We start from the raw sequence: 57,671 nt of genomic DNA on the forward strand, positions 1-57,671 counted from the left end.
CAGCGGAATCGTTCGAAGATCGTGGGACATTTTGATTTGATTACGAAGTTCAATGAGAAAAATCCTTGGTTGGATGAAGACAGCTCAGAATATCAAGGAATCGCATTGAAAACGTTGAATGACATCGTCGATATTATCCAAACATATGATGGAATGGTGGAAATCAATACCGGTGCAATTTCTCGTAATTGGCGAACCAAGCCTTATCCGAATCCATTTTTATTGAAACAGTTGAAGGAAAGAGAATGTCCAATTATTATTACCAGCGACAGCCATGAGACAACGACGCTGACATGTCATTTTCCTGAAACTGTTGAATTGTTAAAATCAATCGGTTTTACAGAGACAATGCAATTGAAGGATGGTATTTTCCAGCCAATCTCTTTTGACTAACAGAAAGATTTGACAAAAGGGGTCTGGTGTCGCTATTATAGAACCAAGTTGAATAGGTGCGATGATCAAATTTAGAAATTTGTGGAAATCAAAGCGAGTTTGGGCCGGTGGAAGCCAAGCAGGGAAACAAATTTTGTTGGCGTTTGTGAGCACGTTTAGTTAAAGCTGCCAAGCATTTGCTTGGAAGTAGGGTGGAACCGCGTTGATACGTCCCTATGTCGATTTTTTCGACATAGGGACTTTTTTTGACAGTTTTTCTTCCTGCCTAAGCAGGTTAGAAAAATGTTATGCGTACGAAGATAACATTCATTTTTCTGTGCTTTAGAAAAATGGGTTCCTCTTTTTTGAGTTAGCTGCGAGTTCCACTCCGTACTTTTAGTACGGTTAGTGGAATCGTATGCGTGGTGAAAGTAGGACTTATTTTTCTGGTTTTTTGAAAAATAAATTCCATAGTAAGAGCTAGCTGGCAGTTGCCAGTTCTACTTTTCACCTGAGTCGACTCCCAATCGAAAATGCTCCAACCGCCCACCCCGCTAGCAAATGTAAAGTTACATAGTAAATATACAGGAGGAAAAAGAATGAGTAAGTTAACAGTGCAAGAAATGATTTTGACGTTACAGAAGTTTTGGTCAGACAATGGCTGTATGTTGATGCAAGCCTATGATACAGAAAAAGGAGCGGGGACGATGAGTCCGTATACTTTTTTACGTGCAATCGGACCTGAACCATGGCGTGCGGCTTACGTGGAGCCATCACGTCGTCCGGCTGATGGTCGTTATGGAGAAAATCCAAACCGTTTGTATCAACATCATCAATTTCAAGTAGTAATGAAACCTTCACCAAAAAATATCCAAGAATTGTATTTAGACAGCTTGCGATTATTAGGGATCGATCCATTAGAACATGATATTCGTTTTGTAGAAGACAACTGGGAAAATCCTTCAATGGGTTGTGCCGGTGTTGGCTGGGAAGTTTGGCTTGATGGTATGGAAATCACCCAGTTTACCTATTTCCAACAAGTCGGCGGTCTGCAAGTGAATCCAGTAACCTCTGAATTGACTTATGGTTTGGAACGTTTGGCTTCATACATTCAAGAAGTAGACAGCGTCTATGATTTGGAATGGAGCGCGGGTGTTAAGTACGGCGAAATCTTCAAACAGCCGGAATATGAACATTCTAAATATTCATTTGAAGAAAGCAATCAAGAAATGCTTTTGGATAATTTTGAGAAATTTGAAAAAGAAGCAAAACGCTGTCTCGATGAAGACCTTGTGCATCCAGCGTATGATTACATTTTGAAATGCAGCCACACCTTTAACTTATTAGATGCTCGCGGAGCTGTTTCAGTAACGGAACGTGCCGGCTACTTGGCTCGTATCCGTAATATGGCTCGTTCTGTAGCGAAGATCTTTGTGGCTGAACGGGAAAAACTAGGCTTCCCATTATTGAATCAGGAGGGCAAATAAGATGGCGAAAAATCTACTATTAGAAATCGGTTTAGAAGAAATGCCAGCCCACGTGGTTTGGCCAAGTATCAAACAATTAGAAGAAAAGGTGTCAAAATTTTTATCAGAAAACAGCCTGACTTTTGAATCAATCGAGACCTTTTCAACCCCTCGCCGCTTGGCGATTCGAGTGACGAATATTCCTGATCGTCAAGAGGACGTGCAAGAAGAAGTCAAAGGTCCAGCGAAGAAAATCGCGTTGGATGCTGAAGGTAACTGGAGTAAAGCTGCTGAAGGGTTTGTTCGTGGGCAAGGCTTAACGACGGATGCGATCACTTTCCGTGAATTGAACGGTGTGGAATATGTTTATGTCACAAAATATATCCACGGAAAAGAAAGCAAAGAAGTCTTGACTGGGCTTTTAGATGTTGTGAAGAACATGAACTTCCCAACTATGATGCATTGGGGCGACACGATGTTTGAATACATTCGTCCAATTCATTGGATCGTTGCACTACTGGATGAAGAAGTGATTCCATTTGAATTATTAGATGTTACAACTGGACGAACGACAGAAGGACATCGTTTCTTAGGCGATCAAATCGAACTTGCTGATCCAAGTGAGTACGAAGCAAAATTGGAAGAACAATTTGTTATCGCAGATGCTCACAAACGCCAACAAATGATCGTAGAACAAATCGAAGAGATTGCTGAAAAAAATAAATGGGTGATCGAGCTTGATCCAGTTTTATTAGAAGAGGTGACGAACTTAGTTGAATACCCAACGGCTTTTGTCGGGGAGTTTGATGAACGTTTCTTATCTATTCCAGAAGAAGTTTTGGTTACTTCGATGAAGGAACACCAACGCTATTTTGAAGTACGTAATCAAGCAGGTATGCTGCTACCGCATTTCATCTCTGTTCGTAACGGAAACAGTGTGAAATTGGATAATGTAGTTAAAGGGAATCAGAAAGTTTTGGCGGCTCGTTTAGAAGACGGCGAATTCTTCTTTGAAGAGGACAAAAAATTATCGATCGACGACTGTGTCGAAAAATTGAAGAACGTTACTTTCCATGAAAAAATCGGCAGCATGTACAAAAAAATGCAGCGTGTCGGGTTGATCAGTCAAGTCATTGGCGGACGTGTCGATTTGAGCGAGGAAGAATTAACCGACTTGAAACGTGCGTCTGAAATCTACAAGTTTGACTTAGTAACAAATATGGTTGGCGAATTCCCTGAACTACAAGGGATCATGGGTGAAAAATATGCTTTATTGAAGGGCGAGAAACCAGCTGTTGCCGCTGCTATTCGGGAACACTACTTGCCGAATTCTTCTGAAGGCGAACTACCTAAAACAGCCGTTGGGGCTGTTTTAGCGATCGCGGATAAGATTGACAGTGTATTAGGTTTCTTCGCTGTAGGGATGATCCCAAGCGGCTCTAATGACCCTTATGCATTGCGTCGACAAACTTACGGAATCGTTCGGATCGTCGAAGCGCAAGGCTGGACGTTCCCATTCACCGATATGCAAGGGGCAATCGTGGATGCAATCAACGAGGATGTTTTGGATTATGGTGTTCATTTCAATCGCGACCAAAAAGAATTTATCGAGTTCTTTAAAGGCCGGATGCGTCAACGTCTGCAAATGTACAATGTCCGTCACGACATTATCGATGCGGTATTGGATTCTCATCAGGATGATTTAGTTCAAGTCTTCAAGACGGCTCAAATCTTCGATCAGCATTTGTCAGATGAGCATTTCAAAGAAGCGATGGAAGCTTTGACTCGTGTCATTAACTTAACGAAGAAAATGGACCCGACGACGATTAATTTCAAAGTTGATCCTAAGTTATTTGAAAATGACAGCGAAAAGGAATTGTTTGCTGCGGTAAAAGAAGCAGAAGATGAATTTGCTAACCAAAGCATGGCTGAAAATTATCAAACCTTGACGAACTTGCGTCCTGTGATTGAGCGCTACTTCAACGCTACAATGATTATGGTAGACGACGAAAAAGTTCGCGACAATCGTTTGAACCAATTAGCGATCATTGCACGCATGGCGAATGCCTTAGCAAGTATTGATAAGATCGTCACAAAATAGTATAAGCTGAATACAAATAAAGCCTTCGAGCAAATGCTCGAAGGCTTTTATAGTATCAATTTTAATAATAGCGGAATATAGGCAAGATAAAGCAGGACAGAATAACCTAAAGCGGAAGCCGCGAATTGCTGGTCAGCCTCATAAGAACGGGCCAAGATCGGCACAGAATTTTGGACAGGCATCGCTGATTGAATAATAAAAACTGACAGCATCAATGGCGGTACGCTGATCCATTGTCCTAATAACCAGACGATCAAGGGGGAAAGGACATAACGACCAATAATCACACCGACAATATCTTTATTCAACGTTAGATTTTTGATCCCCACATTGTAAACGATAATGCCAATGACGAACATCGATAAGGGTGTGGTCAAGTTCGCAAGATAACTCAGGAAGGTTGCGATCGAGTCTGGAACAGTGAAGTTAACTAGAACCGCACATAAACCAATTAAAAAACCTAATAGTGCTGGAGAAAAAATCTTTTTCAGAATCGGCAATAAATGAAAATTGACTGTTGCCTGTTCGATCTTAGGGTTATCACGAGCGATGAAATAAATGCCCAACGTCCAAAAGATCGTCGTATTGACGATGTAATAAAGCAATACATAAGGGACTGCCCGTTCTCCGAAAATCGCCAAGTTGATCGGCAACCCAATAAAGATTGTATTGGAGCACGTAAACATCGTCGAGAAAATTCCTTTGCGTGTCGGAGTAATTTTAAAAATGCGCTGATAAGCAAAGCTGATGACAAAGGTCAGCAGCATAGAGATCAACGGAATGACCATCCCGCCGACTAACTGCAGGAATTCTGAGCGAGAAAAATTTTTAGTGATCGTCAGAAACATATTGCATGGTAAGGCGATCTGCAAGACCAGTTTGGAGAAAGCATCCCCGATTTGATTGGAAAACCATTGTTTGTAGGTCAGCAGATAGCCGATGAACATTAAAACAAAAATAAAAAAGATATTGATATATGCGGAAACCATTTTTTCACCTCGAAACTACTATACAGAAAAAAGCGAGTGTCATCAATTGTTGATGACACCCGTGTTTTCGTTTTTATCTTGGTAATTTAACAAACCGGTTAAATTTTCGATCTGTTCTTCGAGACTATCGCCGATTGTCGTGTCCTTAATCAGGATTCGTTTCAAGTCTTTATCGATTACGCGTTTCAAGGAAGTTTCATCAGCTTGCTTGTCTAATAAGTTTTCAATAGATTCAAATGGATCATGGGTAACAAGCTGGAATCCGTAAGAATTATTCAGCAGCGAGTAGCCAGCGATACCGGTGGTTTTTTGATAGGCCTTAGAAAGTCCGCCATCAATGACAAACAGCATGCCTTCACCTTTGATCGGCGATTCGCCGCTTTTGACCTTCACGGGAGTGTGCCCATTAATGATTCGTGAATTTGGCGAGTATAAGGCAAATTCTTCTAAGATCATTTGGCAGGTCTCATGGGTATCGCGAAACTGGTAATAAGGATTTTTAATTTCTTTATGGGTCTTCTTGTCGGCAATGAAATAACGTTCGAAAGTCGTCATTGCGCTTTTACCAAACTGCGGTGAAATTTTCCCGGTCCAGCAATACCAGATCCAATCGGCTGCGGAACTATCTTTGTTCTGACTCTGACAGCCAGAGCGAATCTGTTCTTCAAAGAAGTTCAATAAATCTTTTCCGGCATAATCCTTGCCATCAGCATTTAGCGGAAGAAAACTGCCGTCAGCTTTCAGCGGCAGACAGCCATGGAATAGCAGATGCTGGTTGTAGACCAGGTACATCGATCCCTTATCCAAAAGCAGCTGCATGTGTTCCTGCATCTGTGCTGATTGCTGGAAGGAAGCCAATAACATGTCCACCACATATTCTTCTTGCTCTGTTAGCGCGTGAACATCGTTTTGCAAGGTCTGGAAACAGCTGCCCTGTAAAGGATAATCTTTTCCGGCAAGGCGAATCGTATCTTTGTCGAAATTAATCTTTTCAAATAATAAACGATCCTCCATTTGGAAATCAGGGTGCCGCTTAATCAATTGACCCTCTAGTTTAAATTGCAGGATCGACAACGCCTGATGGACTTTTTCCAAGCTGTCTAAGCTTTCGATGGAATAACTTTCACTGCTATTTTTTTCCTTTGGTGTAAAAATCGAATTTTTTTGATAATGCTCCTCCGCATACATGAAGAGTGGACGAAGGTTCAAGGCATAAGCCTGTTCGATCTCGTAAAGGTAATTGTAGCGTGCAGCGATCCGCAGCAAAGTCATCAGACAAGCTCGAGAACCTGCGTAAGCGCCCATCCATAAGATGTCGTGATTTCCCCACTGAATATCGACAGAAGGGTGCTGACAGAGCTTATCCATGATTTTATCGGCTTCAGGCCCACGATCATAGATATCGCCGACAACGTGGAGATGGTCAACGACTAAACGTTGAATGCTTTGACACAAGGCAATAATAAACGGCTTGCCTTGTTCTAAATCTAAAAGATGGGTCAAAATTTGATCGAAGTAAGCCGCTTTATCTGAATAGTTCGTATCCGTATACATTAATTCTTCTATGATATACGCGTATTGTTTCGGTAAAACCTTCCGAACCTTTGAACGAGTATATTTGGTTGAACAAAAAGCCAGCAGCTCTAACAGCTGGCGAATCTTTTTGCGGTACCAAGAACAATCACGATAGGCATAAAAATCTTTGTCATCCAACGATTCTTGCGGATAGGCAACAAGGATTGTCAGCTTATCCTTTTCATGTTCTGTCAAACGGTCGCCGAAGAGTAAACTGATTTTTTCTTTAATGTTACCAGCACCAGTCCGCAAAATATGATCAAAGGCAGAGAACTCCCCGTGAATATCACTGATGTAAAGTTCGGTTCCTTTGGGCAGATGCATGATGGCTTCCAAGTTAATCAATTCAGTCATGATCGCCTCCTTGGTACTAAATTCTTTTTCCAACATTTGATAGTATTTTTCACGGGTTGATAGCATAAATGCGCTCCTTATTCATAGTAATGAATCCATTCTTCTGGTGAAAAAATCATTTGGATCTTTATAGAAAGAAATTTTATAAGCAGTTATCTAAGTGTTCGCAGATCAGGGTCGCTGATTCTTCGATCGATTTATTGGTGACATCTAGAGTAAAAGCACCTAAATCGTCATAAACGCCTAACGCGTAATCCACTTCTTCTTTGATGCGATTGATATCTGAATAACGAGAGTTTTCAGCCAATCCCAAAGAGTTTAAACGACTCATGCGGATTTTTTTCTGAACTTCCGGCTCGATCACCAAACCGATGATTTTTTCTTTCGGAACTTTTTTGATTTGTTCAGGTAAAGGAACTTCCGGAATCAATGGCAGGTTTGCTACTTTCAACCGATTGTTTGCTAAATACATGCTTAATGGAGTTTTAGAAGTACGAGAAATACCTAATAAAACAAGATCCGCTTCTAAAAATCCCTTCGCATCTTTTCCATCATCGTATTTCACTGCGAATTCGATGGCAGCAACACGATCAAAATATTCCTGATTCAATTTATGAACGACACCAGCTTGCTGCAAAGGGGCAACACCGGTTTTTTGATGAACGATATCCATGAAGTGGCTCATTAAATTAATGTATTGCAGGCCTGTCCGATCACCGAAGTCTTCGACGATTTTGGTTAAGTTGTCGCTGACCAAGGTCGTTACTACAACCGCGCTGTCCTTTAACGCATCGCCTAGAATGCTTTTTAATTCTTCCTCATCTTTAGTGAAAGGAAAACGATACGACAAATCAAAATTTACTGTAGGAAATTGCGCTGCGGCGGCATTCACTAATTTAAGAGAGGTTTCACCGACTGAATCAGAGATCATGTATAATGGTACACTTCTTTTCATTTTTTTCGCTCCTATCGATTGGTTTCAGTTTGTTTTGCTTGCTGCATGATATAATTAAAAATCCGTGATTTCGTAATTTTTCCAATCACTTTTTTCGGATCGTCTTCGCTGACTACGGGCAGTGAGTCCACTTGATAATCAAGTAACACTGCTCCAGCTTCTAAAATAGTGTAATCCTTCGTACACGTTTGCAGATGCGGGGCACGGGTCATAACGACCGCAACCGGCGTACTTTGCAAATTACTGTTTAAGGATGCACGCAATAGGTCCTTGCGCGACAATAGTCCCACCAAGTGCTGTTCCTTATCTGTCACATAGATGGAGCCGACATCGTACATAAACATGTTGGTGATCGCATCATGTATGGAGGTGTCTTGCGGTGTTAGCAGCGGAGACAGCATAATCTCTTCAACTTTGACGGAAAAGATTTTATCAAACAGGAACTGTTCGATTCCCACACCCGTATAGGTGTAGCCGACTTTGGGACTTGCTTCCAAAATACCTGCCATTGTTAAGAAGGAGAGGTCGGTTCGTAAAGTAGCATGCGAAATTCCTAAGTGGTCAGCGATTTTCTCGCCACTCAGTGGTTGATCGCGTTTGACGATCTCGATGATTTTCTCTTGCCTTTGTGATAGATTCATAAGTCCTCCTAGTAATGCATTCTTTTTTCTTTGAGAAAAAATGAATTTGATTGTCTTTCATGGGCCATTCAGAGGGTAATACTAAAAATGAATGACTTGAATACACACCCTATTATACACGTAATAACTATATAAACAACATGAACGATTAAATAAACACATATTTAATAAATTGCAAAAACAGAGTGTAAATACTTTCTAAAAAAATAATTTAGCAGTATAATTCTTTTTGTTGAGAAAAGCACAACCCGTTAGTCAAGGGGTCAAGACGCCGCGTTCTCAGCGCGGAGGCACGGGTTCAAATCCCGTACGGGTTATAATGAAAAAAGAGTCGTTCGATCAGTATGATTTACTGGTCGAGCGGCTTTTTTTGCGAATACGTTCAATTAAGAAGAGTCGAAATCAGTGTGCACTTGTGAGGATAGGTACTATATACTGAGAGGTATAAGGTATTAAGTAAGGAGGAGCGTAATGGAATCCACGAGTGTAAAGCAATTGCTGCAGCAAAAGCCGAAGGCAGATTTAGGTTTTTATCCCACACCGTTTTATCAATTGAAGAATCTATCTAAACAGTTAGGTGTTACTCTGTTTATCAAGCGGGAAGATTTTTCTGGGCAAAGCCTGTTTGGCGGGAACAAAATTCGAAAGCTTGAGTATTTGATTGGAGACGCGAAGGAACAAGGGGCTGAATATATTTTTACGTTTGGCGCGACACAATCCAATCATGCGATGCAAACGGTAGAAGCCTGTCGAAAAGAAGGTTTGACACCGGTTTTGTATCTCGTTGCTTACGTTGAACCAGATGAAAATGATCTTCGGAGTAATCTGCTGCTGGATAGAATTTTAGGTGCAGAGGTTCATGTCATCTTAAAAAATCCAGGGGAATCAGATGCCGAAGTTGATGCGCGTTCAGTCAAATTAGCTCGAGAGCATATGGCGCGACTAATTGAAGAGGGACATAAATGCTGCGAAATTCCAATGGGTGGTGCCAGTCCGATTGGTACAACTGGTTTTATTGATGGTTTTGTGGAACTGGCAGAACAAGCTGCGGCGTGCGATCAACAATTTGATTATTTAGTCCATGCGACCGGTTCGGGCGGTACGATGGCGGGTTTAGTTGCCGGAAAAAAATTGTTGGATCATCCCATGCGAATTCTTTCTTTTGACGTGATTGGTCATGATGCAAGTTACTTAGAGAATTCGGCTGCCTTGGGAAATAAAAGTTTAGAGCAGTTAGGCGTCAGTGAACAGCTGACAGTCGATGATTTTGAACATGACAATAATTATTATTTGCCCGGCTATGAAATGCCCAGCGATGCGGCAAATGATGCAATTCGTCTATTGGCAAGAGAAGAAGGGTTGTTTTTAGATCCAGTCTATACAGGCAAAGCCTTTGCCGGAATGTTGGACTATATCAGAAAAGGGATTATCCCACAAAATAGTTCGGTGATATTTCTGCATACAGGCGGTGCTACGGCTTTGTTTGCAGAAAAAGAAATTTTGGGTAATCTGTTGGATAGTTGATTCTTTCAAGGAGGCCTTAATAATAGATTTAGACCACTGACATTTGTTAGTGGTCTGCTTTTTTTGTAAAGATATCTTTACATAGATAAAATCGAGTGATAAAATTTAGTAAAGATATCTTTACGTTAGGGAATAGCTGTACAAGAAATTTACTAATTGGAGGAGAAGACAAAATGGAAGTGATTGTGAAGTGCATAATAAATATTATAGGTTTTACGATTTTCTTTTTAGGATTGAGTTCGATTATTCCTTTTCTTTCGACGCTCAGGAGTTCGATTAAGCAGCATACTAGTAATGAATTTGAAAGAAAGATTATTTTAGAAACAGTATTGACCGGTGTGGGACTGGTTATAATCTTGAGTATTGTTCGCTGGAAGCTCCCGACCATTGTATCCGCAGAATTACTTCAAAACTTTTGGTCAAGAGATCAATATATTGTTGCGATAATTGGTCACGCAACTTTTGATGTGCATTATATTTGGTTTTATTGTGCACTGATTGGATTCATCTATAGGATCAAACAAGTTCAGTATGGGGGATTCTCTAAGAATATTTTTGTTAGAAAAAGTCTTTTACCTATATTAGCTGTTTCAATGTTATGTACTCTTGTGCCATTTCTTTTAGGGGGATGATAAATAATTCTTTTAGGTAATCATCATTGAAAGAGTGCAATGTGAGTTGAAATTATAATAAAACTTTAGGTTGCAGACCACCTCTTGTAAAAGAGAGAGTAAAGTTGGAGGAGTTAGATATGTTAAGAATAATTCGTATGGTTTTGTTTACAGGGGTGTCTTTGTATTCATTTATCGGTATTTTTTTGGTTTTAAAATTTTTAGTGAATTTCAAACGTTACGATGAGTTGGAGAAGAGAGTGGTTATTGATTCATTTGCTATGAGTATGATTATTATCATGATTGTGAATCTAACACAGTTAATTTTAGTATTAATCATGCCTATCGGATTTCAATCTCTAATATCCTCTGATTCTCTGGTTACTGGCTCCCGTTCTCATATTGACAGTTTTTTCTTTAATTGTTCAGTTTTTGGGCTTACTTACATGATTCGGCGCTATCACTTTGGCTTAATGAAGAAGAGATATATTTTATTAATCATAATATACATTTTCCTAATTGTATCAATGACAACTATATATAACTATTAATTAAATAAACGTCTTTATTCGTTGATGTTTAGGATTTACCACGTTTAAGACAAAAAAGCTCTTTTTTACGATCACCCTTCAAAAGTGACCAAACTTAGTAGTATAATGAGAATTATTTTATGAAACGTTTTCTTAGGGTTGTTGCATTATTTTTCATAGAATAATGAAAATAGTTGAGTTGGAGTGATTAGATGGAGAAGCATTTGAAAAAGGCAAAAACGTGGAATATGGTTTTAATTGTATTAACACTAATTTCAGTCGTAACTGGGTTGGCGGGCTTACCTAAGTCTCTAAATCCTAAAATGAGTGACTATAAAATATTGGGGGATTATGGTCAGCAAATGTTTGATTATCTAAACAGCCCCATAACCAAAATTATATCTGTCTTATCTTTAGTTATTACGATTGCTTTATTAGTTTTCTATTTTAGAGCGAATAAGAAATTGGCAGATGAGATTGCGCCGACAAAGGTTCCTTATTACGTTTATATTGGTTGGAGTATGTTGGGGTTAGTCATCAATTTGATGATGCAGCCGAAGATGCAGATGGAAGGAATGGATTTTACGCTTGTGACGGCAATCATTGGGATTGTGTTCCAAGTGATTTTCTTGATTCCCGCTATTCTTGTCATCGTCCACTTATTTAAAGCAGAGCCAGAGGAGTAGTCAATGAAAAAGAAAAAAATGACGAAAAAACAAAAGATCCGTTGGAGCATTATTGCAGGAGTTCTGGCGTTACTATTGCTGATCGGTGTTTTTGTTTATTCACAAATGAGGACAAATACAGCAAAAGAAAACAAATACCAAACGGTTACCTTGAAAAAATCTGATCCGTTAACGTTTAACGGAGTCGTTCAGGCAACGAATACGCAGGATTATTATTTGGATCAAACATTGGGAAAAATATCTGAAATCAATGTTCAAGATGGTCAAGAGGTTGCAGAAGGTACAGTGCTGTTAAGCTATACCAACACAGAATACCAAGCGCAGGCCGATGAACAGAGTACAAATTTGGATAAGTTAAATCTAGCGGTAGCAAATGCGAGAGAAACATTGGCATTGGCCCAAGATAAACAAGCCAAAGAGCAGCAGAAATTGAACGATGCCATTACAAACTATAATAATACGAATGAAAATAGTGAAGAAGGCGCCGCTAAAAAAGAACAATACAATCAGGAAAAAACACAGTATGAAAGCAGTTTAGATGCTGCCAGCGATGCAGTTGTGCAAGCGCGTCAAGCACTTGAAAGTGCCAATGTGGAGTTAAGCGCCGCGAATCAAAGTGTCAACACAATTCGTGGAAAAGTCAGCTCAACGATCGCCAGCGCGACAAAAGGAATCGCCTATATCAATGAAAAAGGTAAGAACGATCCTTCAGTTCCCGCTGTAAAAATTGTCAGCAACGAAGTAACAGTCGAGGCGAAGGCTTCTGAATATGACTATCCGCAAGTGCATCAAGATGCGGCCGTGACGATCAAACCGATTACTACTAATCAAGAGATCGCCGGAACGATCACCCATGTCAACAAGTTACCGGATCAAGCAAGTGAAGCTGCAGGCCAAGCTGGAGCGGCAGGAGCTGCTGCGACAAGCTCAGTCTCTAACTATAGTTTTATTGTGAAACCAGCAGAAGAGCTGCAATATGGCTACAATGTCCAAGTCGTTCTGCCGTTGGATGAGATTCGGATACCAAAAAAGGCCGTCAAGAAAACAGGGGATACCCATTATGTCTTTGCTTACCGTAAAGGAAAAGTTCGCGAAGTGACGATTCAAGCAGAAGATAAGGGGGACTATTTCCTTTTGAAGGATGGTCTGAAAGACGGCGATCGGATTATTTCAAATCCTGATAAATCATTACGAGATGGTCAGGAATTGGCGGTGGATTAAATGATCGAACTAAAAAATATCAACAAGTACTACCGCAACGATGAAGAATCGCTGCATGTCTTAAAGGATATCAATCTAAAAGCCGATGCCGGTGAGATGATCGCGGTCATGGGTCCATCCGGTTCGGGTAAATCGACATTGATTAATCTATTGGGCTTCATTGATACGAAATTTGAGGGCGAATATTTATTTGAAGATGAAAATTTAGTCACCACTACTGATGATCGTCTCTCCCAAACGCGGAATGAAATGGTTGGCTTTGTCTTCCAGAATTTCAGTTTGATCGAAAATTATACGGTCTATGAAAATGTGGAATTGCCGCTGCTTTACAACGGGTACGGCTTCCATCAAACCAAAGAAAAAGTCATGTCTGCTTTAGAAAAAGTTGGGATCGCGGATAAAGCCGAGAAACACCCGCGGCAACTTTCTGGTGGACAGCAGCAGCGGGTCGCTATTGCTCGGGCGTTGATCAATCAGCCGAAATTCATTATCGCGGATGAACCAACCGGGGCATTGGATACCCATACGTCAAATGAGATCATGGAGTTGTTCAAAGAGTTAAACCACCGTGACCATGCGACGATCTTTCTAGTGACCCATGACCCTGAAGTCGTTCCTTACTGCACCCGCCTGGTCAGGATCAGGGATGGCGCGATCACGGAAGATAGGGCGGTGATCGAAGAATGAAATTCTATGTAAATTGGCGCTCATCTATTGGATCGATTTTCAAAAACAAAAAACGCAGCGCTTTAACGATGTTTGGGATCATTATTGGGATTGCGGCCGTAATTGCTATTTTGTCGATCGGCCGCGGGTTTGAACGAGACACGATCGAGAGTCTGACTGCTGAAGAGTCAGACAAGCTGGAAGTCGATATCAATTTCGTTCCCGGCAATGATGCGTTGTATTATTCCAACGTTGATATGATTCAGGCCTCTGATTTCAGTTTGCTAAAAAATGTTGAAGGGGTCGAAGCTGTTTCGTATCCTAAAAATGATTTATCGTATATCTATAAAGAAATCAAAGTAAAAGATAAAACGAAAAATTATCGAGTAGGGGTCGTATCGAAGAGCGGGGAAGCAGTAAGCTACGGTCGAGCGATCAGTGCTTACGATAATCAAACTCAAAATAAAGTCGTGACGATTGACGCTTCATTGGCAAAGGATCTGTATGGATCAGCCAAAGGTGCGGTCGGTCGTGGTTTTGAATTAGACAAACAAGTCTTTACGATCATTGGTGTGTTTCCAGCGGGTGCCGAAGAAACCATGTTTTCGCAGGGCACGACGAAGATTTTGCTGCCGCGTCAAACGTATATCCATTTCTTTGGCAATGAACAGGATACCAGTTCGGTTGTTCTGACATTAGCGGATGGCAGCAAGTTGAATAAGGTCGCTGATAAAGCGATCAAGAAATTGGAATCGGCTGGAGCAATGCGTCAGCAAGGAGAATACCAAGTTTCGAATATGGCGATGATGACCGATGGGATCAGCGAAGTGTTAAGCAGTATCACATTATTCATCAGTGCTGTTGCGGGAATTTCGTTGTTTATCGCGGGTGTCGGTGTTATGAACATGATGTATATTTCTGTATCCGAACGAACAAAGGAGATCGGTATTCGCCGAGCATTAGGCGCGACACGAGGAGCGATTCGAATGCAATTCCTATTAGAAGGGATGACTTTGACCTTGGTTGGAGGAATCATTGGCTATCTACTAGGAATGATCGTGGCTTATGCGATTGGGAATGTGATGGATATTTCGGTATCCGTTGATTTATTCACGGTCTGTTTAGCAGTCGGAGTTTCTAGCGGGATCGGCCTGATATTCTCAGTCATGCCAGCCTCAGAAGCTGCCAAGAAAGATTTGATCGATATTTTAAGATAGAATCTATAACACAAAAAAACCATCGCCCGCAGGCGATGGTTTTTCATTTTACTATTTACGTTGTTTTCCAGCGTTTCGACCGCTGTTGTTATTGTTTTTATTCTTTGGTTTGTTCAAGTTCTTCGGAGCAGATTTGATCGGTTCTGCTTTTTTAATTGGTTTTGTTACGACTTGTTTTGGAGGATTCTTTTTAAGCTCCTCTTTGATCTGCGCTTTGATACGAGGGCGCATCAAGACATTTGTAATAAACGTTTGTAAACAACTGAAGACCCCGCCGACTACCCAGTAAAGGGCAACGCCCGCTGGTGAAGTGAAGGACATGAAGACGATCATCAATGGTGAAGCGATCATCATACTGCGCATCGTTTTCTTCTGTTCTTCAGGGACACCAATCAATGAAATATACCCTTGCAGTAAGTAAGCGACCCCTACAACAGCCACTAAAATGTAGCTTGGTTTCGCTAGGTCAATACCGATAAAGGTTGAATGTTGAATTCCTTCTGAGAAACGCGCCGTGTAATACAAAGCTGAGAAGATCGGCATTTGGATCAGCAATGGTAAACAACCCATACCGCCCATCATGCTGACATTGTTTTCTTTGTAGACAGCTTGCATTTCTTGTTGTGCCGCCATTTGTTCTTCTTGCGTTGTCGCTTGTTTCACTTTGGCTTGAGCAGCATCAATTTGTGGTTTGATTGATTGCATTTTTTCAGACTGAATTAATGATTTCTTCGATTGATTGATTCCTAACGGCATGATAATCAAGCGAACAATGATCGTTAAAACGATAATTGCTAAACCATACGACCAGTCGAAATTGTTGACCATCCAATTAAGAAAATTCTCCAACGGAACAACAAGCATTCGGTATACAAGTCCGGATGTATCCGGGTTCCCATTTTTATCCGATCGCACACAGCCTGAAAGGAGTAAAAGGACACCCAAAAGGCCGGAGCCTAAAAGCCAGTTTTTAAATTTTGTCATTTATTTCGTCCTCTGCTAATAAAAATTTATACAGGAAATACTATACTAGATAACTCAAGCCTTTTCAATGATATTCGGAAAAATCAGGTAACCTTGTCATTTTTTTAATAGACAACATTGAACTGATTGTAGTCTTTGATGGTAGGGTCTTCATATTGCTCAATATGGCTTACTTTCGCGAAGGGGTTTTGTGGTTTTTTGAGTTTTGTAAGAAATTGCTCCATTTGCTCTTTTGTTCCAACAGCTTCGATAGTCACGCTGCCATCGTCTTCATTTTTCACCGTACCAGTCAGCCCGATCTCGACCGCCATTTGATATGTCGTATATCGAAAGCCGACGCCTTGAACACGTCCAGTAACATTTAAATGCATCTTCATAAGAAAACCTCCTATTTTTATTCTTCTTATTCTATATGATAGCGAGTTTTTCTGGTTGTTACAAGAATTCGCGTGCTATAATGGCAAACGAGGTTGTCGCAAAACGATGATGACAAGACCGATTACGGTGAATGAAGCCGAACAATTACAAAACCTGTCTAAAAAGGGTGAGGAGAACACAATGAAAGAAATTCAGTCGACTAAAAATACTGTTATAAAGGAAACAAAAAAATTACAACAAAAAAAATACCGCCAGCAAACGCAAACTTATTTGTTGGAAGGTTTTCATTTAATCCAGGAAGCCAAAGCAGCAAACGTCCTTTTAAAGGAAGTCTTTATCAATCAACGTGGCTTAAATGAATGGACTGAATGGATTGAAGAGAACCTTGAAGAATACTACTTAGTTTCTGATGAGGTGTTGAAGACACTAGCTAGTCAACCAACTCCGCAGGGAATAATCGCTGTTGCTGAGATGCCAAAGGAGGATACGGCTGACTTCACAGGTGCATGGTTATTGTTAGATAATGTACAAGATCCCGGGAATGTTGGAACAATGATTCGAACAGCGGATGCAGCAGGCTTTTCAGGTGTCATTTTAGGACAAGGCAGTGCGGATCTATATAATCCAAAAACGTTGCGCAGCACACAAGGCAGCTTGTATCATTTGTCTGTCAATGCAGGAGACTTAGCAGAAATCATTCCGCAATTCCAGCAAACAGACAGTCCTGTGTTAGGGACCGCATTAGACAAAACGGCGAAGGATTATCTTTCAGTAGAAAAAATGTCCGACTTTGCTTTAGTAATGGGGAACGAAGGACAAGGGATATCGCCAGAATTATTGGCGATGACTGACCAAAATCTTTACATCCCAATCAAGGGCCAAGCGGAATCTTTGAATGTCGCGATTGCGGCTGGCGTCTTAATGTTCCATTTACTTAAGTAAGTCTTCACAATTTAGTAATCGATATTAAGGAACTGTTAAACTTTATTCACAAACTCATGGAAGCCTATTCAAGTTTTCAAAGCCGTGCTATAATTATCCACAGAAACAAGGAAAAGGGGCTTTATATCCATGACAGAAAACTGGCGTGACGATGAAGAATACGTTTCTTATATTGAAGATTTATTAGCTACCGATGAAGTACAAAGACTAGCAAATTACACTCAACATATGAATTCTACACGTTTGGAACACTCAATCAGTGTTTCTTATAATAGCTACAAATTGGCAAAACAATTTAACGGCGATGCAAGAGCAACCGCTCGTGCAGGTTTGCTGCATGATCTGTTTTACTATGACTGGCGGACAACGAAGTTCGATGAAGGTTCGCATGCCTACATGCATCCGCGGATCGCTGTGAAAAACGCAGAGAAAATCACCGACTTGTCTGATCTTGAACGTGATATTATTATTAAACATATGTGGGGTGCAACAATTACTCCTCCTAAATATAAGGAAGGCTACATCGTAACCATGGTCGACAAATATTGCGCCATTAAAGAAGCCGCCGTGCCATTAGTAGACAGATTCAATTCCTACAAAGCACGCCTAAAGAAAGAATGGAACTAATAGAACAACTGTAGGCACCAAACAAAAAATGTTTGGTGCCTTTGTTTTGTCAGTCCAACTTTTCGCAGTTTACTTAGCGTAATGAAAGTTTAACTAGTAGAGTTGAAATTTTAATCTAAAGATATAGTTGGATCGTATGCGAAGCGAAAATAATCTATTTTTCTGGTTTTTAGAAAAATATTTCCATAGATAGAGCAAGCTGCCAGTTACGCTTTTTACAATTTTATTTTATGAAAGCCCTTTAAGTAAAACAGTTTACTAATTTTGATGTCCGTAAGTTTTGAATGTTAAGAAAGTGAGGAGCGACATTATCAAACCAAATGTAACGAAGCAATTATTATTTGCCATCGTGGGGACCTTTATCGCTGCAATCGGTGTTCGATTGATCGTGGTCAGTGGATTAGGCGCAGATGCTATCAGTACATTAGTATTAGGAATTTTGCAGCATGTGCCTTGGAAGTTTGGCACGGTGAGTATGTTGTTTAATGGGATTATTTTAGTAATCATCTTCTTTTATGACCGTAAGATGATCGGTTTTGGCAGTATTATCAATAGTTTTGGCCTAGGCTTTTGTTTAAATATATTAGATTGGATGGGAATATTACATACGATTCCTAACGGGACAGGCTATCTTTCGATTATTGCGGGATCGATCGTCTTCGGGATCGGAACAGGAATCTATCTATTAGCAGATGCCGGTTCAGCAGCTTATGAATCGCTGATGATTCTATTAAAACGTGTGTTGAAAAGCTCGGTAAAAGTTGCTCGGATTATTTTGGATGCCATTATCTTTTTGGCGGGCTTCTTATTGGGCGGCCACATTGGTTTTGGGACACTGATTGTTTTGTTGTTAATGGGTCCTTCATTGGAATTCACTCTGAACCATTTACCAACAATGAAATTTTTTCGCGTTCGAGAGGCAAAATAGACGAAATGCCTTTTTTTACAGGGTGATAACTATTTTTCCCTAGTAACTATAAGGGTTATTTGCTACAATGAATAAGGTTCATTTTATAGTAGAAGAATGTCTGTCCAACTTTCACCAGTCATTTGTGAGTGATTGCTAATCAACTGCGTTGGATGGTATACAATGTGAGAATCAAATTTATTTTTCTTATAGAAAAATGAATTCATCTAATAAGAACGAGGAGTGTTTATTAATGATTGCAGCAAGTGATTTACGTGCAGGTATGACTTTTGTTCAAGACGGAAAATTAATCAAAGTATTGGATGCTAGCCACCACAAACCTGGTAAAGGAAATACAGTTATGCGTATGAAATTACGTGATGTTCGTTCAGGTTCTACGTATGACACAACATTCCGTCCAGACGAAAAATTTGAAAAAGCCATGATCGATACAAAACCTGTTCAATATTTATACAGCCAAGATGATGTAGCTATTTTCATGGATTTAGAAACATATGAACAATACGAAATTCCAATCGCTACTGTTCAAGAAGAAATGAAATTCATTCTTGAAAACATGGAAGTAAAAATCCAATTCTTCGGCGACGAAGTAATCGGTGTGATGTTGCCAAGTTCAGTGGTCTTGAAAGTCGTTGAAACGCAACCATCAATCAAAGGTGCGACAGTAACCGGCTCAGGGAAACCCGCAACAATGGAAACTGGCCTAGTCGTGAACGTTCCTGACTTTATTGAAGAAGGCGAAACGCTGGAAATCAATACGGCAGAAGGCACGTACCAAAAACGCGCGAATAAATAATATAGCAAACACCATGATCACAAAGGATCATGGTGTTTTTTTCATATAATCTCATTTTGAAAAATAGATTTTTTCTAAAGATTTTCGCATAAAATACTTTACTGAGGATGCTAAACTTATGTAAATAGGGTAAGTAGCAAGGAGGCGGAAATCTAATGTTCAAATTTATTCAAGAACTAAAGGATAGTTTCTATAAAGGCAGGGAAGAAGCGAAACAGGAAGCGTTGGTGAAAGAACGTATAGAAGATCAAGAACGGACGGAAATATTAGGAAAAATTTCTGAGTTATCAAAAATTGAAATCTTTGGTTGTTCATTAGCCGCTCCTTTTCGAGCATCTGCTCTACAAAGCTGGTTCACGATTTTCAAAAAGGACAAGGAATCGTTAGAGGAAAATATTGTGCCGTTCCCATTATTTTCCTTTGGCGGGGAGGATTACATTACCGATGAACAATTAGCTTCACTTAAGAAACAGCTTGAAGAAAGCTTTTCTGTGAGCGGACCCGAAGAGATCTTAATAATGGCAAAAGAATTCTTGTATTATACGAATATCGATTTGAAAGCTTTAGCGAAAGTTGAACTTTCGGAGGATAGAAAGCTGCCCGCAAATGACGAGCTAGACATTCTATTAGATGCTTGGCTGCTAAGTGCGGTGGCCTCTCTCATAACTTCAGGTGTTCAGTTTGAAGATGTGCCAAAAGAAAAGGCATTGCAGATTTTTACTGAATTACTGCCGATTGTAAAAGAAAAATATCCAAATTGGCTCTCGTTTTCAAAAGATTTTGTCGCTCAAGAGAATCGAACGAAGGTCAATGGCCGAATGGCGCAGAAGCAGTTAGAAAACTATGTTTCCTATTTAACGTATAAATTCGGCAGTCCGTGGGTGATGTTTCCGTTGGAGTCATATTAAAAAAAGCAAAACTTTCGCTATTTGAAAGTTTTGCTTTTTTTACTCTTTATTGGATATCATCATAGTTTACAACGCACTTTCATGCTTCATCAATTCTGGATAATATTCAAATTCTTCGAAAAGTTTTGGATCGTAATCGATAAATCGTTTGACCCAATTTTTGGCTTCGAAGAAATCGAGCATGGCTTGATCTGCTGGTTGATAGGGGATATTCAGGAATGCCGTCAATTGACTGAGGTCGGTTTCGATCATGAAGACGTTTCTTGGATCATACATCCGATAAAATGGCAGCATCTCATTTGCCGTGACGAGTTTCTTTTGTAAGAACAGGGATTCAAAGGTTCGCAGGGTCACACCGTATTGTCCGGCACGTAATATTTCCAAGATTCCTTTACTGCGCTTAACTAAGTTCAGATAGTCGCCATAGGGCAGGTAGCCTTCTTGTTCATTGCCGCGTTTTGGCAGAATGTGATAGAAGGTAGAGAGGCCAAGGGACTCGAAGCGGTCTTTTAGCTCCATCGCTTGCTGCTTGCGGCCATTGTCATTGGCACCAAAGAAAATATCGTATTCAGTATTATGCAAGGGTTCGCCAACAGATTGAGTATAAAAGGAGCTATTGTGTTTTAGTCCTAGATCGCGGGCTTCCAAGGGGTCAAAGTGATAGATTTCGTCAATTGCGGGTTCTTTTTGAGCGGCATTCAATTTGCGGTAGTGTTCTAATTTGAAGTGATTCCAGAAAAATAGGACAATTTTCGCTTTCGTAAACGGACGGATTTTTGCCGCCATTTCTGTTTCAAAGCCAAAATCTAAAAATATAATCAATTGAAAATCTTTCAAGTATCGTCGTAATTGGTCGTTGCTTGCTGCAAGGATTTCTTTCCCTGAACAAACAGTGATCTCAGAAATGGCAGGGAAAAAGTAAAGTGAACGGTCTTTAGGGACTACTAAAACATCTGAATTTTTCATATTTCTCCCAGCTTTCGTATTAAATTTTTCCAAGCATAGCGCTTTCGATAATGAATAGCGATTATTATGCTTGCGAAAAATAACACAAAAAAAGGGACTGCTCATGGGATAGAACAGTCTCTAAAGGGATATACGGTGTGAAAAGAATAACTACTTTCGCACAAACGTAATGAATTCTAAAAAATTAATGGGCACGATTAAATCGTGAGATCCATTGTTTGTATGGCAACATACCGCCTAAGAAATAGGTAATGATCGATTGGATCGGAATCCAAATCACCGTTTTGATCAAACGCGGTGCCCAGATCACCCAGCTGTTTAATGGCACATGATACATCATCGCCAGCCAAAGAGGTGTCAGGATCAAATTGATTAAAATTGTCGTGGCTAACACCGATTGGATCGAGTTTTTCCAAGTAATCTCTTTCTTATAAAAGAAGTATCCGTAGATCGCTCCTTCAAGAAAGGCATTGATGGTAAAACCGATAAAAAATGGTGCCTTCGCAAAAAGCGACATACCAATAAAATCAGCGATCACAGAGCCGATACCAGTCCAGAACGGACCAAACAGCATTCCCATAATGATTTCTGGGATAAAGGTAAAACTGACTTTGACAAATTGCGTCTCGATTCCTAATATTCGAGACAAAGTGACCATCATGGCGATCAATAGCGCCATCGTTGTGATGCTTCTAGCATCGAGGTGTTTCTTCATTCCTAGCATCTCCTTATAGAGCTGCTACATCTTCATGCAGCGAATGCGAAAATAAAACCGCAGACTAAGTCTTTCGTCCAGAAGACAACATCCCATCCTTCCAGCACTTAACGCTTTATTTCCTACTCTGATTTATTTTTGGGGAAGTCCCCGAAAAAATAGTAGCACAGAACGAGCAAGTTAACAATCTTTTCATTTTAATCGTATGAATATTGAGTATTTTTCTCAAAATGAAAAATCTTGGGTAATTTTTCGGCTCATTTAGAGGTACTATAGAACTATAGAAGTTATAAAGAAGAGAGGTCCCGATATGGCTGTAAAACCGTTGAATGAAAGACAGTTGTTTAGAATGAAACGTGAGAACCTTGAAAAGAGAATCAATCAGTACTACGCAGAAACGCACGATTCAGAAGCGGTACTTGAATATGGAATGGCGGTCTTAGTACGCAACGCGATCGTGATGGAGGATTATTCGTTTATTTGTAAAGACTTGATTCGCAAAATATTTTTAACTAGTGAACCAAGTAAGAAAATGCAGGATTATTGTCTGTATTTCTATGATTATTTTGATTATAGCGATTGGGAAATTGTTCGAAAGCGGCTGTTCAAACATAAGGCTGAATTTTCGGAATTAACGAGACCGATTCGTGCGCTGACGAAGCTTGTGCGTGCGGCAGCGGCACCAACTTTTGATACCGTTGACGATATCTTAACCATGATAACGAAGAACGATACTGAAGAGCGCAAAGCAAATGCTTTTGCCAACAAAGATCGCTACACCTTTTTATATAAATCCTTTTTTGAGGACGCCAATGGCAAAAAGCATAATTTGACCTTCAGACATGCGGATATCAGCAAATCAGACGAAGAATTCTATTCATTGCTGGAAATCTTAACGAAACTGACGATCTTTGAAAAGGACGGGACGCGCCGCTTTACAGAAATCGTGTGGGATGACTGTCAAAAGGTAACCAAATTTTTGATTTATTCTTCGAAGTTAGATGACAAAGAAAAATCTGCTCTAGCTGAATAGTGTTTAAATAAACTCCTTATAAAAGAAATCAGAAAAGCTAAAAATCTGACTTCATTTTATAAGGAGCTTTTTGTCTGGTTAAAGGTAAAAATCATAATGATAGAGAAAATTCTTTGTTCTTTAAAAATTTCTCGAAAACTTGAGGGCCCGTCGAAAGCTGAATGTCTTTCCTTTTGGCCAAATAAACAGGGCGATACATTGGTGTTTCGAATGGCAGAACCGCAATATCGTGAAATGGCATCAAATTATTATAGGGCAGGATCGCTCCGCCAAAATCAATCGACACTAATCCCGCCAACGCTTGATCTTCTTCCACGCGACAGGAAATGTTTAATGGCAAACCGGCTTTTTTGAAAAGATTCTCGATAAAGTAGGTCTTGTCTTGGCAGAGAATCATTGGAATCTCGGATAGTTCGGCCAGTGAAATACTGCTTTTGTTGGCATAAGGATGGGACTTCGCCACAATCGCCACTAATGGCTGGTCCATTAAATGAGTGAACTCGATTTCAGGTTCATTGTTCAAATATGAGCAAATTGAGAAGTCGCAGGTCTCTTGTTTGACGTGACCAAGGAGCCGTGGTGTGTTTCCTTGCCAAAACTTAAATTTGTAATTGGCACGTTCTGGATCACTGCGAAATTGCTTTAATAGCTGCGGAATGATCTCTGGTCCTAAGGTGAAAATGAAGCCAAGATCAATCGAACCATAATAAGGATCAACGATGTTTTTGATCGTGTCGGCACCGGATTGAATCTCATCCAATCCTTTACGAACCTTTTGATAATAGAGTTTTCCCATCTTTGTCAGCTTGATATTACGCCCGCTAGGCTTAAATAGGTTCACACCAATTTCGTCCTCAATCCGGCGAATCATCCGGCTTAATGAGGGTTGGGCGATCCCTAATTCGTCGGCCACTTTACCGTAATGCTCCACTTCAGCTAAGCGACAAAAGGCTTCAATATTTTGAATATTCATAGAGCACTCCTTCGTTTTTTTAAAAGTATAACATTTTGGTTATGAATATCAATCGCAAATGAGATTGTTTTCACAATCGAAAGTTTCTATAGTTAGTGGTATCAAAAGAAAACGGTTTATTATCCGAAACGGAGGAATTTATCTATGAAAAATGTAACGATTGCTATTGTTGGGGCGGGCTTTGCCGGCAACTTTCACACGAATGCTTACAATAAGGTCAGCGGCGTCAATTTACGAATCAAATATGTCTTTGATAATGATCAAGAACGTGCGCGACAATTGTGTGACAAATGGGACATCATTGAAGGAGTCGCTGCGACTTATCAGCAAGTACTTGAAGACCCTGAGGTTGATGTAGTTGATATCATTACACCGCCAGTAACCCATTTGGATTTATGTTATCAAGCATTAGATGCAAATAAACATGTCATTTGTGAGAAACCATTAACAGGCTACTTTGGTGAAGAGGGCGATGAAGAGCCGATTGGTTTAAATGTACCGAAAGCAAAAATGTACAAAAAATTATTAGCGGACATTGATAAATGCCGTCAAAAATTTGAAGCGTCTGATCGTTTATTTATGTACGCAGAGAATTATGTTTATTCACCAAATATCCTGCGTTCAGCAGAAATGATCGAAGCGAAGAAAAGCAAGATCATGTATATGAAAGGTGAAGAAAGTATTCGTTCGTCTACTTCACCAGCATCAGCGTATTGGTCATTAGCAGGTGGCGGTTCTCTGATTCGTTTAGGCAGTCATCCTATCGGCGGTATGCTTTTCTTGAAACAAGCAGAAGCAAAAGCGCGTGGCGAAGAGATCGCTGTACAAAGTGTCGTTGCGGAAACGGGTCGCTTGGCGCCAAGTTTAAATGAGCATGACAAACGCTACTTCCCGGCTAAATCAATCGATACAGAAGATTTCGCAACCGTGGTTATCACGTTTACGGATGGCACAAAGGCAATCTCAATTTCAAATGATAATACTTTAGGCGGGGTTAAGAACTATGTAGAAGTGTATACCAACGACAGTGCGTTAGTGAACAACATTACGCCGGCAGATAATTTGTCGACGTATTTCTTGGATCAAGATGATTTAGAGGATGTGTATATTTCTGAGCAGCTTCAAGATAAAACGGGTTGGAATAAAGTTTTTGTTGCGGAAGAAACACTTCGAGGCTATCTAGCTCAGTTTCAGGATTTTGCGGAATGTGTGGCAGAAAACCGCCAACCGCTTTCTGATTTGAATCTAGCCTATGATACGATTAAAATTATTTACGCGGCCTACTTGTCAGCAGAAGAAGGACGCAGAGTCGATTTTTAAGAGATAAATGGGAGATAAAATATGAAAACTGTAACGATTGAAAATGTGACACTTGGTGAAGGTCAGCCTAAAATCATCGTTCCATTAGTTGGTAAAACGAGAGCGGATGTTTTACAAGAAGCAGAAATCGCCGTTCAAAGTAATTGCGATATTGTTGAATGGCGGATCGATCATTTTGAAGATGTTCTAGATTTTGAAAAGACAGCAGAATTCTCAAAAGAGGTGCGCACAGCTGTAGGCAGACCGTTATTAATTACTTTTAGAACCGCTAAAGAAGGCGGCGTTTGTCCATTAGAGGATCAGAAATATTTTAAGCTGTATCAAACTCTTTTGGAGCAGGGAACATTCGACTTATTAGATGTGGAATTGTTTATGCCTGAAAAAGGGGTGAAGGAGTTGATCGAAAGCGCACATGAAAAAGGCAAAAAAATAATTATGTGCAATCATGATTTCGATCAAACCCCTGCAAAGGAAGAGATCATTCAGCGTTTGCAAATGATGCAGGCTAAAGGAGCGGACATTTGTAAAATCGCCGTGATGCCGCAAACAACGCATGACGTGATCGTTTTGCTGGATGCGACTCAAGAAATGTATCATCAGTATGCTGACCGACCTTTGATTACGATGTCGATGGGTGAACTGGGTGTGATAAGCCGCGTTTCCGGAGCGACTTTCGGTTCAGCAGCAACGTTTGGAGCGGCCAAAAAAGCTTCGGCACCGGGACAAGTTTCGGTAGCTGAGTTGCAAAACATTCTTTCTGTCTTGTAAAAAATCGGAAGAACAATCTCATATACCCCCGTCAATCAACTATTGGCGGGGGTGAGTTTTAATGGCTATTTGATTTTAATAGACGATTTCTTTTGAATCCGAATGTGCTACGACGAATTCTTTGAAATTGATCACAGCAGGAGTCAGATAAGCATCCTTATTGGTGACTAAATAGAAAGAGCGATCCAGCATGACATTTTTTAGATGGATGGTTTTCAGCGGCAAGTGCTTCAGAATATACATGTTGGGCACGACTGCGATGCCAAAGCCCTGACTGACCAGACCGGCGATGACTTGATCCACGGTGACTTCGTAAACGATATTGTAGCTGCAATTATTTTTTTGGAAGACTTCATCAATAACGTTGCGCAGGCCGCTGCTTTTACTAAAGCCGATTTGTTCGTAAGGCTGTGTCTGTTCCAAATAAATCGCATCGAATTGTGCCAACGGATGATCCAATGGTGCGATCACGACTAATTCTTGACTTGCGATCGGTAGAAATTCAATGCTGGGTTCATCTGGTAAATATGAAGCGATTCCGATATCGTAATGCATATTTTTAATGCCATCAACGATCTCTTTGGAGACACCAGAAGAAGTATGAAAATCAAATAGGATCTCTTGGTCCTGATGTGCGTTGTGAAAATCTCGAACTAGTTTTGGGACGAAGGTCGTTCCCAGTACTGGTAAGAAGGCGAAGCTGATAAAGCCGCTGCCTTTACTGATTTTTGTGATCGTCTCGATTCCATCATCTAAGGTTCCCAGAGTCCGTGTGACGTAATCCTGAAAGATCTTCCCTGGTTTAGTCAAGACAACGTTGCGGCCCTTTTTTTCGAATAGGGTAATGCCCAATTCATCTTCCAGCGAAGCAATGGCATTACTCAAACTAGGCTGCGTTACATTTAGCAGTTTACTGGATCGGGTGTAGTGCTGTTCCCGGGCTAAAACGTCGAAGTATTTCAAATGCTGCAGATTCATGTGCATCACTCCTAATCATAAGTTTTATAGATTTCCAACGAGGTTCATAAAGTCTTTCTATAAGTATAGCAAAACCTATTATTTTTACCTATAGGTTCTGCGATAAAAACCAATTAGAATTTTGAAAAGCGCCACGTTAAAATAAAGTCAAGATTTGATTGTGAAAGCCAATACATTATAAAGAGTATGGTTTTCTCGGCAAAAAGAGTTTGACCACTTAGGGGACTGCAGCCCTTCATGTGAAAAAAATAACTTTAAGAAAATTGGCTACGATTTTAGGAGGAAGACAAATGAAAAAGGTACCATTAACGATCAGCTCATATACTTTAGGTATGGAAATTGATTTTGAAGAACGAGTAAAAATTGCAAAAGCAGCAGGGTTCGACGGCATCGGCTTACGTGCTGAAACTTATATGCTGGCGATTAAGCAAGGCTACTCAGATGAACGTATGTTGGAGATCTTAGAAGAAAACGATATGAAGGTTACCGAAGTGGAATACATCACATTATGGGCTGATCCGAATAAAACGAAAGAAACACCAGAAACGTTATTACAGCAATTCAAAGAACAAACTGTTTATCATATGGCGCGTCTGTTCGGTGTAGGGCATATCAACTGCGGTCTGATGGAAAAATATCCAGCAGAAGTCCACATTCAAGCTTTTAAAGAATTATGTGGACGGGCAAAAGAATTAGTGATTGGTTTGGAATTCATGCCTTATAGCGGCGTTCCAGATTTAGCTAGTGCATGGAATATCGTGAAAGAATCAGGCTGTGAGAATGGCATGTTGATCCTAGATACGTGGCACTGGGCACGGGCAGAAACGTTAGCCGAAGATTTAAAAGGGGTGCCAGCTGAAAAAGTTGTTTCTGTTCAAATCTGTGATGTATTAGAACGTCGTTATCCAGAAACGATTTTACGTGAAGAATCAATGCATGATCGTCTTTGCCCAGGAACAGGATGGGGCGATACAGTTGGTTTCTTGAAAGCAATCAAGGAGCACGGCATCAAACCACGAGTGGTGGGAACAGAAGTTATTTCTGATCCAATTCTAAGCTTAGGGTATGAAAAATCAGCGCAAATGAATTACGACACGAGTATTGTTGTGATCAAGCAAGCTTGGCCGGAATTACTAGAAGACTAAAAAAGGGTGGATAAAATTATGTTAGAAGGCGTATCAGGAAAAACTCAATTATATGGTTTGATCGGCAGCCCCGTCGGACATTCGGGGTCACCAGCGATGTACAATTACGGTTTTGAACAACTTGGAATCGATGCAGTCTACTTGGCTTTTGATGTCCAAATTGAGGAAGTTGAAAAAGCCTTCCAGTCTGTTAGAACATTCAACATGCCTGGCGGAAACGTAACGATGCCTTGTAAAGGTGAAGCCGCAAAATACATGGATGAATTATCACCAGCAGCGCAAATGGTGGGTGCGATTAATACATTCCAAAATAAAGATGGGAAACTATCAGGACATATCACTGACGGTATCGGTTTTGTTGATAATTTAAAAAATCATGGCGTTGATCCAAGGAACAAAAAATTTGTGGTCCTGGGAACAGGCGGTGCTGCAACAGCGATCCAAGTTCAATTGGCGATCGAAGAAGCGGCTTCAATCGATATTTTCAATATCAAGGACGATTTTTTCGTAAAAGGTGAAGAAACAGTTGAGCGCATTAAAAAATTCTATCCTGACTTAAATGTAGCGATCCATGATCTATTGGATGCAGACCTATTGAAGTCAAAACTTGCTGAAGCGGATGTTTTGGTAAATGGGACAATCGTTGGCATGGGTGTTGGTTCAACCAAAACACCGATCAGCGATACAAGTGTCTTTCATAAAGAATTGATTGTTGCAGATGCGATCTACAATCCGCCGAAAACGCAGCTGATCAAGGATGCGGATGAAAAGGGTTGCACCACGGTGACTGGAGAAGGAATGTTATTGGGACAAGGAAAAGCGGCATTCGAAATTTTCACAGGCCAAGCACTTCCAACCAGAGAAAACTAGCAACTGGATCGAAATAAACGAGTAGGAGTAATTATCATATGAGGAAAAAATATTTACCATCGCTGATTTTTGTATACTTAGCCTATTTTACTCATGGTATGCAGACACTTAGTTTGAGTCAAAATGCCACGTACTTTTTTGATAAATGGGGCTTTACCGATGCGACTGCGGGGGCAGCCGCGGTCTCAATGGCTATCACATTTACAGGTTTTGGGAAACTGATCTCTGTTTGGATCGGCGGCGAGATTTCAGATAAGGTTGGTCGTAAGGTTTTAGCTGTTGGCGGTTCGATCATCTATTTCATTTTCTTTGTTGTCCTTTTGTTATCAACGAATGTCTATGTGGCTTATGTCGCTGCATTTGTTGTAGGGATCGCCAATTCAGGAATGTGGGATGCGGCTTTGTATCCAGCAGCGCAAGAAGCAGCGCCTAAATATGCGGCCTCAGCACTTTTGGGAATTAAACTATTTGTATCGATCGCAGGAGTGATCTTCCCATTAATGGTTGTTCGCTTTGCTGACGCTGGACAAAATTCGCTGAGTATCATTCTTCCAGGAGTACTCGCACTTATTTGTGTCATTATGTCACTTCTTTGTCCGTTTGCTTACGATGACGATATGAAGGCCAGTAAAAAGGCGAAAAGTGATTCTTCAGTAGAAGCAGCTTTGGAATCATCAGAAGATTTGGTTCAAAAAGAAATTGATGACGCCAAAGCAAAAATGCTTGTTCAGCCAAATAAATTGGTTAATTTCACTACTATGTTCTATGGCTTTGTCTGTATGTTCATTATGTACGGCGGTCAACAGTATACAAAAGCTTATGGGTTAAGTAATGTAGGAATGACCGAAATGCAGGCGGCAAGTTTAACTTCGGTCTACACGATTGGTTCGATTCTAGCAGTTCTTTTCTGGGCCTTCATGATGGGCAAGTTAAGATGGAACCCGGTTAAAGTTCTATTCATTGATGCGATCTTTACGACGATTCCACTGGTTGCGGTTTTACTGATCCATGATGTGACTGTGATCTATATTAGTATTGCCTGCTTAGGGTTCTTCGCTGCAGGTGGTGCTTTACAAGCAGGGTTAAGTGTTCGTCAAATGTTTTCACCAGGACGTAAAGGTAGAAATACAGGGATTTATTATACGTGGATGAGTATCGCCAGCGTTGCTTTACCTTATTTTGTGGCTTACATGACAAAATCAGTTGGTGAAGGTCAAGCAGTCTACATTATGATGGGCTTGCTGTTAATGTTCGGTGTGATCTCAATCGTTATGATGACTTATTTAGTTCTTCAACATAAAAAAATCTTTGGCTACAGCGCATTTAACAAATTGCAGGATTAAACGAAACAAAATAATTTTTATGGAGGTAGAATTGATTCTTTGAGAATTAGTCTCCTCCTTGTTTACATATCATGGAGTTGCACAGAAAATAGTTTCAATATAGCTTTTTGGAACTGGATGCGGCGGAATTAAGGGGGTTACCCATGGACATTTTAATTGGGCTATTGTTAATCTGTTCCTTCATAGGAATGGTTATATTTTGTATAAAGGGACACAATTTGATGGTCGGCTTTTTCATTATGGCAACCATTTGGACAGTGTTGCCGATCATCGGTCATTTGATTTCACCTAACGATGTGTTTGCGGGAATGACGATCAATGACATGCTAAAGACGGTTTATCAAACGGCACCAGAAAAATACGGCGCTTCACTGATGAATATCTTTTTAGGCGCCTTTTTTGGACGTATTTTATTGGATACTGGGATTGCTTCCACCATCATTCGAAAGAGCGTGGAGTTAGGCGGCGATAATCCAGCGATTATATTAGCGATTGTGAACTTGATAACAGGTTTTATCTTTACTTCTATGACAGGGGCAGGTTCTGTTATCGCGATTGCGGTAATTATTTTACCGATTTTATTCTCTATTGGTATCCCAAAAGTAATTGCGTTCTTCTCCTTTACTGGTTCAGTGGCAGCAGGATTGTTTCTTAATCCAATCAACTTTGCCCAGTACTCCGCCTTCTTTTTGAACTCAAGCGGTGGAGCAGAGTATTCTTATAGTGATTATTTTCCATTCGGTATTTTAGCTTTCTTAGTAATGATTGTTGTAGTCTCTATCGCGGCGATGATTTATCTGCGATTTGAGAGTCTAACTTATGCATGGGCCGCAACAAAAGAGAGCAAAATTGTCGATGCACCGGGAATATCATTGATTACCCCCTTTTTACCAGTGGTAGGAGTCATTGTTTTAGACCTTCCAGTTATTCTGTGTTTCATTTTGGCCAGTCTCTATGCATTGGCGGTCTGTGGTGAGTTGAACGGTGGTTTTAGAGAAGTTTGCCGAACTATATCACGTCTTTTTACAGAAGGAGTCAAAGATACGTCTTCTCTGGTTGCCTTCTGGATCACCTTGGCCATGTTTAATGATGCGGCCTTTTTTGCAGCACCTTATTTTGAAAAAATTATTGGCGGGATTATTCCAACAGCGCCGCTAGCACTATGTCTTTTATTTGGGGTTTTGGCACCGTTGACTTGGTTCAAAGGACCATTGTCATTGATTGGCTCAGGAGCAGCATTGTTAGCAGTGGTCAGTCAGACGACCAACTATCCAACGACTTTCTTGTATCCATTATTTGCCTCCGTCTTGATCGGAATGGCGCATTTTGATATTACGATTTCTTGGAACGCGTGGGGCTTGAGCTTCAATCGAATCAATGCGATTGATTACATGAAGGTGTCGCTGGTTCCCGGAATTTCCGTGGCGCTGATTCTAGAAATCGCGAATTTCTTGCTCAATAGTCCAGTATAAATGAAAGGAGGAGACTTTCTGAATGAAACGAAGAGTTCGAATAGGAATTGACGTAGGCGGTACTCACACAAAGGCCGTGGCTATTGATAATGATACGCAGGAAATCATAGGTAAATCTTCTGTAAAAACCACTCACGATAGCGAAAAAGGCGTCGCAGTAGGAGTCGTCAATTCCTTTTTAAAATGCTTAAAGGATTACCATATTGATCCGGATGAAGTCGTATTTGTTGCTCATAGTACGACCCAAGCGACCAATGCCTTATTAGAGGGAGATGTCGCGAAAATCGGTATCATTAGTACGGCCAAGTCAGGAATTGAAGGCTGGTTGGCACGTGTGCAATCAAATTTAAAGGATATTGATTTAGGAACTGGTCGAAGTATTCATATCTCTTCTTACTTTATTGGTCAGAAGGATTTGAATGAAGAGACGATTTCAAAAACAATCGATCAACTCCTAGCAGATGGAATGGACGTATTAGTTGCTTCTGCTGCTTTTGGTGTTGATGATTTGTGCTTAGAAGAACAAATTGCGGAAGTTGCGAGACAAAAAAATATCCCAGTGACCTTGGCCTCTGAAATGACTAAGCTCTATGGCTTATCAAGACGTACTCGTACGGCGACGATCAATGCATCAATTCTGCCTAAAATGCTAGAAACGGCTAATTCTACGGAAGAAAGTGTACGTTCTTCGGGTGTAGATGTGCCATTGATGATTATGCGGGGCGACGGCGGATTGATGGATGTCGTCGAAATGATGAAACGACCTGTTTTGACGATGCTGTCGGGACCAGCAGCCAGTGTTATGGGAGCTCTGATGTATTTACGTACGTCTAATGGTATTTATTTTGAGGTCGGCGGAACTTCGACCAATCTAGGGGTAATCAAAAATGGTCGTCCGGTGATCGATTATTCAGAAATCTCTGGTCATAAAACGTATGTAAACTCTTTGGATGTCCGCGTTTTAGGCGTAGCTGGCGGCAGCATGGTTCGGGTAAACAAAAGTGGTGTAAAAGATGTAGGGCCGCGTAGTGCTCATATCGCTGGTTTGGAATACGCGGTATACACACCAGAAGAAGAAATCATCGATCCTAGGCTGGAGCTGTACTCACCTAAAGAAGGCGATCCCGCTGATTATGTAGCAATAAAATTAGCCAGTGGCAAATGTATCACCATCACTAATTCTTGTGCGGCGAATGTTTTGGGCTATGTGACAGAAGAAGATTTCTCTTATGGGAATGTTGCTTCTGCTCGAAAGGCGATGACACCGCTAGCCGAATATTTGAATACGACAGTAGAAGATGTTGCTCGTCAGATTTTAGCGAAAGCAGTTGAAAAGATTGAGCCGGTGATTCGTTCTTTAGCTAAGAAATATCAGTTGGAAAAAAATCAAATGACCTTAGTCGGTGTAGGCGGCGGTGTCGCTGCGCTGATCAAATTTGCGGCAGAGCGAATGGATCTGAATTATAAAATTCCTGAAAATGCGGAAGTAATTTCTTCAATTGGCGTGGCTTTGGCGGCTGTCCAAGATGTGGTGGAGCGAATCGTACCAAGTCCGACAAAGCAAGACATTCAAGCGATTAAGCAGGAAGTCACGGATATGGCGATCGAAAGCGGTGCAACTGAGGAAAGCGTAGAGGTTCATATCGAGATTGATCCTCAAACACAAAAGATTACTGCGCGAGCTTCAGGTTCCACGGCGGCACAAGCTACCGAGGTTCAAACGGCTGCGACCGAGACAGAAGCACGAGAAATCGCGGTACAAGATTTCCGCTTGCCAGCGGAGCAGATCCAAATGCTTGATTCAACCGATCATTTCTATATTTATGGCGCGAATTCAAAAAAAGGCAATGGCATTCGTGTGGTTGATAAGAAAGGCTTTATTCGTGTTCAACGGGAACATGCAGAAGTAGTGAAAACGTCGATCCAAAATTATTTTGAACAAGTCACTAATCTTTGGGAAAGCATGGCTAATTATCAAAGTGATCTGATCATTCGTCCAGATTTTTATTTCTGTGTTGGCCCACGTTTGTTAGATTTTTCCAGCACGGACTTTACGCAATTAACGATGCTGATGGAGATCGAAATGAGTGAAATTGTCGGTACTGATGAAATGATGATCATCGCAGCCAATCGTTATACGTAGAAAGAAGGGAGCGTTGCTTGTAATGAATAACATAGAACAGCTCTTGCAGCTGAGCGACCAGCAAATCGGGCAATTTCTGCTTAGCCAGGATCATCTTTACAAAAAGATTTCTGAACAGCAGCGCTCATCAATGATCCAGCAAGCGATTGAATGCGGAAAAACAGCGGCGAGTAATATTTCATCAATTGATTTGTGGGAATACTGTCGGCAAGAAAAAATCGAGATCGAGTTTTTTCAAGAAACACTGAAGGCGAAGAATTTTCGCTTTGTTCTGGCAGAATTTCAGTTACCAAATCGTATTCGAATCAATCAGAGCCTATTGAAAGCAGCGGCGCCTTTTTTTGCGGAACAGAATTTACTTAACGGTCAGCAAGTAGCTGAAACTTTATTGGCGCATGAACTTTATCATTACCTAGAAAATCAACAGCAGTTGTTCACCGTACAACAGCAATTGAATTATCAAACAGGTCCATTCAAGCGAAGTGCTCGTTTACATTCTTTGGGTGAGATTGCTGCGATGACTTTTGCACAAGAATTATTGGGTTTGGCTTTTTCACCTGTTTTATTGAACGTATTTTTACTTTATCCGGTTGCACCGGAGCAAGCTCAAAGGATGGCGAAACAATTGCTGCTGATTGATTGAATAAGACTATAGATTGATTGAAAAAAAGAATTAGTATCTACTGCGTGGATTCAGTATATTTAAAGAAAGAAAACTTAGAGTATAGGGAGCGGAAAGAATGGATAATACATGGTTAGATTTAGCAGATGACGTGGTAATAATCACGGGAGCATTAGGCGGCATGGGTCGGAAAATCGCAAATGATTTTGCGGAGCAAAAGGCGAACTTAGCTTTAGTCGACTTAAATGAAGAAGCAACAGAAAGCTATGCCAAAGAACTAGCGAATAAATACGGTGTCAAAGCGAAGGGCTATGCCTGCAACTCAACGGTTGAAGAACAAGTAGACGCTTTAGCGAAAACAGTTAAAGCGGATTTTGGCAGAATCGATGTGTTAGTTCAAACAGCGGCGATTCTAACATTCAGCCCTTTAGAAGATTTGGCTTTAGATGAATGGAAACGTACAATCGATGTGAATTTGACTGGTTATTTCTTAGTCTCACAACGTATTGGTCGCGTGATGATCGAGCAGCAATCAGGTCGGATGGTCCACATTTCAACAATCGCTTCGATCGCTCCAGAAACTTATTCAGGTGCTTATAGCCCAAGTAAAGCTGGCGTAAACATGCTGTCCAAGATGATTGCTGGCGAATGGGGACAATATGGCGTGCGCAGTAACTGCGTATTACCATGCTTCGTTAAAACACCGCTATCAACAAAATTCTATGAAGACGCAGAAGTTGAAGAAGGCAGAAGAAGAATGACTGCAAATCGCCGAATCGGTGAAGTGCAGGATATCGCTAATGCCGTTCTCTATCTTGCTAGCAAACGTTCAGATTACACGAACGGCCACGAGTTACGTGTGGAAGGCGGCTTTGGCAACATGATCGGCGACTTGGTACCAAAACCAGGCGGACGTCGTCAATACGCGATTGATTCAAAGAAACCAAAAGCATAATAGCATAAAGAAGATCGCTGGCATTTTTGTCAGCGATCTTTTTTTGATCATTTAATTCCGTATTCGAACAAACATAACGAGAAACCTGTGCAAACATGACAGGTTGCTAAAAACAATCTCCTAGGATGATAAATTATGAGTGTAGCAACGAGCTAACAGAAAAAGGAGCGTGTTAATTATGCAAGAATATGCAAGCAAAGAAGCATTCATTACGGAAATTAAAAAAAGAGCCGATTTGTTTATCAAAGAATATGAGGATATCGCTGAAAAAGATAAGAATGTACGGCTTGATGAGGCAGAACGGACGCCGTTTGAAAACCTTGCCTATCAGTTGGGATGGCTGGCGCTGATCCAAGAGTGGGAGCAAACAGAACGAGAAGGACAAACTGTCGAGATGCCCGCTCCAGGGATTAAATGGAATCAGATGGGGCCTTTGCACGAACAGTTTTATGCTGATTGCCAAGGGAAAAGTTTAGAGGAAATGAGTCTGGTGTTCAACGATGCTATAGAGATGACCTGTCAATGGATTGCCAGTTTAGATGACGATCAGTTGTTCAAACCTGGCGGCAGAAAATGGGCACAGTCGACCTCTTCTAATTGGCCGGTTTGGAAATGGGTGCATATCAACACTGTCGCACCATTTAAGTCCTTCCGTACCAAGGTTCGGAAATGGAAGAAATTGCGAGCAGCACAATAAAAAAAGTTCGAAGAAAATCAATCGATTCTCTTCGAACTTTTTATTTATATGTGTGGGTAAAATCACCAAATACTTACGCGTTTTTCAGGAGCCAAATACATAGCATCAGTTGGTTGGATATCAAAGGTTTGATAGAAGTCCGCTAAATTTTTGACTTGGACGTTGGCCCGTAATTTATTTGGAGCATGGACATCAATTGATAAGAGCAATTGTGTATACTCTTGACGAGCTTTCATCCGCCAAATCGTTGCCCAATTGATAAAGAAGCCTTCCAGATCGACATCGCTATCTTTCTTCGCTGCTTCTAGGGCACAGCTCAAACCGCCTGCATCAGCGATGTTTTCTGAGACAGTTAGTTTACCGTTCACTTTTCCGCCGACGATTTCTAAGCCATCAAACTCCGCGATCATTTGATCCGCTAATGCTTGAAATTCTTTTTGATCTTTTTCGGTCCACCAATTATTCAAATTCCCGTACTCATCAAAGAGTGAACCGTTGTTGTCGAAAGCATGAGAGATTTCGTGGGCAATCACGGCACCAATACCGCCAAAGTTTTCACTGCTGGATTGTTCCAAACTATAAAACGGCGCTTGTAAAATGGCTGCAGGGAAAACGATGATATTCCGGAACGGATGGTAATAGGCGTTGACAGTGTCCGCGCTCATCTCCCACTCATCACGTTCTACAGGGGTGTTCCATTTAGCGTAATCTTCTTTGCGTTTCAAGTGACTAAAGTGCAAAGCATTACTCAAAAGCGTACCGCCTTTTTCGGCTGGTGTCACTTTGAATTGTGCATAGATTGGCGGAATTTTCTCTGGATAACCGACATGAATACCTAACGTGTTTAGTTTAACGATCGCTTTTTCACGGGTCGCTTCACTCAACCATGTGTTGCTGCTCAAACGTTCTTGATAAATGCTTACCATGCGCTGAACCATTTGTTCGACATCTTTCTTTGCTTGCTCGCCAAAATATTTTTTTCCATAATAGTCGCCGACGATTTGATCGAAGCGTCCTGAAGCCAAGTAAAATGCTGCCTTTTCTTGAGGACGAGCTTCTGGTGCCCCCGAAAGCGCACGACCGTATGTGCCGCCGACTTGACGGAATTCTTCACTGAGGTAAGCGGTCAACGCGTTGATCGTCATCACCATCATCCAGCTTTTCATCTGTTGGAAGGTATCGGGATTTACTAAGTCATCCAATTTTTCGAAGAATGCTGGTTCAGTCACGATGATTTTTTCAGGCACTTCACCAACTAAGCCGACCAAGAGTTTCTCCAAATCCAAGTGTTGGCTGCGTTTGATGAATTCTTCGCCGCTTTCGGGATTATACATTTTGCTATAATCCGCATTTTCTTCTGCGCTTTTTACATGCGGGGCCAATAATTTATCGTATTGAAGAGCCTCGTCAGTGATTCTTTCAGCTGTCTTAGTTTCGTAGCCTGCAAGTGCAAAAAGTTTTACGGTCATCTCTTTAAAAATCGCTAAAAGCTGCGGTGTTTGCGGATGATCCGCTTCGTAATAAGTTTTATCCGGTAAGATCAGACTTGGTGCGCCAGCGAATAAAGCATTGATTTTAGTATTCTTCATATCGGCATCGACATCTACGCCAAAAGGCAGAGGAAGGCCATCAAGTACCCAACTGGTCAATTGTTGTTCTAGGTCCTTCAGATCTTTCAATTCAGCTACTTGCTTCAACAAAGGCAGCATAGGAGCCGCACCATCTTGATCCCGTTTTTGATAATCATTGGCTAATTTGAAATAAGCGATATACTCTTTCATCAAATCATTTGGGATCAGGGAAGGATCTTCGCTCATCTTTTTCGTATCGGCCATTAATAGCTCATCAATATCATCGACAAGATCCTGAAAACCGCCTGTGGCTGGTTTGTCTGCTGGAATCGTCGCCTCTTTGATCCATTCGCCATTGACCGCGTCATATAAATCTTCTTTGATTTTTGTTTTGTCCATATAACTTCAGCTCCTTTGTCATAATCGTTCTATCTATACTATAATAAAACAATTAATGAGCTACTCATAGTGAAGGGCACTTTTTCTTTTTGAAAAGGTTTAAAGAAATACCTACATAAAATGAATAGAACTCGTAACCAAGATGGGCCTGTACTATGATAGATTTTAGGAAGAGCCATAAATTAAAAATTCTGAGGGGTGAAACGATGGAGTATCCAATTGACCAATGGGTAGAATTAGAAAGTTTTGAGCGTTACCGTGAATGGAAAACACCGCGAGGCTTTTTATGCGGTACATATGCGAGCAGTGTGCTGCTGGCTTATTGGCAAGATCAAATTGATGAAGGTTGTTTGCCGAATGGATTAAGAGAAAAAGATAGTAGTCAAAGCGAAGAATTGATCAGAGCTTTGCAGCCTGTACTGCAGCCGGTTGACTTTCCGACAGTCCCTTTACAGATTTCTATGGGCTTAAATCGTTTCTTTCGCCGCTATCGAATTCCTTATCGTGCAAGAGGAACTGCAGCGGGCACCTGGCAGCGAGTTACCAAGCGTATCTTGGCGGGAGAACCAGTTATGATAGGACTTCTGCAACTGCTAGGCAGCAGCTATAAGAATCATTGGGTCGTTGTGCACGGCTTTATGGAAATGGCTGATGGGCAAAGATATTATAAAATCCATGACAATTGGGGCAAGAGTGCAGCCGTAATTCCAGCAGAGTGGGGAAACGGAACGATCTCGTTAAGAAAAGTAAAATCTACAGCAAATAACTAAAAATATGTTAAACTGGGGGTACAAAAATACTTGGAGGGACACCATGTCAGAAGAAAGTAACGAAAAGTTTAAAATTTTTAGCCTTAATGGGAATCGACCATTGGCTGAAAAAATCGCCGATGTTTGTGGCGTGCCATTAGGGAAAAGTACTGTCAAACAATTCAGTGATGGAGAGATATCTATCAATTTGGAAGAGACGGTCCGTGGATTTGATGTTTATCTGATCCAATCAACCAATGAGCCGGTGAATGATTATTATTTGGAACTATTGATCATGATCGATGCATTGAAACGAGCGAGCGCGAAAACAATCAATGTCGTATTGCCTTACTATGGTTATGCAAGACAAGATCGTACAGCCAAACCACATGAGCCAATCACTGCAAAATTGATTGCGAATTTACTTTCAGACGCAGGTGCAATAAGAGTATTAACACTTGATTTACACACTGTGCAAGTCCAAGGTTTCTTTGATATCCCAGTTGATAATTTGTTCACGATGCCTTTGTTTGCTCATTACTACCGCCGTCGCGGAATGGTGGGCGATGATTATGTGGTGGTTTCGCCTAAAAACAGCGGCGTACAACGTGCCCGTAGTCTAGCGGAGTATTTGGACACGGCGATTGCGATCGTGGATGTGGCTGAAGAAGGCAACCCGGATTCTGGTTATGTAATCGGAGATGTTGAAGGTCGCTGCTGTATTATGGTGGACGATATTTTGAACACTGGTGAAGTTTTCTCCAATGCTTCAAAAACATTGAAAAAAGCTGGCGCTAAAGAAGTTGTTGCATGTGCTTCTCACGGGTTATTATCACCTCCAGCAAAAGAAAATTTAGATGCTGCTGACATTGAGGATATTTGTATTACTGATTCTGTTCTGACAGGTCCTGAACGCCATCCTGAAAAATTATCAATCATTAGTTGTTCTGATTTGATGGGTGAAGCAGTCAAACGGATTCATCAAAATGAATCTGTCAGTCCATTATTTACGATGGAACAAAAAGATTTTGAATAAAAAGGCAGTCATGCCTTTTTTTGTCGACTCTGCTCTGCGCGGTAAAATTTGGGTCGCAAGTATTTCTTTGAAACTAAATATATTGAACAGGTAGCTTAGCAGAATGACAGGCGCAGCAAAAATGACTTCATAAATATGAGCTAACTGTGGAAAGGTCCGAAAGTTTGTGGAAACTATTTATTTAGATCATGCGGCGACAAGCCCGATGCATCCGGAAGTAATTAAAACGATGACCGAGGTTATGAGTGAAACTTTTGGTAATCCATCAAGCGTTCATTCGTTCGGTCGGCAAGCTGCTGGCAAATTGGAAATGGCTAGAGAAGTTATTGGAAAGAGTCTCGGTGTGAAATATCATGAGATCGTCTTTAACAGTGGCGGAACAGAAGGCGACAACACCGCCATCTTAGAAACCGCTTTTGGTCGTCAGAACGAAGGCCGGCACTTAATTACGACGCAAATCGAACATCCTGCCGTGATCAATACGATGAAGTATTTGGAGACACAGGGATTTGAAGTGACCTATTTGCCGGTGGATCGAAAAGGAAATATCTCGCTGACTGATTTTGATGCCAGCTTACGTCCAGATACGATCTTAGTTTCGATCATGTATGGCAATAACGAGATCGGTAATTTGATGCCCATCAAAGAAATCGGGGAACGATTGAAGGAGCATCCCGCATATTTCCATACGGATGCTGTTCAAGCTTATGGGAACCAACTCATTCGCCCGCATGAATTAGGAGTAGATTTTCTTAGTATCTCGGCTCATAAAATCAATGGGCCAAAAGGGGTCGGCTTCTTATTCAAAAGTGATGCGGCGAAATTAGCGCCATTGCTTCGCGGTGGTGAACAAGAAGAAAAACGCCGTGCCGGGACTGAAAACTTAGCCGGCATTTGCGGCATGGCCAAAGCTGTTGAACTATTAACTGAAGACGAACGAGAAAAGCGCGGTGAGCTATATGATCAGTTCACCAAAAAAGTCTTAACGACACTGGATCAAGCAAACATTGACTATCATGTGAATGGCGATGTGAACAACAAGTTGCCCCATGTCTTGAATCTTCGTTTTACTGGAATCATCAGTGATTTATTATTGATGAAATTAGATCTGCGCGGTATCGCCGTATCTACTGGATCAGCGTGTACGGCTGGGACGGTCGATCCATCACATGTATTAGAAGCAATGTACGGCAAGAATGCTCCTGAAGTCAAAGAATCGCTGCGAGTTAGTTTTGGTTACGGGAATAGCTTGGAACAGGTCGAATATTTTGCGGAACAACTGGTTGCGAGTTTGCAAGAACTAACAAAGTAGATTGAAATGGCTGATACTTATCTTTATAATTAAGAGTGAAAGAAAAAATGATGAGGTGAGTAAATGGCATTTACAAAGACAGCGACGATTAAAGGATCAAAATATCAATACGCGTTAGCACCAACAGCTAAAAAGTATACGTTGCGTGATAATGGTTTTACTGAAACTAGTTCGGGCAATTTTCAATTGGTTCGTCCATTACAAGCAACGCCCCAAAGCAAAGAGGGCTTTAAACTTAAAGTCACGGTAGCAAAGGACATCAGCACATTGAAAATGTCGGTAACGACAGCCAATGGGTTGAAGGCGGTAGATATTTTTAAAGACAGCAAACAAGAAATGGTTCAAGAAAAATTTTATTTCATGATGGATGGAATGATTGATCGCGGATTGTTTGTAAAAGAAGAAATTTAATTGTAGAGTGGATTCTATCTAAGCGGATAGGATCCGCTTTTTGCTTGGATAAAAATGAAGCCGTTAGTTATTTAAAGCTTAGAAATAATGATAATATTTTCAAATGATCATTAATTCAATTCGTGTATAATTATAATCCTCCTTTTGTTTTGCTATATTCATCTTTTTTTCTAAATCTTTTTAACGCTTAGAAGCTTCAATCTGCGCAGATTATGGTACACTATTACTAAGAAAATAGTTGGAAACGAAGGTGAGAAGTTGGTTCACAAGATACACACGATCGAGCATCATAAAATTATTTCTGATTTTCGTCTCTTGTCAGGATTGACCGTTTCAATCGAAGACTGTGCCAGTTTGACAAAAGAGTTTCAAAAATATGGTGTAGAAGATTATTATATTAGTGATTATCAAGGGAATAGCTATCTGACACGTTATGTCGATTATTTTATCGATTCGATCCCTTGCTGGAAATATAAGAAGCACTATTTGATCCCGTTGATTTTTCGAGACATGCCCGACACGCAAAAAATGTTTCGTGATACGTACCGTTGGGAAGCTTTTTTTATTCTGTTAGATTGGTATCTAGAATACAATCCCGAAAAAGTTTTGGTTCAATGCAGCAAGAAAAACATGAAGCTGGAAGTGATTGATACATCATTTTTGATTTTCCGTTTATGGGAGATTTGCGACGGTGCGGCTTTCCCTATCGCCAATCTGAATAATCTTTCTGAGTTTGAAAAATGGAATCAGGTCTTTCATTTGATCGATACTGGAAAATCATTTAAACGCACGAAGGAATTTGACGCAACCAAAGTGGAGGATCTGACTCAGTTAGAGGCGGTCATCACGATTATTAAACTAAAATATCAAGCACTTTTGCAAAGACAAGGCTACCAAGTATAAATTGGTAGTCTTATTTTGTCAGTGACGCTTGTAGCATGAGCGCTTTTTTTTGAAAGAGATGGTAAAATGAAGGAAACAAACAGAATTCATTTGTAGGTGATAAGGATGAAATACTTTATATCAGATACACATTATTTTCACGAGAATCTTTTAGGCGCTAACGACTTCGCGCCGCGTTTGTTTGACTCTGTCGAAGAGATGAATCAGCAAATGATTGAAGCGTGGAATGCCGTGGTGAATGAAAAAGATACGGTCTATCATTTAGGCGATGTGGCGATGCATCCGCAATACGAAAAGGGCTTCGCTGATATTTTAGAGCAGCTGCTGCAATTAAAAGGGAAGATTATATTTATCAAAGGTAATCATGACTCGCGTACGTTCTTCAAATATTTATCGGCTCATGACCCAAAGCTTCCAAACGGAGAAAATAAATTTGATTTTCACGACGTAGGTGCTATCGTGAAGTTTAATCATCATCAATATTACCTGACGCATTATCCAATGCTCTTAGGCAAGACGCTGAACATTCGCAATCTTCACGGACATATTCATAACTATAGTATGCCGATCGCTGAGGATATCAATGTCGGAGTAGACGCTCCAGAACGGGGATTTCTTAAAACAGCATTGCCATTTGGTACACCAATTTCTGAGAATTTAATCGATGAGATCGCCGATTATAAAGAGGCCGAAATAAAGAAATTGAAATAGGAAGAGACATCGAAGAATCGGTGTCTCTTTTTCCGTTTGTCTGTTTGCAGTTTTGAATAGTAGATAAATTAAATCTAAAATGTTAACCAGCTGTATTCATGGAGGAGCCGCTATGGTAAATTTATAGTGAGAATAACGTGTTAAATTTAAAAAAAGGGGGCAAGAAAGTGAAGGTTAGGGAAGTTGTAAAAACGATTCTTTTTTACGTTGTAATGATCGGGGCGGTAGTCGCGCTGCGCCATTATGTATTTACACCGGTTGAAGCGATTGGAGATTCGATGAAGCCGACATTAAATGATGGTGAGCGAATGTTTGGGTTGAAACATACAGAAGTCGATCGTTTTGATGTAGTGACTTTTCCGGCACCAGATGATCCAGGGGCTGATTATGTTAAACGTGTGATTGGGTTGCCAGGCGACACTGTAGCGTATAAAGATGATCAACTGTATATCAATGGAAAGAAATACGATGAATTCTATTTGGAAGAATATAAAGGCAAATTGACGGATGGTCAACCGTTGACATTTGATTTTGACCTGCAAAGTTTGTTCGGAAACGAAAAGGTTCCGGCAGGGAAATTGTTTGTGCTGGGTGATAATCGCCGTATTTCTAAAGATGGCCGCATCATTGGAATGATCGACCAAAAAGATATTTTAACGAATGTAAAATTTGTTTTTTGGCCGCCAAATCGGATTGGAACCGTTGATTAAAAAGAAAACCCTCTTCAATTTTGCTTGAAGAGGGTTTTCTTCTGCCATTTTTTATTGTTGATAGGCTCGAACTTTTTGATAGAGCTGTTTGGTAACCGCAGGATTTGTGTTGGTGTAATAATAATCTCGTTCCTTAGTCGTGATCCTCAAAATCGGTTTAGACTGATGATCAACGAAGAGAAAAGCCGATTTACCGCCAACCTTAAAACTGCCGATTGCATAGTTTTCTGTTGCTAAGCCATTAACTTTCATTCCAGTGGCAGGCAGCCGATCGATGAGGGTTAACTTTTCTATGTCGGCATAAGGAATTTTTCGTTCTTTGGTAAGCGGTCCATCCAAAATAACACTTTCCTGCTTCACTTGATAGGTCAACGGGTCTGGATGATAATCTAAAATGTATAAAGGAACGACTACGATTATCATAGCACCGATCAATATTGCAGGAATCAGTCCGATAAAAATTTTGCCGCCGACTCGTGCTAAATTGATCGTGATGTTCAAGCCGATACGATCCGGACGCATCAAACGGTGATCTTCTGGATTGTAATAAACGCCATAACGCCAATAATAATCATCGCCCGCATAACGAAAGCTGGGTGTTTGTGTCAATAATTGATCCTGCTTGTTGCGCAAACGGAACAGCCACCAAAAAGTAAAGCCGCAGAAAAGAAAAATCAACAAGAATTCTATGATCATTAAGACTTCGAAAAAGCGGCTGCTAGCGTTCATTGTCAATAAGGGCAGGTAAACGATCAGATTTACAAAGAAACTCGTGGCAACCATAAAAGCGGACCAATAGAATTTTGTCAGATCGTTATACTGGCGATTGATCTTTGAATCATCGGTCAAAGCCCGTACAGGCAGTCGCCCGATTGCCCACCAGCCTAAAACAAAAAGTGCCAGAGTAAATCCGCAGGCAGCTAATAGAATCCATGTCAAACTTTCCATTCCTTGCTGATGAAGCACGACCGTTAGTAAAATCAACATTACTAGCGAAAGAGCAAACCACAAGGGAGAAACCAATTTTCGATTTTTCTCAATCAGAAGCTGTGTATCGACTTGAATGGGTTGTTCGGTTAACTGCCAATCATTATCGACGATTAATTGATGCCCTTTACGAATATAGCGAATTTGCAATAAATAGCCTGCGCCGATCGTAATATATAGAAGCACAAAGAACAGCATCATAAAGATCGAATCCTTCATAGGAATCAACAAGCTCAAATCCAAGGCAGTTAGGACAAAAGCTAATTGGAATTGACGCTTTTGATAACTTTTTCTAAATGCTAAGACACGAGGATCATCGATTTTATCCGCGGGAAAGGTATTTTCCACGATGACATAATTATGCGGTTTTGCGGCCAAAGAATTGGTAAAAGCCATGATAAAGTTACAAAAAATCAATATACCTAAAATAAGCGGGGATAACATCAGACATCATCCTTTCTGAAACTCGTCAAAATCTTTTGAACCTTTTCTTGAACCGTCTCTTCATCAGGATCGGCCAAGTACAGCTCTGCCAACAGCAAAGTTAAATTTTCTTCATTTGTCTTCTTTGAGGTCACGGGTAATGGTGCGACTAACGTTCCTTTGCGGCGATCGGTGATCAAATAACCTTCTTCCCGTAGTTGCTGGTAGCCTTTTGAAACAGTCATCGTATTTACGCCAAGTTCATCCGCAAATTGCCGGACGGTCGGCAGTTGTTCATTTGGTTTTAAATCACCACGAGCGATGCCGATAATGATTTGTTTTCGCAATTGCAAATAGATCGGTTCTTCAGAATGGGGATCAATTTCTAAAATCATTTACTCGTCCTCCTTTGTATTATTTATATTAATACAAATTATACAAAAAGACAAATAAATTTTTTTTGAGAGATTATCTATCGAAAATTTAAGATTTATGTTGTATAATTCGTCATACTGAAAAGTTGCGACCTTCAAATCGTAGAGTTTTCGGAATCTATATTGAAATGATGGTGATACTGTGTCTAACAGCAACACACGAGTCGTCGTAGGAATGAGCGGCGGCGTCGATTCATCAGTAACAGCTTTGTTGTTAAAGGAACAAGGTTATGATGTAGTCGGCATTTTTATGAAAAATTGGGACGACACCGATGAAAATGGTGTTTGTACCGCGACAGAAGACTATAAGGATGTAGCGAAAGTCGCTGCCCAAATCGGCATTCCTTATTACTCTGTCAATTTCGAGAAGGAATATTGGGACCGTGTCTTTGAATATTTCTTAGCGGAATACCGTGCAGGCCGCACACCAAATCCAGATGTGATGTGTAACAAGGAAATCAAGTTCAAAGCATTCTTGGACTACGCAATGGAGTTAGGTGCGGATTACGTGGCAACAGGGCATTACGCTCAGGTCGAAAAAGACGAAAATGGCGTGGTTCATATGCTGCGCGGCGTCGATAACAATAAGGATCAAACATACTTCTTGAGTCAATTATCGCAAGAGCAATTGGCAAAGACGATGTTTCCACTAGGCGGTATGCAAAAACCAGAAGTTCGCGCAATCGCTGAACGAGCTGGCTTAGCAACGGCTAAGAAAAAAGATTCAACCGGTGTTTGCTTCATCGGCGAAAAGAATTTCAAGCAATTTTTAAGCAACTATCTACCAGCTAAAAAGGGTAAGATGGTGACTTTAGATGGCGAAGAAAAAGGGACACACGATGGCTTGATGTATTATACGATCGGTCAACGTCAAGGCTTAGGCATTGGCGGCGGCGGAAAAACACAAGATCCATGGTTCGTTGTTGGTAAAGACTTATCTACTAACACATTATATGTAGGTCAAGGTTTCCATCATGAAGCACTATATGCGACCAGCTTAGATGCTAGTGAAATTCATTTCACGACAAACGAAGACCATCCAAAAGAATTCAAATGCACAGCGAAGTTCCGCTACCGTCAACAAGACGTACCGGTAACTGTTCGTTTACTAGATGGTGACCGTGCGGAAGTAATCTTCGATGATCCAGTTCGTGCAATCACACCAGGACAGGCCGTTGTTTTCTATGATGGCATGGAATGTTTAGGTGGCGGATTAATCGACCATGCATACCAAGAAACGAAAGAATTACAATATGTTTAATCGATAAAATGTAAGGCTGCTCTTTTTAGAGCAGTCTTTTTTTGTGCTATTTCATTTATGAGAATGGTTTTCTTTTCCGAAAGATATTTACAGAAAATTCTTGAAAATTAGAATGATTATCTTTACATGCTCATGGAATTGTGGGAATATACTAATTAAATATTCATTATAAAAGAGAGTTGGGTGAAGTTATGAATGGTGTTGTTCTTTTAGTTTTTGCTATTATTTGTTTTGTTGCAGCCTATTTTATTTATTCTCGTTGGTTGGAAAAGAAATGGGGGATTAATCCTAAGGCCGTGACTCCGGCGGTTGCTTTAGAGGATGGGGACGACTATGTTCCAGAACCAGCTTTTGTAGTTTTTAGCCATCAATTTTCATCGATCACGGGTGCTGGTCCAGTAACCGGTCCGATTATTGCAGCGATGTTTGGCTGGTTGCCAGCATTCTTATGGATTCTCTTTGGCGGAATCTTTTTCGGAGCAGTTCATGACTTTGGTGCGTTATATGCATCGGTTAAAAATGAAGGAAAATCAATTGGTCTGATTATTGAAAAATATATCGGGAAAATCGGCAAGAAGTTGTTTCTATTATTCTGCTGGTTATTTGCTCTATTAGTGATTGCTGCATTTGGCGACATCGTAGCAACTACGTTTAATGGTATGACTCCGGATGTTCCGGCAGCAGTTAATACGGCGAATGCTTCTGCAGCTTCGATCTCAATGTTGTTTATCGTTTCCGCGGTGTTAGTAGGCTTTTTCATGAAAAAAGTTCATTTAAAGGGAATTGCGATGCATGCTTTTGGAATCGCCGTTTTGCTAGTGACACTTGCTGTGGGAATCATGTTCCCAATTTTTGCGGATAAGCAGACATGGTTATTGATCGTATTTGCTTACTTATTCTTGGCTTCGGTCATGCCGATTTGGTTGCTGATGGCACCGCGTGATTTTCTTAGCACTTATATGTTGTTAGGGATGATTATTGCAGCTGTCCTAGGATTGTTAGTAGAAGCGCCAATGGTAGAGTTGAACGCATTCAATGGCTTTGCTGTACAAGATGCGACCGGAAATGTGAAATATTTATTCCCGATCTTGTTCATTACGGTTGCCTGTGGTGCAGTGTCAGGCTTCCATAGCTTAGTTTCTTCTGGTACGTCATCGAAACAAGTCTCGAATGAAAAGCATATGCGCCCGATTAGTTACGGAGCAATGATGTGTGAATGTGTTTTAGCTGTCGTAGCATTGGTTGTTGCGGGAGCGGTGGCTCAGAATGGACAATTGCCGGCAGGAACGCCTTTCCAAATTTTTTCTGGCTCGGTGGCAGGATTCTTAACAAAATTTGGCTTGCCGTTGAATATCGCTCAAGCATTTATGACGATGTGTGTATCGGCATTGGCATTGACTTCTTTAGACTCGGTAGCTCGGATCGGCCGGATGTCACTGCAGGAATTCTTCTATGAAGAAGGTGCAGAACAAAAAGGCTTAGCAAAATTATTGACCAATAAATATGTAGCAACTGTGGTGACATTGGGCGTAGGCTTTGTTTTAGCGCTTGGCGGATACAATAGCGTTTGGCCATTGTTCGGCTCAGCGAACCAATTGTTAGCTGCAATGGTAATGATTGCCGTGGCAGTGTATATGAAAACTTCTAAAAAATCAGGTGTCATGTTCTATATTCCCATGGGAATCATGTTGGCGGTCACCTTTACCGCGCTAGGAATGTCGATTTACGGATTAGTTACAAAATTGATCAACGCAACGCAATACTTAGTAACGATTCCAGCAGTTCCAGCTGCAGGGCAATTCGTCTTCTTGTCCGATGGCTTGCAGCTAGTTTTTGCCTTCTTATTATTAGGCTTAGGTTTGATGGTAGCAACGAAGTGTTTGCACTCTCTGTTTAATGTAGAAACAAAAAGCTCTGAGAAAATCGCGGCTGAATAAGCGAGAAAGCGACTCTTGAAAAAGGGTCGTTTTTCTTTTGTCCATTTTTGGAAAAACGGATAAATATTTCTTATTGAGCTTCTTGTTTATTAGAAATAGATAAGAGATACTTAAAGAAGAAATTTACGTTTAAGGATGAAATGGAGGAAACAATGAACATAGCTATCTGTGATGATAATCCTAAAATGATTGGTCAGATTGAGACACTGCTGCTTTCTTTTTTTGAAGACGATCCGAATCAATTTAGTTATGAAGCTTTTCTATCTGGAGAATCATTGGTGGATCACTTAACTAAGGAGGAATCTGCTTTTCAACTATATCTGCTGGATGTTGAAATGAAGTCGCTAGATGGTTTTGAGGTCGCGCGCTTTATTCGGGAAAGAGACCAGCAGGCGATTATCATTTTTATTACGAGCCATGTGGAATGGATGCCGGAAGCGTTTGAGGTCAACGCCTTTCATTATTTGATCAAGCCGGTGGATGAAGTAAAGGTCAAACAAGTTCTAATGAAGGCGCTGGAACAATTCTCTTTGCGCAAAATGATTCTTCAATTTACGATCAAGAAAAAAGTTTACACTGTCTATTTAGGCCAGGTGGAATATTTCGAAAGTATGAAACGTAAAATGGTCCTTCATTTAAAAAATGGCAAAGAGTATGAGTATTACGGCACCATGAAGGAAGTGATTGATAAAGTCTCCCCGCAATTGTTTACGCAAGTTCATCATTCGTATGTGATCAATATGGATTATGTCCAAATGAAAAGCGGGGAAACAATTGTGATGCGGTCAGGCCGAGAGATTGCGATCACAAAAAGTTTAATCAGTCTTTTCAACGGGCCTATCGTAATTACGTCTTGAAGAGGACAAAAGGATGAAGCTTGCTGGATTATTTGAACTGATCAAATCAGTCAACGATATTTTTATTGTCAGCGTCTTTTTCTCGTGCTATTTAACTGGACATTCCCTTAACTACTGGCAGAAGCATCGATTAAAAGGAGTGGCTTCTGTTCTTACAGTAATAACCGCCTATTTAATCAGAAACATCAGCCCGCTTTATCTATCTTTCGGTTCCTTCTATATGCTAGTCAATATTATTACATACGTTTTTCTAATGTATAGTATTGGATATTATTTTTTTAAAGGGCGAGCAGCAACGAAGTTTTTGCTGATTTTCCTTTCAATGATCATTCTATTGTTTTTTGATTTCTTGGTTTATTTAATTATTCAAACTATTTTTGGAATCAATTATTTTGATTCCAATCAGCTGTCTTATGCTTATGGCGGGATATTTGCCAGTCAGTTTTTACAATTGATTGCCGTCTTTCTTTTAAGAGCTAAACGCAAGGCACCATTATCCAGTCATGGAAGTAGTCGTTTCTATTTATTACAAGTCATCATTCCTTTTTTAACGAGTCTCTTTTTTATTATTTATCCCGTCTTCATTGAACAGAAGGCGCAAAACGATGATGCGCGTTTTTTTGTGGTTGTTCTATTATTTGCCGTTATTAACTTGGTGCATTTTGTGGTTCTTGAAATCCATCAGAAGCTGGAAAAGGAAAACTACGAGAACCTTTTTTTAGTTCAGGAATTCGCCCATCGAGAAGAGTATTATCAACAAATGGAAAACCATCAAGCAAAAATTCGCGGGATTCGTCATGATTTAAAGAATCAACTATTATCCTTAGTTACCGATAATATGGAATCTGAATCACAGATCGAACAATTATTGGAAGAAGTTATTGAGGTAGAGGAATGTCTATTTACTCAAAATAGCGGCATTAATCAACTATTGAGCAATAAGTATCAGCGAGCGAAAGAAAGCAATATCCAAACGAACTTTGAAGTAAAGGTTCCCACGGAGATGCAGTTTGAAATGCGTGATCTGGGAGCGCTGATCGGGAATGCAGTGGATAATGCAATCGAAGCCTGTCAAAGATGTTCCAATGAACGTGAATTGGATCTGAAATTGATTTATTTTAATCATATGCTGCTGTTGGAAATCGAAAATAGTACGGCGGAACAGGTGACGGACTTTAAAACACAAAAGAAAAAAGCCATCGAACACGGCTTTGGGGTGAAGAGCATCCAAGCAATTACTGAAAAGTATCACGGAGATCTGATTTATGAGGCTAAAGAACATTCTTTTCGTTTAGAGCTGTCGATTTGGGAGCCCAACTAGACAAAGGTGAGTTGTTACACGAAAAAGGGTCAAACGTTACATTTTACTAAAAAGTCTAATTTTTCCTTCTATACTAAAGTCAGTTAATAAATGACACGAAATTAGGAGGAAATAAAAATGATGAATACTAAAGTAGAGGGTTACAAACCGGGGGAATTCTTTGGCTGGGTGTTTTTGATCACATGGGGGAGCTGGTTAATTGCCGCTTATCTGAGTTACAATCACCCCGATCCCGATTTTTACTCAATCTTTTTGATCCCAGGCTTGTTTGCACCAGTCCTTGTGACGATCGCCTTTATTGCGATGCCGAAAAATCGTCAAATCAGAAAAGATTTTTTTCAGCGGCTATTCGATATGAAAAAAATTAATCTAGCGCCGTTGGTAAAAATTTGTTTGATCATGGGCTCTTCCGTTGTACTTGCAATCCTTGTTTCAGTTCTTTTAGGCGGATCAATCGAACAATTGCAGCTATCAGAAGATTTCAAGTTTTCAGCGGGTTCGATTCCTGTGCTTATGGTGATGATTATTGCACCGATACTAGAAGAAATTGGTTGGCGCGGATGCGTTGCTTAATCGTTTTAGCCTGCTTACTGGTTCGATCATGTTTGGTTTCCTTTGGTCAATTTGGCACTTGCCGTTGATGTTCGTAAAAAACTACTCGATGAATTTGTTGTTACAAGAAAATGTTTGGTTTGCGGTCAACTACTTTGTAAGTATTATTCCATTAGGGATCATTTTGAATTGGCTTTATGTAAAAAGCAATCGCAGCACGATGGCCTTGATCATTTTCCACATCTTCTTGAATTTTATGCAAACGTCGACTCAAATGACCGAATGGACGAGCTGTATTCAGACGGTTATCATCATCAGCATTGCTGGTTTGGTTGTGCTGACAAATAGAGAAATGTTCTTTCCAAGTTTGAGAATCTACTCTGAACTTGAAGTCTAATAAAAATAGTCACTGTCAAAATTCGACAGTGACTATTTTTTATGCAAGGCTTTGGGCAAAATGGGCCATTGCGACTTTAACTTCATTTAGTTTCTCAGGTTTGATTAAAGGAAACAATTTTTCTTGGAGTTTTTTGAACTCATGCAGGCTCAGTGCACCAGTTTCTTGATCAGCAAAACTTTTGACCAAGATTTCTTTTGCTTCATTTTCTTTTCCTTCAATTGTATTGTTTAGGAAAAAGTCTAGAAATTTTAGTTGTCCATCAAGCATCTTCTTCACTTCTTTCATTAGAATCATTTATTAGTATAAAAAATTAACGAAAAAGTTGCCATTAATATGTCTTGAAACCGAGTTAGTTTCTTGCGTTTGATGGTATTTTTTCAGCGATCTCTTTAGTATTGCGATGAACCAATAAATAATTAGTTAAGACAAGCGCAGAAGTTGAGATGAAAACGCCGCGATAGCCAAAGATCGAAGAAACACTAGAACCAATCATCGGACCTACAACGTTACCGGCTGCTTGGAAAGATTGATTGTAGCTAAAAATTCTTCCAGCGGCTTCTTGCGGTGAATATTTTGTGATCAGAGCTTGAACCGCAGGTAATAGACAGGCATCGGAAATACCAACCAAGAATCGCAGAAAGGCCAGTTGCCAAACATTTGTAACGATCGACATTGGTAAAAAGACAAGCATAGCAAAAATCAAACCAATACCTAAGATTTTCTCGCTGCCAATTCGGTCGCCAAGTCGACCAAAACGTGGCGCTGCGATCAGAGTTGCAATCCCGGGAATCGAAGCAATGATTCCGCTGATCAAAGTGACGTTTCCGTGGTTGTGCATTAATTGTCGAATATATAAACTGATGATTGGACTGATAGAATTATTTGAAGCTTGAATAATTAAAGTCGTGATGAACATGCCGATGACGACATGTGGGTATTTCAAACTATGAAATATTTCTTTTGCCGGAAGCATATCTTTTTTCTCAACGGGTGTAAATTCTTCATGAACGAAGAAGAGGCTGAGCAGGAAGACTAAAAATAAAATACTGCCGGTGATAAAAAAGGTTAAACGATAACCAAAAATAGAAGCAGTAATTCCACCAACAAGGGGGCCAAGCAAATTCCCAGTGACAGCGCCAGTCGCTAAAGTACCGAGAACTTGTCCACTTTTTTCCCGCGGAGTACCCGTAGCAACTAGAGCAGTCGCATTACTGATATAGCCGGAAAAGACGCCTTGTAGTAAACGCAGACCGATCAATTGATAGACATTTCCAACAAGACCCATCAAACTGATGACGATCGCCATACCAAGTGATGCTCGCAGCAACATTAGTTTTCGCCCTTTTTGATCGGCTAGTCTTCCCCATAATGGTGAGACGATCGCGGTAATCAAGAAGGTCGAAGAAAAGGTGATCCCGCTCCAAAAATTCAATTGCTGATTTGTATAGCTGCCTAATGAATCTATGTATAGGGACATAAAGGGCATAACAAGACTGAATCCAATACCAGCCATGAATGTGCCGAACCATAAAACAATTAAATTCTTTTGCCAAGTGGGACGTGGTTGAAATAATTTACTTTTGATTTTACTCAAATTAAAAAATGCCTTCTTTCAATTTTATGAAAATTTCAGAATCGGTTTTCATTATAACTCGCTCGCAGACCATGTAAAATTCTACCGCTTTATGTTAGGATAGAATTAAGGAAAAAACAATATTTTTTTCAAAAAAAGTTTTGTGGATATTTAGATTTTTCTTGAACTTGTTTCAACCGAGGGCATTTTTCTTGAATTTTTATTTCATGATACTTATGATTGAGGTGGAAAGAAGGGTAGCGGGATGTATCAAGTAATTACCATGTATGGCGACAATGAACCTTGGTGGTTCTTTGAAGAGTGGCAGACAGATATTCAAGAGACCGCAACTTTTGATGATTTTGATGCGGCAACGGCTTATTATGAGCATCGCTGGAATGAGCTCCAAAAGTCCAATACATATAGCAATGCAAAACATAACTACTTAAGCGCATTTTGGAAAGACCAAGATGAACGCTGGTGTGAAGAGTGTGATGATTATTTACAGCAGTATTGGGGTCTTGCGCTATTAAAGGATGAGCAGCCGTTAACGGTTGACAGTAGAAAGGAATTTTATGAAACAGCTAATTATAGCGGAAAAGCCAAGCGTTGCAAGAGACTTGAGCAAGGTGCTTAACGCCAATCAAAAGAATAAAAATTATTTCGAAGGACCCAATGTTATCGTGACTTGGGCCCTTGGTCATTTATTGGGCTTAAAAATGCCAGAGGATTTAAACAAGGAGTGGCAAAGTTGGCAAATGGAGACGTTGCCGATGATTCCTAAAAATATCGGAATCAAGCCATTGCCTAAAACAAGAGGCCAATTAAAGTCGATTCAGCAATTAGCGAAACGTAAGGATATTTCTGAAGCAGTGATCGCTACAGATGCTGGACGTGAGGGAGAACTAGTTGCTCGTTGGATTTTGGAGTATGTCCGCTTTGACAAACCCGTGAAACGATTGTGGATCTCGTCCCAAACCACTAAAGCGATCAAAGATGGCTTCAAAAATATCAGACCAGCAAAAGAGTACGATAATTTGTATTATTCTGCTCTCGCACGGGCAAAAGCGGATTGGCTTGTTGGACTGAATGTTACGCGAGCATTGACTGTAAAATATGAAGACAGCTTATCGGCTGGGCGGGTTCAAACACCAACACTTGCGATGGTGCGTCAACAAGAAAAGAAAATTGAACAATTCCGTCCGCAGAATTACTTTGTGATTTCGTTAGATGTCGCAGGCCAAAAGGCGAAGTTAAACCAAAAAAATCCTTACGGTATTACTGATCGCGAAGCGGCTGAAAAACTCGTTAAAGAAATGTCGCAGCAAAAAGGTACAGTAACGGATATTACTGAAAAAGAAAAAACAGAGCCCGCACCGCTGCCGTATGATTTAACAGAAATCCAACGGGAAGCGAATGCTCGTTACCAGTTTTCTGCGAAAAAGACATTATCACTAGTTCAAAGTTTGTATGAAACGCATAAAATCGTGACTTATCCGCGAACGGATAGTAAATACTTAACAAATGACATGAAAGCGACCATGAAGGAACGTTTACAGGCAGTGGTTGATTTTGCGCCAGAAGTTAAGACTTATATCAAACACGGGGCACAGGTAAAACAAAAGCGGGTTTTCCAAGACAACAAAGTAACGGATCACCACGCATTGATTCCAACGGAACAAAGACCGCGTTTTGAAAAATTATCCACCGATGAACAACGAATCTATAATATGATCGTGACCCGTTTCCTAGGTCTATTCGCCGAAGCTCATAAAGAAAGTCAGCAAAAAGTGACGGTGGCGTTCCAAAAAGAAACCTTTACTTTCCGTCAAAACAAAGTTTTAGTGGCTGGCTGGAAGCCTGCTGAAGAAGCGAAAAAAGCCGTTCAATGGTCAGAGGGAATGAAGATTGTACCAAGTTTTACAATCGAGAAAGCTTTAACTACACCACCAAAACCTTTGAACGAAGGCACTTTGCTTGGGAAAATGGAGAAACATAGCCTGGGAACACCCGCGACTCGTGCGGAAATCATTGAAAAATTGATCAAATCAGAATTGATGGAACGGACCAATACCGGTCTATTAGTTTCACCCAAGGGTAAACAGTTATTAGAACTAGTTAACCCATCACTTGTAACACCGGAACTAACGGAAAAATGGGAAAAACAATTAGAAGCGATCGCTGATGGCAAATACAGTAGCAAACAATTTTTACAAGAGATCGAAGCAGATACGAAAAAGCTAGTTAGTGAAGTCAAACATAGCGATAAAAAATATCAAGACTTCTCCATTACTGCGAAGAAGTGTCCAGAGTGCGGATCGCCTTTACGAGAGAAAAACACGCGCGATGGGAAAATCTATAATTGTACCAATCCTGAATGTAATTATCGTCGACGCAAAGATCCGAAAGTCTCGAATCATCGTTGCCCGCAATGTCACCGCAAGATGGAAATCATTGATGGTAAAAACGGTTCTTATTTCCGTTGTAAATACGATGGAACCACCGAAAAAATGTTGGATAAAAAAGAACGTTCGAAAAAAATGACGAAGCATGAAGAACGTCGTTTATTGAAGAAAATCAATGATCAAGAAGAACCACAAGAAAGTCCGTTGGCTGCTGCATTAAAAGCAGCGATGGAAGATAAAAAATAGTCCAAAAGCATCGAAGGTTGTAATTTCCCTTCGATGCTTTTTATTTTATATAGTAAGAAAATTTAGCTTGAATGTTCATATTTCTTTTTTGCTGATTGTAATAAGGCGTCGAGTTGCGAGTTTTCAGAAATCTGATACCGCTCGAAAGTGTTGATCAAGTGATATATCTCTCGGAAGCTTCCCTGAACCAGGCTGCTGATAGGCAAACGATAATAGATTGAAAAGAACAGCTTAGTGAGACGTGGTCGACTAAAGAAATTCCGTTGTCCCTTTGGTAATACTTCAGCACCAGATAGTTCTAAAAGGTTATACGCATCCCGCAAAGCAATGGATACCGCAGAAAAATCACCAGATTTGCGGATTTTTGCTGGCGATGGGCCATAAACATATTCAAATGAGTTTTGGATCATGACTAAGATGGCGTGACTTTTTAACCAATCATCGATCTTGGGGTCATAGCTCCAAGCATAGTTTGTTCCGTGAAATACATCATCCAACATCTGAGCAATCGCAAAATCAGTGTGCAACGATCCAACTTTCATCTTTCCCTTTCCAAAGCGCAACACAGAGATTCCTTTTTCTGTATTGGTTCCTCCGGTCATTTGAAAGCCAAAATAAATCCTTTTCGGCTGGCTGCTTTTTTCTTGTAGTTCTTTTTCTAGCGCGGTAGCCTCCAATTGGTTGCCGATAAAAAGAATCGTAGAGCTGCTGTTTTTTACTAAAGGTTCAATAATTGCCGGAAAATCACTGTATTTCATCGTGACAAAAATCAAGTCATACTGATCATCTGGCTGAAGTGTTTCAATTACACGTACAGTGTGTTCTTCGTTTGTTTTCGTTGGATTGAATGGTTCAGTATTAAACCATTTGTTAGTAATTCCTTCTTTCTTTTTCCACGAGCTAATAGTGTGACCTCGTTACTTTCATTAATGAGTGAATGGGCTAAAAAGCTTCCTTGAATGCCCGCACCATAAACCAATATCTTCATCTTTTCATTCCTTT

Annotated in this window: 57 protein-coding genes, 1 tRNA gene and 1 riboswitch (1 of these 59 only partly in view); of the genes, 41 read left to right on the plus strand and 17 right to left on the minus strand. The window is 40.5% G+C overall.

Annotated elements, in window-relative coordinates; translation table 11 throughout:
* The 3 genes from PGP85_RS12765 to glyS all read left to right on the plus strand — a co-directional run.
* Positions 1-393 carry the 3' portion of a histidinol-phosphatase gene (locus PGP85_RS12765; RefSeq protein WP_270327823.1) on the plus strand. Its footprint begins 435 nt before the window's first position, so only the last 393 of its 828 coding nucleotides appear in the window; its start codon lies off the left edge, out of view; its stop codon occupies positions 391-393.
* 578 nt (positions 394-971) lie between these two features.
* Positions 972-1,859, plus strand: a complete 888-nt coding sequence (gene glyQ / locus PGP85_RS12770; RefSeq protein ID WP_010740004.1) for a glycine--tRNA ligase subunit alpha — start codon at positions 972-974, stop codon at positions 1,857-1,859.
* Between the two features lies 1 nt (position 1,860).
* Complete coding sequence (gene glyS / locus PGP85_RS12775; RefSeq protein ID WP_010740003.1) at positions 1,861-3,939, plus strand: glycine--tRNA ligase subunit beta; 2,079 nt, start codon at positions 1,861-1,863, stop codon at positions 3,937-3,939.
* Between the two features lie 47 nt (positions 3,940-3,986).
* On the opposite strand, the gene PGP85_RS12780 is transcribed toward glyS, so the two are convergent.
* The 4 genes from PGP85_RS12780 to PGP85_RS12795 form a co-directional block, all read right to left on the minus strand.
* Complete coding sequence (locus PGP85_RS12780; RefSeq protein ID WP_010740002.1) at positions 3,987-4,928, minus strand: AEC family transporter; 942 nt, start codon at positions 4,926-4,928, stop codon at positions 3,987-3,989.
* 42 nt (positions 4,929-4,970) lie between these two features.
* Positions 4,971-6,923, minus strand: coding sequence for a fructose-1,6-bisphosphatase (locus PGP85_RS12785; protein ID WP_010740001.1), 1,953 nt, complete (start codon positions 6,921-6,923; stop codon positions 4,971-4,973).
* Positions 6,924-6,999: 76 nt separating this feature from the next.
* Positions 7,000-7,812, minus strand: coding sequence for a pyruvate, water dikinase regulatory protein (locus PGP85_RS12790; RefSeq protein WP_010740000.1), 813 nt, complete (start codon positions 7,810-7,812; stop codon positions 7,000-7,002).
* A gap of 11 nt (positions 7,813-7,823) precedes the next feature.
* Positions 7,824-8,453 (minus strand): helix-turn-helix transcriptional regulator, encoded by a 630-nt coding sequence (locus PGP85_RS12795; RefSeq protein ID WP_010739999.1) that lies wholly within the window; start codon positions 8,451-8,453, stop codon positions 7,824-7,826.
* Positions 8,454-8,698: 245 nt separating this feature from the next.
* On the opposite strand from PGP85_RS12795, the gene PGP85_RS12800 reads away from it, so the two are divergent.
* The 7 genes from PGP85_RS12800 to PGP85_RS12830 all read left to right on the plus strand — a co-directional run bounded on the left by PGP85_RS12800 (position 8,699) and on the right by PGP85_RS12830 (position 14,908).
* A tRNA-Glu gene (locus PGP85_RS12800) sits at positions 8,699-8,770 on the plus strand.
* Positions 8,771-8,924: 154 nt separating this feature from the next.
* On the plus strand, positions 8,925-9,977 hold the full coding sequence (locus PGP85_RS12805) for a 1-aminocyclopropane-1-carboxylate deaminase/D-cysteine desulfhydrase (RefSeq protein WP_270327824.1): 1,053 nt from the start codon (positions 8,925-8,927) through the stop codon (positions 9,975-9,977).
* 173 nt (positions 9,978-10,150) lie between these two features.
* Positions 10,151-10,609: a hypothetical protein gene (locus PGP85_RS12810; RefSeq protein ID WP_010739997.1), complete on the plus strand. Its 459-nt coding sequence runs from the start codon at positions 10,151-10,153 to the stop codon at positions 10,607-10,609.
* A 721-nt stretch (positions 10,610-11,330) separates the two neighbouring features.
* A complete protein-coding gene (locus tag PGP85_RS12815) occupies positions 11,331-11,804 on the plus strand; it encodes a hypothetical protein (RefSeq protein WP_270327825.1) in 474 nt (157 codons plus the stop codon).
* A gap of 3 nt (positions 11,805-11,807) precedes the next feature.
* Complete coding sequence (locus tag PGP85_RS12820; protein WP_010739994.1) at positions 11,808-13,025, plus strand: efflux RND transporter periplasmic adaptor subunit; 1,218 nt, start codon at positions 11,808-11,810, stop codon at positions 13,023-13,025.
* On the plus strand, positions 13,026-13,712 hold the full coding sequence (locus PGP85_RS12825; protein WP_010739993.1) for an ABC transporter ATP-binding protein: 687 nt from the start codon (positions 13,026-13,028) through the stop codon (positions 13,710-13,712).
* Entirely contained in the window at positions 13,709-14,908 is a 1,200-nt protein-coding gene (locus PGP85_RS12830; protein ID WP_010739992.1) for an ABC transporter permease, read from the plus strand. The genes PGP85_RS12825 and PGP85_RS12830 overlap by 4 nt, the downstream gene beginning before the upstream one ends.
* A gap of 51 nt (positions 14,909-14,959) precedes the next feature.
* Here the strand turns inward: PGP85_RS12830 and yidC are convergent, their stop codons facing one another.
* Positions 14,960-15,892, minus strand: a complete 933-nt coding sequence (gene yidC, locus PGP85_RS12835) for a membrane protein insertase YidC (RefSeq protein WP_010739991.1) — start codon at positions 15,890-15,892, stop codon at positions 14,960-14,962.
* A gap of 104 nt (positions 15,893-15,996) precedes the next feature.
* A complete protein-coding gene (locus PGP85_RS12840) occupies positions 15,997-16,269 on the minus strand; it encodes an acylphosphatase (RefSeq protein WP_010739990.1) in 273 nt (90 codons plus the stop codon).
* A gap of 181 nt (positions 16,270-16,450) precedes the next feature.
* Between PGP85_RS12840 and PGP85_RS12845 the strand changes: the two genes are divergently transcribed.
* From PGP85_RS12845 to PGP85_RS12865, 5 genes are all read left to right on the plus strand, one after another.
* Positions 16,451-17,212: a TrmH family RNA methyltransferase gene (locus PGP85_RS12845; RefSeq protein WP_010739989.1), complete on the plus strand. Its 762-nt coding sequence runs from the start codon at positions 16,451-16,453 to the stop codon at positions 17,210-17,212.
* A 129-nt stretch (positions 17,213-17,341) separates the two neighbouring features.
* A complete protein-coding gene (locus PGP85_RS12850) occupies positions 17,342-17,839 on the plus strand; it encodes an HD domain-containing protein (protein ID WP_010739988.1) in 498 nt (165 codons plus the stop codon).
* A 295-nt stretch (positions 17,840-18,134) separates the two neighbouring features.
* Positions 18,135-18,767 (plus strand): YczE/YyaS/YitT family protein, encoded by a 633-nt coding sequence (locus tag PGP85_RS12855; RefSeq protein ID WP_010739987.1) that lies wholly within the window; start codon positions 18,135-18,137, stop codon positions 18,765-18,767.
* A 232-nt stretch (positions 18,768-18,999) separates the two neighbouring features.
* Positions 19,000-19,563, plus strand: a complete 564-nt coding sequence (gene efp / locus PGP85_RS12860) for an elongation factor P (RefSeq protein WP_010739986.1) — start codon at positions 19,000-19,002, stop codon at positions 19,561-19,563.
* Between the two features lie 155 nt (positions 19,564-19,718).
* Entirely contained in the window at positions 19,719-20,471 is a 753-nt protein-coding gene (locus tag PGP85_RS12865; protein ID WP_010739985.1) for a hypothetical protein, read from the plus strand.
* Between the two features lie 66 nt (positions 20,472-20,537).
* Here PGP85_RS12865 and PGP85_RS12870 read toward each other — a convergent pair whose 3' ends face one another.
* Together PGP85_RS12870 and PGP85_RS12875 are read right to left on the minus strand one after the other, a co-directional pair.
* Positions 20,538-21,437, minus strand: a complete 900-nt coding sequence (locus tag PGP85_RS12870) for an oligosaccharide biosynthesis protein Alg14 (protein ID WP_270327831.1) — start codon at positions 21,435-21,437, stop codon at positions 20,538-20,540.
* A gap of 184 nt (positions 21,438-21,621) precedes the next feature.
* The gene (locus tag PGP85_RS12875) at positions 21,622-22,152 is read right to left on the minus strand and encodes a folate family ECF transporter S component (protein ID WP_010739983.1); all 531 of its coding nucleotides are present in this window, start codon (positions 22,150-22,152) and stop codon (positions 21,622-21,624) included.
* Positions 22,153-22,187: 35 nt separating this feature from the next.
* Positions 22,188-22,284: riboswitch (THF riboswitch) on the minus strand.
* A gap of 178 nt (positions 22,285-22,462) precedes the next feature.
* Here PGP85_RS12875 and PGP85_RS12880 point away from each other — a divergent pair.
* Positions 22,463-23,185: a hypothetical protein gene (locus PGP85_RS12880; protein WP_270327833.1), complete on the plus strand. Its 723-nt coding sequence runs from the start codon at positions 22,463-22,465 to the stop codon at positions 23,183-23,185.
* Positions 23,186-23,276: 91 nt separating this feature from the next.
* Here PGP85_RS12880 and PGP85_RS12885 read toward each other — a convergent pair whose 3' ends face one another.
* Complete coding sequence (locus PGP85_RS12885; RefSeq protein ID WP_270327834.1) at positions 23,277-24,158, minus strand: LysR family transcriptional regulator; 882 nt, start codon at positions 24,156-24,158, stop codon at positions 23,277-23,279.
* A 144-nt stretch (positions 24,159-24,302) separates the two neighbouring features.
* On the opposite strand from PGP85_RS12885, the gene PGP85_RS12890 reads away from it, so the two are divergent.
* Together PGP85_RS12890 and aroD are read left to right on the plus strand one after the other, a co-directional pair.
* A complete protein-coding gene (locus PGP85_RS12890) occupies positions 24,303-25,478 on the plus strand; it encodes a Gfo/Idh/MocA family protein (protein WP_270327836.1) in 1,176 nt (391 codons plus the stop codon).
* A 21-nt stretch (positions 25,479-25,499) separates the two neighbouring features.
* Entirely contained in the window at positions 25,500-26,246 is a 747-nt protein-coding gene (aroD, locus tag PGP85_RS12895) for a type I 3-dehydroquinate dehydratase (RefSeq protein ID WP_251865934.1), read from the plus strand.
* A gap of 75 nt (positions 26,247-26,321) precedes the next feature.
* On the opposite strand, the gene PGP85_RS12900 is transcribed toward aroD, so the two are convergent.
* A complete protein-coding gene (locus PGP85_RS12900) occupies positions 26,322-27,224 on the minus strand; it encodes a LysR family transcriptional regulator (RefSeq protein ID WP_010739977.1) in 903 nt (300 codons plus the stop codon).
* 290 nt (positions 27,225-27,514) lie between these two features.
* On the opposite strand from PGP85_RS12900, the gene PGP85_RS12905 reads away from it, so the two are divergent.
* From PGP85_RS12905 to PGP85_RS12940, 8 genes are all read left to right on the plus strand, one after another.
* Complete coding sequence (locus PGP85_RS12905) at positions 27,515-28,369, plus strand: sugar phosphate isomerase/epimerase family protein (RefSeq protein WP_270327840.1); 855 nt, start codon at positions 27,515-27,517, stop codon at positions 28,367-28,369.
* 18 nt (positions 28,370-28,387) lie between these two features.
* On the plus strand, positions 28,388-29,239 hold the full coding sequence (locus PGP85_RS12910; protein ID WP_270327843.1) for a shikimate dehydrogenase: 852 nt from the start codon (positions 28,388-28,390) through the stop codon (positions 29,237-29,239).
* Between the two features lie 38 nt (positions 29,240-29,277).
* Positions 29,278-30,582 (plus strand): MFS transporter, encoded by a 1,305-nt coding sequence (locus PGP85_RS12915; RefSeq protein ID WP_090402788.1) that lies wholly within the window; start codon positions 29,278-29,280, stop codon positions 30,580-30,582.
* A gap of 143 nt (positions 30,583-30,725) precedes the next feature.
* Positions 30,726-32,054, plus strand: a complete 1,329-nt coding sequence (locus tag PGP85_RS12920) for a hypothetical protein (RefSeq protein WP_010739973.1) — start codon at positions 30,726-30,728, stop codon at positions 32,052-32,054.
* A 22-nt stretch (positions 32,055-32,076) separates the two neighbouring features.
* On the plus strand, positions 32,077-34,197 hold the full coding sequence (locus PGP85_RS12925; RefSeq protein ID WP_270327846.1) for a hydantoinase/oxoprolinase family protein: 2,121 nt from the start codon (positions 32,077-32,079) through the stop codon (positions 34,195-34,197).
* A gap of 22 nt (positions 34,198-34,219) precedes the next feature.
* Positions 34,220-34,840, plus strand: coding sequence for a hypothetical protein (locus tag PGP85_RS12930; protein WP_270327848.1), 621 nt, complete (start codon positions 34,220-34,222; stop codon positions 34,838-34,840).
* A gap of 97 nt (positions 34,841-34,937) precedes the next feature.
* Positions 34,938-35,774: an SDR family NAD(P)-dependent oxidoreductase gene (locus PGP85_RS12935; RefSeq protein ID WP_090402780.1), complete on the plus strand. Its 837-nt coding sequence runs from the start codon at positions 34,938-34,940 to the stop codon at positions 35,772-35,774.
* 178 nt (positions 35,775-35,952) lie between these two features.
* Positions 35,953-36,471 carry a ClbS/DfsB family four-helix bundle protein gene (locus PGP85_RS12940; protein ID WP_270327852.1) on the plus strand — a complete coding sequence of 173 codons (519 nt, stop codon included), beginning with the start codon at positions 35,953-35,955 and terminating at the stop codon, positions 36,469-36,471.
* A gap of 62 nt (positions 36,472-36,533) precedes the next feature.
* Here the strand turns inward: PGP85_RS12940 and PGP85_RS12945 are convergent, their stop codons facing one another.
* Positions 36,534-38,441: a M13 family metallopeptidase gene (locus PGP85_RS12945; RefSeq protein ID WP_270327855.1), complete on the minus strand. Its 1,908-nt coding sequence runs from the start codon at positions 38,439-38,441 to the stop codon at positions 36,534-36,536.
* A 206-nt stretch (positions 38,442-38,647) separates the two neighbouring features.
* Between PGP85_RS12945 and PGP85_RS12950 the strand changes: the two genes are divergently transcribed.
* The 7 genes from PGP85_RS12950 to lepB all read left to right on the plus strand — a co-directional run bounded on the left by PGP85_RS12950 (position 38,648) and on the right by lepB (position 44,273).
* Complete coding sequence (locus PGP85_RS12950) at positions 38,648-39,211, plus strand: hypothetical protein (protein ID WP_270327859.1); 564 nt, start codon at positions 38,648-38,650, stop codon at positions 39,209-39,211.
* A 43-nt stretch (positions 39,212-39,254) separates the two neighbouring features.
* A complete protein-coding gene (locus tag PGP85_RS12955; protein ID WP_270327861.1) occupies positions 39,255-40,226 on the plus strand; it encodes a ribose-phosphate diphosphokinase in 972 nt (323 codons plus the stop codon).
* Between the two features lie 166 nt (positions 40,227-40,392).
* Positions 40,393-41,538 carry a cysteine desulfurase family protein gene (locus PGP85_RS12960; RefSeq protein ID WP_251865918.1) on the plus strand — a complete coding sequence of 382 codons (1,146 nt, stop codon included), beginning with the start codon at positions 40,393-40,395 and terminating at the stop codon, positions 41,536-41,538.
* A 63-nt stretch (positions 41,539-41,601) separates the two neighbouring features.
* Positions 41,602-41,949 carry a DUF1831 domain-containing protein gene (locus PGP85_RS12965; RefSeq protein WP_010739964.1) on the plus strand — a complete coding sequence of 116 codons (348 nt, stop codon included), beginning with the start codon at positions 41,602-41,604 and terminating at the stop codon, positions 41,947-41,949.
* A gap of 258 nt (positions 41,950-42,207) precedes the next feature.
* The gene (locus PGP85_RS12970) at positions 42,208-42,852 is read left to right on the plus strand and encodes a hypothetical protein (RefSeq protein WP_010739963.1); all 645 of its coding nucleotides are present in this window, start codon (positions 42,208-42,210) and stop codon (positions 42,850-42,852) included.
* 105 nt (positions 42,853-42,957) lie between these two features.
* Positions 42,958-43,563, plus strand: coding sequence for a metallophosphoesterase (locus PGP85_RS12975; protein ID WP_010739962.1), 606 nt, complete (start codon positions 42,958-42,960; stop codon positions 43,561-43,563).
* 167 nt (positions 43,564-43,730) lie between these two features.
* The gene (lepB, locus tag PGP85_RS12980) at positions 43,731-44,273 is read left to right on the plus strand and encodes a signal peptidase I (protein WP_270327865.1); all 543 of its coding nucleotides are present in this window, start codon (positions 43,731-43,733) and stop codon (positions 44,271-44,273) included.
* Positions 44,274-44,324: 51 nt separating this feature from the next.
* Here lepB and PGP85_RS12985 read toward each other — a convergent pair whose 3' ends face one another.
* Positions 44,325-45,704, minus strand: coding sequence for a PH domain-containing protein (locus tag PGP85_RS12985; protein ID WP_270327867.1), 1,380 nt, complete (start codon positions 45,702-45,704; stop codon positions 44,325-44,327).
* Positions 45,704-46,078 (minus strand): GntR family transcriptional regulator, encoded by a 375-nt coding sequence (locus PGP85_RS12990; RefSeq protein ID WP_010739959.1) that lies wholly within the window; start codon positions 46,076-46,078, stop codon positions 45,704-45,706. Before PGP85_RS12990 ends, PGP85_RS12985 begins: the two co-directional genes overlap by 1 nt.
* A gap of 181 nt (positions 46,079-46,259) precedes the next feature.
* Here PGP85_RS12990 and mnmA point away from each other — a divergent pair, with 181 nt between their 5' ends.
* From mnmA to PGP85_RS13020, 6 genes are all read left to right on the plus strand, one after another.
* On the plus strand, positions 46,260-47,378 hold the full coding sequence (gene mnmA, locus PGP85_RS12995; protein ID WP_034708383.1) for a tRNA 2-thiouridine(34) synthase MnmA: 1,119 nt from the start codon (positions 46,260-46,262) through the stop codon (positions 47,376-47,378).
* Positions 47,379-47,569: 191 nt separating this feature from the next.
* Entirely contained in the window at positions 47,570-49,315 is a 1,746-nt protein-coding gene (locus tag PGP85_RS13000; protein WP_010739957.1) for a carbon starvation CstA family protein, read from the plus strand.
* Positions 49,316-49,467: 152 nt separating this feature from the next.
* A complete protein-coding gene (locus PGP85_RS13005) occupies positions 49,468-50,172 on the plus strand; it encodes a LytR/AlgR family response regulator transcription factor (RefSeq protein WP_010739956.1) in 705 nt (234 codons plus the stop codon).
* Positions 50,173-50,185: 13 nt separating this feature from the next.
* A complete protein-coding gene (locus PGP85_RS13010; protein WP_010739955.1) occupies positions 50,186-51,493 on the plus strand; it encodes an ATP-binding protein in 1,308 nt (435 codons plus the stop codon).
* A gap of 117 nt (positions 51,494-51,610) precedes the next feature.
* Positions 51,611-52,066, plus strand: a complete 456-nt coding sequence (locus tag PGP85_RS13015) for a hypothetical protein (protein WP_010739954.1) — start codon at positions 51,611-51,613, stop codon at positions 52,064-52,066.
* A complete protein-coding gene (locus PGP85_RS13020) occupies positions 52,059-52,442 on the plus strand; it encodes a CPBP family glutamic-type intramembrane protease (RefSeq protein ID WP_034709987.1) in 384 nt (127 codons plus the stop codon). Before PGP85_RS13015 ends, PGP85_RS13020 begins: the two co-directional genes overlap by 8 nt.
* 39 nt (positions 52,443-52,481) lie before the next feature.
* Here the strand turns inward: PGP85_RS13020 and PGP85_RS13025 are convergent, their stop codons facing one another.
* Positions 52,482-52,730 (minus strand): hypothetical protein, encoded by a 249-nt coding sequence (locus PGP85_RS13025; RefSeq protein WP_244265973.1) that lies wholly within the window; start codon positions 52,728-52,730, stop codon positions 52,482-52,484.
* 64 nt (positions 52,731-52,794) lie between these two features.
* Positions 52,795-54,039 (minus strand): multidrug efflux MFS transporter, encoded by a 1,245-nt coding sequence (locus tag PGP85_RS13030; protein ID WP_010739952.1) that lies wholly within the window; start codon positions 54,037-54,039, stop codon positions 52,795-52,797.
* 244 nt (positions 54,040-54,283) lie between these two features.
* On the opposite strand from PGP85_RS13030, the gene PGP85_RS13035 reads away from it, so the two are divergent.
* On the plus strand, positions 54,284-54,655 hold the full coding sequence (locus PGP85_RS13035) for a DUF1033 family protein (RefSeq protein ID WP_010739951.1): 372 nt from the start codon (positions 54,284-54,286) through the stop codon (positions 54,653-54,655).
* Positions 54,594-56,669 carry a DNA topoisomerase III gene (locus tag PGP85_RS13040; protein ID WP_010739950.1) on the plus strand — a complete coding sequence of 692 codons (2,076 nt, stop codon included), beginning with the start codon at positions 54,594-54,596 and terminating at the stop codon, positions 56,667-56,669. Before PGP85_RS13035 ends, PGP85_RS13040 begins: the two co-directional genes overlap by 62 nt.
* A 62-nt stretch (positions 56,670-56,731) precedes the next feature.
* Here PGP85_RS13040 and PGP85_RS13045 read toward each other — a convergent pair whose 3' ends face one another.
* Positions 56,732-57,442 carry a hypothetical protein gene (locus tag PGP85_RS13045; protein WP_270327873.1) on the minus strand — a complete coding sequence of 237 codons (711 nt, stop codon included), beginning with the start codon at positions 57,440-57,442 and terminating at the stop codon, positions 56,732-56,734.
* A 32-nt stretch (positions 57,443-57,474) separates the two neighbouring features.
* Positions 57,475-57,657 (minus strand): ketopantoate reductase family protein, encoded by a 183-nt coding sequence (locus PGP85_RS13050; RefSeq protein ID WP_270327874.1) that lies wholly within the window; start codon positions 57,655-57,657, stop codon positions 57,475-57,477.
* Between the last annotated feature and the right edge of the window lie 14 nt (positions 57,658-57,671).

This window comes from Enterococcus malodoratus (assembly GCF_027659535.1).
Lineage (GTDB): Bacteria > Bacillota > Bacilli > Lactobacillales > Enterococcaceae > Enterococcus_A > Enterococcus_A malodoratus.

Coding starts and splice junctions, on each gene's coding strand:
- glyQ (WP_010740004.1), top strand. CDS start 972: ATGAGTAAGTTAACAGTGCAAGAAATGATTTTGACGTTACAGAAGTTT.
- glyS (WP_010740003.1), top strand. CDS start 1,861: ATGGCGAAAAATCTACTATTAGAAATCGGTTTAGAAGAAATGCCAGCC.
- PGP85_RS12780 (WP_010740002.1), bottom strand. CDS start 4,928: ATGGTTTCCGCATATATCAATATCTTTTTTATTTTTGTTTTAATGTTC.
- PGP85_RS12785 (WP_010740001.1), bottom strand. CDS start 6,923: ATGCTATCAACCCGTGAAAAATACTATCAAATGTTGGAAAAAGAATTT.
- PGP85_RS12790 (WP_010740000.1), bottom strand. CDS start 7,812: ATGAAAAGAAGTGTACCATTATACATGATCTCTGATTCAGTCGGTGAA.
- PGP85_RS12795 (WP_010739999.1), bottom strand. CDS start 8,453: ATGAATCTATCACAAAGGCAAGAGAAAATCATCGAGATCGTCAAACGC.
- PGP85_RS12805 (WP_270327824.1), top strand. CDS start 8,925: ATGGAATCCACGAGTGTAAAGCAATTGCTGCAGCAAAAGCCGAAGGCA.
- PGP85_RS12810 (WP_010739997.1), top strand. CDS start 10,151: ATGGAAGTGATTGTGAAGTGCATAATAAATATTATAGGTTTTACGATT.
- PGP85_RS12815 (WP_270327825.1), top strand. CDS start 11,331: ATGGAGAAGCATTTGAAAAAGGCAAAAACGTGGAATATGGTTTTAATT.
- PGP85_RS12820 (WP_010739994.1), top strand. CDS start 11,808: ATGAAAAAGAAAAAAATGACGAAAAAACAAAAGATCCGTTGGAGCATT.
- PGP85_RS12825 (WP_010739993.1), top strand. CDS start 13,026: ATGATCGAACTAAAAAATATCAACAAGTACTACCGCAACGATGAAGAA.
- PGP85_RS12830 (WP_010739992.1), top strand. CDS start 13,709: ATGAAATTCTATGTAAATTGGCGCTCATCTATTGGATCGATTTTCAAA.
- yidC (WP_010739991.1), bottom strand. CDS start 15,892: ATGACAAAATTTAAAAACTGGCTTTTAGGCTCCGGCCTTTTGGGTGTC.
- PGP85_RS12840 (WP_010739990.1), bottom strand. CDS start 16,269: ATGAAGATGCATTTAAATGTTACTGGACGTGTTCAAGGCGTCGGCTTT.
- PGP85_RS12845 (WP_010739989.1), top strand. CDS start 16,451: ATGAAAGAAATTCAGTCGACTAAAAATACTGTTATAAAGGAAACAAAA.
- PGP85_RS12850 (WP_010739988.1), top strand. CDS start 17,342: ATGACAGAAAACTGGCGTGACGATGAAGAATACGTTTCTTATATTGAA.
- efp (WP_010739986.1), top strand. CDS start 19,000: ATGATTGCAGCAAGTGATTTACGTGCAGGTATGACTTTTGTTCAAGAC.
- PGP85_RS12865 (WP_010739985.1), top strand. CDS start 19,719: ATGTTCAAATTTATTCAAGAACTAAAGGATAGTTTCTATAAAGGCAGG.
- PGP85_RS12870 (WP_270327831.1), bottom strand. CDS start 21,437: ATGAAAAATTCAGATGTTTTAGTAGTCCCTAAAGACCGTTCACTTTAC.
- PGP85_RS12875 (WP_010739983.1), bottom strand. CDS start 22,152: ATGAAGAAACACCTCGATGCTAGAAGCATCACAACGATGGCGCTATTG.
- PGP85_RS12880 (WP_270327833.1), top strand. CDS start 22,463: ATGGCTGTAAAACCGTTGAATGAAAGACAGTTGTTTAGAATGAAACGT.
- PGP85_RS12885 (WP_270327834.1), bottom strand. CDS start 24,158: ATGAATATTCAAAATATTGAAGCCTTTTGTCGCTTAGCTGAAGTGGAG.
- PGP85_RS12890 (WP_270327836.1), top strand. CDS start 24,303: ATGAAAAATGTAACGATTGCTATTGTTGGGGCGGGCTTTGCCGGCAAC.
- aroD (WP_251865934.1), top strand. CDS start 25,500: ATGAAAACTGTAACGATTGAAAATGTGACACTTGGTGAAGGTCAGCCT.
- PGP85_RS12900 (WP_010739977.1), bottom strand. CDS start 27,224: ATGAATCTGCAGCATTTGAAATACTTCGACGTTTTAGCCCGGGAACAG.
- PGP85_RS12905 (WP_270327840.1), top strand. CDS start 27,515: ATGAAAAAGGTACCATTAACGATCAGCTCATATACTTTAGGTATGGAA.
- PGP85_RS12910 (WP_270327843.1), top strand. CDS start 28,388: ATGTTAGAAGGCGTATCAGGAAAAACTCAATTATATGGTTTGATCGGC.
- PGP85_RS12915 (WP_090402788.1), top strand. CDS start 29,278: ATGAGGAAAAAATATTTACCATCGCTGATTTTTGTATACTTAGCCTAT.
- PGP85_RS12920 (WP_010739973.1), top strand. CDS start 30,726: ATGGACATTTTAATTGGGCTATTGTTAATCTGTTCCTTCATAGGAATG.
- PGP85_RS12925 (WP_270327846.1), top strand. CDS start 32,077: ATGAAACGAAGAGTTCGAATAGGAATTGACGTAGGCGGTACTCACACA.
- PGP85_RS12930 (WP_270327848.1), top strand. CDS start 34,220: ATGAATAACATAGAACAGCTCTTGCAGCTGAGCGACCAGCAAATCGGG.
- PGP85_RS12935 (WP_090402780.1), top strand. CDS start 34,938: ATGGATAATACATGGTTAGATTTAGCAGATGACGTGGTAATAATCACG.
- PGP85_RS12940 (WP_270327852.1), top strand. CDS start 35,953: ATGCAAGAATATGCAAGCAAAGAAGCATTCATTACGGAAATTAAAAAA.
- PGP85_RS12945 (WP_270327855.1), bottom strand. CDS start 38,441: ATGGACAAAACAAAAATCAAAGAAGATTTATATGACGCGGTCAATGGC.
- PGP85_RS12950 (WP_270327859.1), top strand. CDS start 38,648: ATGGAGTATCCAATTGACCAATGGGTAGAATTAGAAAGTTTTGAGCGT.
- PGP85_RS12955 (WP_270327861.1), top strand. CDS start 39,255: ATGTCAGAAGAAAGTAACGAAAAGTTTAAAATTTTTAGCCTTAATGGG.
- PGP85_RS12965 (WP_010739964.1), top strand. CDS start 41,602: ATGGCATTTACAAAGACAGCGACGATTAAAGGATCAAAATATCAATAC.
- PGP85_RS12975 (WP_010739962.1), top strand. CDS start 42,958: ATGAAATACTTTATATCAGATACACATTATTTTCACGAGAATCTTTTA.
- PGP85_RS12985 (WP_270327867.1), bottom strand. CDS start 45,704: ATGTTATCCCCGCTTATTTTAGGTATATTGATTTTTTGTAACTTTATC.
- PGP85_RS12990 (WP_010739959.1), bottom strand. CDS start 46,078: ATGATTTTAGAAATTGATCCCCATTCTGAAGAACCGATCTATTTGCAA.
- PGP85_RS13000 (WP_010739957.1), top strand. CDS start 47,570: ATGAATGGTGTTGTTCTTTTAGTTTTTGCTATTATTTGTTTTGTTGCA.
- PGP85_RS13005 (WP_010739956.1), top strand. CDS start 49,468: ATGAACATAGCTATCTGTGATGATAATCCTAAAATGATTGGTCAGATT.
- PGP85_RS13010 (WP_010739955.1), top strand. CDS start 50,186: ATGAAGCTTGCTGGATTATTTGAACTGATCAAATCAGTCAACGATATT.
- PGP85_RS13015 (WP_010739954.1), top strand. CDS start 51,611: ATGATGAATACTAAAGTAGAGGGTTACAAACCGGGGGAATTCTTTGGC.
- PGP85_RS13025 (WP_244265973.1), bottom strand. CDS start 52,730: ATGAAAGAAGTGAAGAAGATGCTTGATGGACAACTAAAATTTCTAGAC.
- PGP85_RS13035 (WP_010739951.1), top strand. CDS start 54,284: ATGTATCAAGTAATTACCATGTATGGCGACAATGAACCTTGGTGGTTC.
- PGP85_RS13040 (WP_010739950.1), top strand. CDS start 54,594: ATGAAACAGCTAATTATAGCGGAAAAGCCAAGCGTTGCAAGAGACTTG.
- PGP85_RS13050 (WP_270327874.1), bottom strand. CDS start 57,657: ATGAAGATATTGGTTTATGGTGCGGGCATTCAAGGAAGCTTTTTAGCC.